The sequence below is a fragment of the Solibacillus isronensis genome, from assembly GCF_023715405.1.
Classification (GTDB): domain Bacteria; phylum Bacillota; class Bacilli; order Bacillales_A; family Planococcaceae; genus Solibacillus; species Solibacillus isronensis_B.
This window is the reverse complement of the sequence record NZ_JAMBOC010000001.1, coordinates 115,344-173,014: the sequence shown is the minus strand read 5'-3', so window position 1 is coordinate 173,014 and position 57,671 is coordinate 115,344. Positions and strand designations below refer to the sequence as shown.

Here is a 57,671-nt window from a genome sequence, read left to right as displayed (position 1 = left end):
CGCGGGAACCAAATGTTTCAAGCTCTTTTAAAATTTTTTCCTCTGTTTTTGCCGCAAATCCTGCAAGTCCCCTTACTTGACCTGCCTCACAAGCTGCCTTTAATGTGGCCGCATCAACTATGTTCAGTTCCTGATACAATTTGGCAAGCTTTTTACCACCTAATCCCGGTAGTTTCATCAACGGAATAAGCCCTTTCGGTACGATTGCCTCAAGCTCTTTCAATACAGTCGATTCCCCGATTTCCATCAGTTCCGTAATAACCGCTGCTGTTCCTTTACCGATCCCTTTAATTGCTGTAATATCATCGATTTCGCTTAGACTCCGCTCATCTGCTTCGAGAGCCGCTGCCGCTTTTCGAAAGGCGGATACTTTAAATGGATTTTCTGCCTGCAGTTCCATATATAACGCGATTTTTTCCAATGTACGAATAATAATTTTTTTGTTCATCATTATCTCTCCTTTAAAAAAGCTCCTCCCGGAAATCGAGAGAAGCATTCGCATGATTTTCAAATCAATTACGCCTCGGCATAATGGTGTCCAGAACCGGCTAAATATCTACGGTGCGCGGATAAGTCAGCTGTATTAGCATAATGCGATGCTTTTAGGTTGACTTCTTTTTTTAATAACCCCTTTTCCGAATTTAGGACACCCGCTGAAATAAGTTAATTCTTTTGTATATACCACCAATTTTGGAACATGCTCGTAATAAGCGGTGTATGCTCAAGTATGAGTCCTGCCAAAATTGAGCTGTCGATGAATGTTTGAATCGATTCCACCGGCAGTAATGCCACAACATACAGTCCAATAAATAGTACAAGATACATTTCAATAAATCCAAGAACTGCACCTAATACATAGTTTAACGAACTCAATACAGGTAAATACGTTAAAAAATCAAACATTGACCCGACAATTTGGAGGGCAATCTTTACTGCAAAGAAAATAATGGCAAACGCAAAGACGCGATAAAAAGTACGGTCAACATCGAGTGAATCCAGAACGAGCGTCATTGTTGAACCTTCTGTAAAGCCAGGATACGGAATCCATAAAACAAATTTTTCTGCTAGCGGCTTATAATAAATAATCGCTACAATGAGGGCAACAATAAAACTTCCGATATTAATAAGCTGAACAACGAACCCTCGTTTCGCTCCAACTATAAGACTAATGATAAAGACTGCGATAATAATTAAATCCAACATGTATGTCAACCCTTCAAATGTTTCAATTGTATTTCTAGTTTTTCAAATTGTTCTTTTAATAATAGATAATCGTGCACAGAATTAACGGCTGTTAATACAGCTAGCTTCGCTGTATCTAAAGATGGATTATGGGCACTGATTTCCCGCATTTTGTCGTCCACTAATGAAGCAACAAGACGCATATGGACCGATGATTCTGTTCCTACCATTTTATATGTATTACCATATATCTCTACGGAAATGCGATTCTTTTCTTGCTCAGCCAAAATAATCCCTCCAGAAAAATAAGTGAACAGTAACGAAAATACTTTCTTCGTTTTTGCCCAATAAAAGATTGAAAGCAAACCTGATTGATTCTATTATATAACGATGCCATTTTCCTATTGTACATCATAACATTTCCAATTTCACTATCGCAACACCATGTCCCGAATGTTCCTGTGAAAGAAGCATACATATGTAAGTTCCCCTTTTTTATTCAAAAAGCTATACTACATAGTAATACATTGTTTTTGAAAGGATCGATTATGACAAATATCGTTTTACTTTGCAGTGCTGAACAACAGCAATCAATTCAACATTTCTATAAAGATGCTCTTATTGAACGAAAGGCTCCTGGTGTTATTTTTGCGGTAAAACTTGCCGATACAGCTATTACTGCATATAAATCAGGAAAAGTTATGTTTCAAGGGGCTGGTGCAGAACGTGAAGCAGCACGCTGGGGGCAAACTGGTGCTCCAACGGCTAAAGTTGCCTCCACGAAAGGTGATACACTCCCGGACAATTTTGCAACATTATCTGTATTAGGTTCAGATGAAACCGGAACAGGCGATTACTTTGGTCCTGTAACTGTAGCTGCTGTCTATGTACCCGCAGATAAAATAGCGCTCGTCCAGGAACTAGGTGTGAAGGATTCCAAACAATTGACTGATGACTATATGCGACAAATTGCTCCGGATTTAATGAAGGTGTGCGTTCACAGTATTTTGACGCTGCGCAATGATAAATACAATGCAATTCAGGCACGCGGGTACTCGCAGGGAAAAATAAAAGCGCTGCTGCACAATCAGGCATTAAAGCATGTATTGACAAAAATAGCACCCGAAGCCCCGCAATATATTTTAATCGACCAGTTTGCAGAGCGCGGAATTTACTATAATCACATTAAAAATGAAAAAGAAATTGTCCGCCAAAATGTTCTGTTCTCGACTAAAGCCGAAAATCTGCATGTAGCTGTTGCTACTGCCTCGATATTGGCACGTTATGCATTTCTTAAAGAAATGGATCGTCTTGCAAAAGTGACAGGGTTCCCTCTTCAAAAAGGAGCGAGCGGCAAAGTCGATGAAATGGCCGCTAAAATTTGGCGAAAGCATGGCGAAGAGACACTTCGTTCCATGACGAAATGGCATTTTGCCAATACCGAAAAAGCACGCAAACTTCTGCAAAAGAGAAAATAGAAAAGGAGCTGCCGCCATTATTGGCACAGCTCCTTTTTTATTTTTCCATTACTGCAAAATAATTTTCCTCATCATCGGCAAAGTTGAACACTTTCCCGAAAGGCATCTTCATAAACTCCCCAACCGTAATTCCCTTTGCTTTAAAATCTTCATACAGTTCCTCTAAATTTTGTGCATAAAACATTAATGAAGGCGTAGATAAATTCAATTCTGGAGACATTTCTTCTATTTTCTTTTTATCATGCAATACAATGCTTGTTTGCGCTTCATCTTTTGGTGCAACCGTAATAATTCGCATGCCGTTATTGATGTCGGAAATTACAGTAAATCCTAATTTTTCAGTCCAAAACTTTTTTGACTGTTCCTGGTCTTCTACATACAACATGACTTGCCCTAATTGTTCAATCATTTTTCGAACTCCTTTTTATACAGCGTACTTTACTTTACCCAAGTATAACAAATAAAAAAACGGCAGGAATAGAAAACACCTGCCGTTACAATCATTTTATTTCTTTTCAGGAACTGGTCCCGTATAATCTTCACGTTTCGTCACATCAACGCGTTTAATAAATAAAGCTAACACTAATGCTACCACTGTAATCCCTGCTGCTACGAAGAAACTGTACGTAATTCCGTCCAGCATGGCCTGTTGCATTACTTGTGCTTGGGCTTGGGCGATTTGCTCAGCAGTCGGTTGTACTGCAGATGAAGCATTCGCTTGCATATCTGCTGCAATTTCTGCTGCACGTGTTTTTGTATGCGAGTTGAAAACTGTTACTAAAACAGCTGTACCAATTGCACCTGCTACTTGCTGAGCAGTATTGTTCATCGCTGTACCGTGCGGATTTAAACGGTTCGGCAAAGCATTTAAACCGTTTGTCATAATCGGCATCATAACCATGGAAATACCAAACATACGAATTGTATAAACTGAAATAATAAATAAGTAAGATGAATCAGCTTCAAGATAACCTAATCCAACAGTTGCTAATGTTGTAATCGTTAAGCCGATAACAGCCAAAATACGTGGCCCAAACCGGTCGAATAATTTCCCTGTAATTGGCGACATAATCCCCATTACAATTGCACCTGGCAACATCATTAATCCTGCTTCAAACGGTTCGATTCCGCGAACATTCTGCACATAAGCAGGTGTTAAAATCATCCCTGAGAACATCGCTACTGATAATACCATTGATACGACAGAAGCTAATGCGTATGAAGGGTATGTGTAAATACGTAAATCTAGCAACGGCTGCTCTAAACGGAATTGGCGAATGATAAACCATGCTAAACCAATTGCCCCTACAGTAATTGTTCCCCAAACTTCTACTGCTGACCAGCCAGCTGAACTAGCTGTACTGAAGCCGTATAATAATCCGCCAAAACCGATTGTAGACAATCCAATTGAAAGTATATCGATTTTAGCATCTCGGTTTGGAAGGACATCTTCCAGTTTCCAAACTGCCAGTAAAAGTGATAAAACGGCAATTGGAAGAATCATTTTGAAAAGAACGCTCCAGTCGTAATGTTCCACAATATACCCAGATAGTGTTGGTCCAATTGCTGGTGCCAGTACCATAACTAACCCGAACATCCCCATTGCCTGCCCGCGTTTTTCAACAGGGAAGCTAATAAGCATTACGTTCATTAAAACCGGTGCCATTGTTGCTGCACCAGCAGCCTGAATCATACGACCTGCCAATAAAAAACTGAAGCTAGGTGCAAATGAGGCCAATGCCGTACCAATAACGAAAATCGTCATTGATATAATGAATAAAGGTCGTGTTCTGAATTTTGTAATTAAGTACGCCGAAGCAGGAACCAATACCCCACTTACAAGCATATAGCCTGTCGCTAACCATTGTACTGTCGAATAATCTTTAATATCAAAAGCAGTCATAATAGACGGTAAAGCTACGTTTAATAATGTGTTATTTAAAAATGCTACAAACGCCCCGACAAATAATACGGCTATCATTAAATACGGGGGTTTTTTAAATGTTTTTACATCATGTGTCTGTTCCATAATTTTATTTCCCTTCCTCAATCTTTTAATCTTCCTATTTCTGTACTCGAACTATTTTATACTCAGAGTCCATTTAATTCAACAATTTTATACTCGCAGTCTAAAAACATTGCGAATACGCGCTTTAAACAGTAGAATGAGAGTACAATTTAGAGTATACAGTACAAAAAAAACTCACTTTTATTACGTTATATGCACAGCAAATCGTTTTAATTGTTATGGAGGAAGTTCATGAATCAACGAAAAAGACAGGTACTTGATAGTGCATTGCAGCTTTTTATCGAAAAGGGCTTTCATGAAACATCAATACAGGACATTTTAGACAAAGCGCTTATTTCAAAAGGGACATTTTATAATTATTTCTCATCTAAAGTGGAATGTTTTATATCGATTATGGAACAGACCCGATACGAAGCAAGCTTATTACGCCACGAAATGCTGCTAAATCAAGATATTACCGATGAAAACTTATTATTGGAACAAATTCTCGTTCTTATGCAAATTAATAAAAAGCAAAACTTAGTATCCGTGTTCGAAAATATCTTTCAATCAAATGACAAGGAGCTCCGTCAATTATTGGAACGCTATCGCCAATTGGAAATCGAGTGGGTATCCAATCGTTTTACAGATATTTTTGGCGAGGAAGTCCGCCCTTATTCTCTTGAGCTTGCCATTTTATATTTTGCGATGGTTCACCATTTAACCTATTCCCACCGTCTCTTCTACAGTGAAATGATCGACCAAAAGAAAATTTTGCGAATTGCATTACGGAACGTTAAAGCAATTTATCCAATTATGTTGGAAAATGGTGAAATCCTCATTACACAGGATGCCCTTCAACTTGTCGAAGAGAAAAAAATTTACCAGTCGATTACAAAGAACGATTTAATCGAAAAGGTCCAAGGGTTCCTTGACCAGTTAAAACTGGATACTGACAATGAGGTAGGGGCTCAATTCACTGAAAGTATTCTGGATGAACTGCAGCGTAATGAGTTACGTCTTGCTGTTATCGAAACTTTGCTTAAACCTTTCCGTGAAGCTTTTGCAAACACACCGCATGCCGGGGAAAATGTCGAACTTGCAAATTTATTATGGTACTTTATCAAAAACGGGGACAAGAAGTAACTTACATCTGATTCTTTCAACAATAAAAGTCGTATTGAACGTTATCTGTTCAATACGACTTTTTATTAGTTATTGCTCGTCGAGATGTGTACTTTCAATTGCTTGCCCTTAATCGGCGTTGTTTTCATCGCTTTTAACACAAGATTGCCTTTACCATTTAAAATTTCTACGAATGTAGAGGTATCCAGAATCGTAATAATGCCGATATCTGCAGCGGTCATCCCCGGAATTTTTGCAATCGTTCCGACAAAATCAACAGCACGCAGCTTTTTCTTCTTACCGCCATTAAAATAGAGCTTCGTAATATTTGCATCGACTTTGGCATTCTTTTGTTTTTTCTTTTGTGGTCGGCTTTGCATTTTTTTGTCAAATGCCTCCGCCTTTGCCTCTACTTCTTCATGTGTCGGCAAGTCCATCTTCGGAATCGAAAATCCGATCAGGTCTTCAATCCCTGCCAGGAAGTCATGTTCAAACGGGGTAACAAATGTAACAGCCTTCCCTTCCTTGCCGGCACGTCCTGTTCGGCCCGTACGATGTACATATGCTTCCTTTTCCATCGGCAAATCATAGTTAATTACCAACGAAATGTTCTCGATATCAATACCGCGCGCCGCAACATCTGTTGCCACTAAATAGCGGAAGTCACCGCGCTTATAGTCATTCATGACAAGTAGACGAGTTGACTGGTCCATACCCCCGTGCAGCTTATCGACGCTGTATTCACGGTCATATAAATAATCGTGCAATGCATCGACACGATCTTTCGTACGGCAGAAAATAATACACGTATCCGGATTTTCCACAACCGCAATTTTTTCGACAGCAGCTGTTTTTTCATCGTCCTGTACTTCAATAACCGCATGCTCAATTTTTGGCGCAGCCTCTTCCGAACGTACTTCGATATCAACCGGGTCTTTTAAATAATTGGATGCCAGCTTTTTTATCGTATCCGGTACTGTCGCTGAAAACAGCATTGTTACTTCACGATGTTCCACATGAGCCAATATCGCTTCAACTTGCTCGATGAAGCCCATGTTTAGCATCTCATCTGCTTCATCAAGGACAACATAGCGAATTTTATCAAGCTTCAATGTTCCCTTTTCGATATGATCCAGTACGCGTCCCGGAGTACCAACTGCAATATGTGTTTTTTGCTTCAATTCGTCCTGCTGATAACGGAACGGCTGCTTTCCGTATAATGCGGTAGCTTTAATACGTTTGTAACGTCCAATATTGGTAAACTCTTCTTTTACTTGGACAGCCAATTCACGTGTCGGTGTTAGTACTAGTGCTTGTGGCTTGTTTTCAATCCAATCAATATTTTCGCAAATCGGGATTGCAAATGCAGCAGTTTTTCCGCTTCCTGTTTGTGCTTTAACAATTAGATCTTGTTCCTTTAATGCATGGGGCAGCACTTTTTGCTGAACTTCAGTCGGTGTGCTGTAATCCAAATCTTTAAGCGCACCCTGTAATTCTGGTGATAATGGATAGTCGTTAAAATTAGTTGTCATATTTATTCCTCATTTTCTTCTATTAATGAATGATTCCCGGATCAACAATAGCGATAAATTTTCTCGTTGCTTTTGAAAGTGAAACATTTTTTAAATGGACAATCCCTAAATTACGCTTAGGAATTGGTTGTTGGAGTTCAATTTCATATAAAAGCCCTTTATCCAAGTAATCTGTCGCAAATTCCTTTGTTACACTTGCGACACCTAAATTAATTTTTGCAAATTCCAATACTAAATCATGTGAGCCTAACTCGAATTCAGGTGAAATTGTATAGCCCTGTTCTTTTAAATAGTTTTCCACATAATTACGAGAGTTTGCCTTTTTCTCCAAAAAAATTAACGGCAGCTTCATGAGCATATCTAGGCGAATTGGCTTCTTTGATAAATTTTTATATTTTTGTCCGCACACAAATATATCATGAATTTCCTTACAAGGGATAACTTGAAGCTGTGGATCTTGAATCGGCAAGTTGCATATGCCCAAATCCGCTTCACCAGATTTAATAAAAGCTAATATTTCATTCGTTGTACCGTTTAAAACCTTTAGTTTAATGCCAGGATATTTAATATGGAATGCCTCTAAATAAGGCAGTAAAAAGTATCTTGAAATCGTATCCCCAACTCCGATACGTAAAACGCCTGTACGCAGATTTTTAAATTCTGCGATTTTCTCTTCACCCGCGTCTAAAATACCAAGAGCGGAATTGACATATTCGTGTAACAATTCGCCTTCTTCAGTTAAGGTTACCCCTTTTGGCGTTCGGTTAAATAAAATTGTATCAAGTTCTTTCTCAAGTTTTGAAATAGACTGGCTAACGGCCGGCTGTGTCATATATAAAGCCGTTGCTGCCTTTGAAAAACTTTTACTTCGACTTACTTCATTGAAAATACGATATGCTTCCAATTTTATTATCATATAACCCTCACTTATATCTGATATTAGAAATATTAATTTTACTTATATCACATGAACAGGTTATAGTAAACATTGTGAGATTACTTATGTTTTGCTTAACAGTAAGCAAAAGCAATTAAAATATAACTTACAGCTATTGAAGGAGAGATTATTTTGGAACGTGTAGTAGGAACGGTTGTACGAGGTCTTCGTGGCCCAATTATTAATGAAGGGGACGATATTGTTCAAATCGTTGTTGATACAGCGTTAAATGCTGCAAAGACAGAAGGCTATGAAATTGAGGATCGTGATATTGTGACAGTGACAGAATCTGTTGTTGCACGTGCACAAGGTAACTACGCTAAAATTTCAGATATCGCATCTGATGTAAAAGCAAAATTCGGTGATGACACTGTAGGTGTGATTTTCCCGATTCTTTCGCGTAACCGCTTCTCTAACATTTTAAAAGGAATTGCAGCAGGTACAAAGAAAATCGTCCTTATGCTAAGCTACCCATCTGATGAAGTGGGCAACCATTTAGTATCATTGGATGAACTAGATGAAAAAGGTATCAACCCATGGACTGATGTGCTGACAGAAGCTGAATTCCGTGGCCATTTCGGTTATAACAAACATACATTTACAGGTGTAGACTACATCGAATATTATAAAGAATTAATCGTCGAACAAGGTGCTGAAGTTGAAGTCATCTTCTCGAACAATGCAAAAACAATTTTAGATTATACGAAAAGCATTTTAACTTGCGATATTCACTCTCGCTTCCGTACAAAACGTATTTTAAAAGCTGCTGGAGCAGAAAAAGTTTATGGTCTTGATAACATTTTAGCTGAATCTGTAAACGGATCTGGTTCTAACTCTAATTACGGGTTACTTGGATCAAACAAATCGACAGAAGATAGTGTGAAATTATTCCCGGACAAATGCCAACCAATCGTTGATGACATCCAGGCGAAAATTTTAGCGGCTACAGGGAAACTTGTAGAAGTAATGATCTACGGTGACGGTGCATTTAAAGATCCAGTTGGCCAAATTTGGGAACTTGCAGACCCTGTTGTATCACCTGCTTACACGCCAGGTCTTGACGGTACTCCGAACGAAATCAAGTTGAAGTATTTAGCGGACAATGATTTCTCTAACTTGCATGGTGAAGAATTAAAATCAGCAATCAAAGAATATATTAACAACAAGGAAGAAGATTTAACTGGTAATATGGCGGCTCAAGGTACAACACCTCGTAAGCTGACAGATTTAATCGGTTCATTATCTGACTTAACTTCAGGTTCAGGCGATAAAGGAACACCAATGATCTACATCCAAGGGTATTTCGATAACTATACAAAATAAAAAACATAAAGACTCATTTCCGTCAGTGGAATTTGAGTCTTTTATTTCGTATTTAAATTGATAAAAAAAAACGGTGCAAATTTTAAATTTCAAAATTTGCACCGTTATTTTATTTAAGCTTACTTTTCAATACCTTCTGTCCATTTGTTTACAACATCCTGGTTTTCTTCAACCCATTGTTGTGCTGCTTCTGCAGGTTTTGTTCCTGAGTAAATGTTCAGCATAACTTCTTCGATATCTTCTGTTGTCCATTCAAAGGCATCTAAAATCTTGAAAGCGTCAGGTGACTCTTTTTCTAAGTTTTGACGCACAAATGTGTGAATGCTTTCTTCTCCGCCGAATACGCCTTCAGGATCTTCCAAATATTTTAAATCATAATTGGCAAATTTCCAGTGTGGGCTCCAGCCTGTCACAACGATATCTTCCTCATTTTTAATCGCTTGTTCTAAAGCAACTGTCATCGCACCCGATGATGATGGTTGTAATGACCATGATTCCAGGTTTGGATATGTTTCAAGTGCTCTTTCAGCAGCTGCAACTACACCTGCACCCGCTTCAATACCTGTAATTGTTGAGGCCGCTTCTGTCGATAAATCAGCAATTGATGTTGCTTCCATATAACTTGGTACAACTAATCCAATTTTCGCACCTTGTAAGTTTGGTCCTAAATCTTCTACATCTGCCCCGTATTTTTCATACTGTGAAGCATGTGTAGCAGGTAACCAGCCAGATACCATTGCATCTGCTTCACCTTTAGAAACTGCTTCCCACATGATGGCATTATCCAATGGTGTAATGTCAACTTTATAGCCGACACTTTCCAGTACTTCTGCCACTACATAAGTAGAGGCAACTTCTGAATCCCATTCTACATAGGCTAATTCGATTGAACCTAGATCTTCTTTAGATGACGTTTCTTTTTTCTCTGTTGTGTCATCTCCACACGCAGCTAATAATAGCGCCGCACTCATTGCTGTTGCTGCAGGCATCCATTTTAATTTTTTCATTTTATTTTCCCCCATTTGATTTTTGTTTATTTAAACTTTGTGTTAAACGGTCTACGATAATAGCGAAGATTACAAGACTGATCCCCGCAACAAATCCATTACCGATTTGTGCTCTTTGTAGAGCCGATAATACTTCTCGACCTAAACCAGGTGCACCGATCATCGATGCAATAACGACCATCGATAATGATAAAAGTACCGTTTGGTTAATACCGGCCATAATTGTAGATTTTGAAAGTGGCAATTCTACTTTTACTAATTTTTGAGTGAAAGTACTACCATAAGAGTCCGCCGCTTCGATTAAATGAGTCGGAACTTGACGGATACCGAGATTTGTAAAACGTACAGTTGGTGGTAATGCGAAGATAACTGAAGCAAATACACCTGGTACGACACCAATCCCGAAAAATGCAACGGCTGGGATTAAATATACGAACCCTGGCATTGTTTGCATAAAGTCTAAAATTGGTTTTAAAATTTCTTCTACTACTTTTGATTTCGACATTAGAATTCCAAGTGGTATACCGATTACAATCGCGATTAAACTAGAGAACAGCACGAGTGTAAATGTATTCATAAGCTGATCCCATAAGCCTTGGTTTAAGATGAACAGTAAACCAATGATTGAAAAGAGGGCTAAACCGAATTTTTTGCCTGTTGCGAAAAACGCTAGTACAGCAATGATTAAAATAAATACATACGGTGGAATCGCTGTTAATGTGGATGTTACAAAATCCATTAAATCTTCACCGTTGTTCTGAATGAAACGGAATTGAGCAGAAAACGTATCAGTAACAAAATCCATCAGTTTCTCAACATTTTCTGCAATCGGTAATGGTGTTGCCAAATTTAAAAGTTTACTCATTGTCTACACCCCCGTTTTTTTCAGAGGCTAACGACTCTAAAACAACTCCACGGATTAAGACTCCGCGCAGTTTTCCCTCTTCGACTACTGCTAATGGTGTCGGAGAATCGGAAATAACCGATAAAACATCCTGAATAATTGTAGATGGCTCCACTATCGGCATATCGTTACGTAAAATTGATTGCAGTGATTTTTCACCGGATTGCGCAAGCTCCAGAGCATCATTTGCAGTAATATAACCTAAATATTTTCGGGCTTTATCTACTGCGAGCAGGACACTAACTTTATCTTCTCTCATACGCTGCAACGCAACTTTTGGCCCTTCATGATCAATTTGAATGGTCATCGGACGAATCATCGCATTTTCTGCCGTCAATACTTTCGAACGGTCTACATCTTCCAGGAATGAACGGACATATTCATTTGCAGGGTTTGTCAAAATTTCTTCCCCTGTTCCTACTTGCATGATCTTTCCATCCTTCATAATGGCAATACGATCCCCAATACGAAGTGCTTCATTTAAATCATGTGTAATAAAGACAATGGTTTTTTGTAAATTAGCTTGTAACTCCAATAGCTCATCTTGCATCTCTTTACGAATGAGCGGATCAAGAGCAGAAAAAGCTTCATCCATTAATATGATTTCTGTATCATTTGCCAACGCCCGTGCAAGTCCTACACGCTGCTGCATACCACCTGATAATTGATCTGGATACTGGTCTTTATAGGAGAGCAACCCTGCATTCTGTAAAGCCTTTTCTGCTTTTAATCGTCTTTCCTCTTTTGGAACGCCTCTGACTTCCAGGCCATACTCTGCATTTTGTAAAATGGTACGTTGCGGGAATAATGCGAAGTTTTGAAACACCATGCTCATTTTTTCCCTGCGAACTAGCTGCAGGCTCTTTTTATTGAGCTTTGTAATATTTTGATCATCTATATAAATATCACCACTCGTTGGTTGAATGAGACGATTGAGTAAACGGATTAATGTAGACTTCCCACTTCCTGAGAGCCCCATGATTACGAAAATCTCACCCTCTTCAATTGTCAAACTAGCTTCATATACACCTACAGTAGCATTTGTCTCTTTTAATATCTGTTCTTTGGATTTTTCTTGCTTCACGAGCTTTAATGCCTGTGATGTATTTTTTCCAAATACTTTAGTGACTCGGTCAATTTTAATTTTCCCCATAATCCACTTCCTAATATAATTAATTTCATGCTAGTAACAACTTTATATTTATCTCAGGTTGTTAAAAGCAACAACTTTTATATTAATATACGTTGTTACTATTGTCAAATAAGAATTGATTTTTTTGCTCCTCTATCTAGAAATAAAGTCCCTTAAACAGAAAAAACTACTCCCGAAATACAATGAGGGAGTAGTTTGTTTTTGTTATAAATTTGACGACCTTTATCTATTCTGATCGAAAGTTGTTACTTTCTAACTGTAAAAAGTGTTTTACATTCGAATAACATTCTTCTTTACCAATAAAAAATAATGTATCTCCGGCAGAGAGTGTTGCGTATGGACCAGGCGAAACAATTAGCTCATGATCTTTTTTGATGCCAATTATTGTAGCACCCGTTTCCTGCCAGAAATTGATTTCGCCAACATTTTTCGATAGGAATGGGCAATTTTCAGTAATATCGATTTGAAAAGGTACAAACGGGTTTATCGATTGATAGCGGCTAGTCCGATTGACCATTTCTCCTAATGTATCCTGGAAATGATGCAACTCATCAATTTGGCGTTCAATACTGTCGGTTAATTGTTTTTGTAAATCTCTTATTGATTTAACGCCAGTTAACCGTTGAATGTATTTAGCAGCATTTTCATAGGAAACGATGACAACACCGCTCCCCTTTGTCGCTTCTACTATATTTAGATCCTGTAGAACGGCAATCGCTCGTCTCGCGGTTTCTGATGAAACACTGTATTGAGATGCCAGCGATGAACGGGCATAAATCTTTTCCCCGACAACATATTTTTTTTCAACAATTTTAGCGGCAATATCTTCTGCTATTACTTGATATTTGGGCTGCTTAATTTGGATTTTCTTCTCCATTATTTGCACTCCTTTGTGCTGTGTTCAGTATGCATAAGCAAAATTCCTATATTTATACTATATCGAAATTATATACCTTTTTATAAAAACAACAAATAGTTCGCTGATTTTAAACAGTTTCATTTCAATAAATTGAATTAAAATATAGGTATTTTTTTCTGTTAAATACTAACAATAACATTATTAACTTTTTTATTCGAGTTATTTCTCATTTTTTCGACAAAACTAACACTTTAGCACTTTAACTCAATAAACTTGTTTATTATCCAGAAAAATGATGATAAAATTTTGACTATTGTAAATTAGAAATAGGTGTGAAAATGGAAAAATTATTTAGAAAAAAACCAATCAATGACCTTTTACTTAAAAGCGGAAACATGCAGTTACCTAAAACAATGGGTCCTTTTGATTTGATTATGTTAGGTGTCGGTGCCATTGTCGGTACAGGCATATTCATTTTACCGGGCACGGTCTCTGCGCTCCATGCAGGCCCCGGAATTGTATTCTCCTTTACGATTGCTGCAGTCGTATGTGCATTAGCCGCACTATGTTATTCTGAATTTTCTTCTACTGTACCCGTTGCAGGTAGTGCCTATTCATATAGCTATATCGTTTTTGGAGAAATCATAGCATGGCTTGTCGGCTGGGCATTATTATTGGAATACGGTCTCGCAACTGCTGCCGTGGCAACAGGCTGGTCAGGTTATTTTGTTTCGCTGCTGGAAGGATTGAGTATCCATTTGCCGGTCGCTTTGACAGGGGCATTTAGTCCTGAAAACGGTACTTATATTAACTTACCTGCGATATGTATTATCTTTGCGATAGGTGCTTTACTGTCATTAGGAATGAAAGAATCGACACGTTTTAATGCATTATTGGTCGCAATTAAACTTGGTGTTATTTTATTGTTTATTGTAGTAGGTGTCTTTTATGTGAAGCCTGATAACTGGACACCTTTCCTGCCATTTGGAATGAGCGGTGTTTTCACAGGTGCCGCGCTCGTATTTTTTGCTTACTTAGGGTTTGATGCCGTATCTTCTGCTGCCTCGGAAGTAAAAAATCCACAGCGGAATATGCCAATCGGAATTATCGGTTCCTTGCTTGTCTGTACTGTCTTGTATGTAGTAGTTTCACTTGTACTGACAGGGATTGTTCCATATACAGACCTGAATGTAACCGATCCTGTATCTTACGCGATGCAAGTAATCGATCAGGAATGGGCAGCTGGAATTATATCGCTCGGGGCTGTCATTGGCATGATGACCGTTATATTAGTGATGATGTACGGCGGGACACGATTGTTAATGGCGTTTGCCCGTGATGGCTTAATGCCAAAAATGCTTGCACAATTAAGTGAAAAGCGTAAAATGCCTGCTAAAAATACGTGGCTATTTACAGTAATTATTTCATTTTTTGCAGGGTTTGTTCCATTGGATTTGTTGGCGGAACTTGTTAATATGGGGACACTGGTCGCGTTTATTTTTGTTTCTGCCGGCATTTTATCTTTACGTAAAAATAAAGAATTGCCACAAGATCGATTCAAAGTACCTTTTTATCCCGTTTTACCAATATTATCATTTATTTTATGTATTTTACTGATTACACAACTTTCCTTGCACACATGGATCGCTTGCGGTATTTGGTTTATTATCGGTATAATCGTTTATTTTGCGTATGGAAAAAAACATTCTACGATGAATTCTTAATCTAAATAGTTGAACAGAGTTGGTACTATAACCGCTCTATATAAAAAGTGCAGCAAATTAGTTCCGATAATTTGCTGCGCTTTTACTTTCTGAAAAATTCCCTGTCTTTGAAAAAAGCGATATGCAAATTTTCTGACCTTATCAAATTATTTGTTTTTGAACCTTTTACAGATGCCAACGAATTGCTAATATGAAAGATAATTTCAAGCAAGGGAGCGTCATTTACTATGGAATCATCACGACCACTCACTACTTCATCAGAAAAAACAAAAGATTTAATTATTACGAGCCTTCTCATTTCACTCGTGTTCGTAGCCACATTTTTTATTAATATCCGTTTGCCGATTGCTGCAAATGGGGGTCTCGTTCATTTAGGTTCTGCCATGCTTTTTATTATCTCAATTTTATTTGGTCCGAAGAAGGGCGCAATGGCCGGAGCATTCGGTATGGCACTGTTTGATATTTTATCCGGCTGGACATTATGGGCACCATTTACATTCATTACTCGTGGTCTTCAGGGCTATATTGTTGGTAAAATTGCGACGATGCATGGAAAAAATGGCGGAAGTTTTATTTATAACTTTGCGGCTATCGTTATCTCGGTTCCCTTTATGCTTGGCGGTTATTATATTTGTGAACGTGTTCTCTACGGAAACTGGGTCATTCCACTTGCATCAATTCCAGGAAATCTCGTTCAAAATGCAGTGGGTCTTATCATTGCAATACCTGTATGTATCGCTTTGAAAAAACTGCCTCTTTTTAAATAAAATGAAACTTTAATTAGTGGGGGGGTTCCTCATCCCCTATAGAGACGGGACCCCGTTAATGAGGATAAAAAAATTGGTTAGCGGCCAATTTCGCTAACCAATCCTATTTTTATTTTACTAATTTGCTAATTGCTTTAAATGCATCGCCTTTTGCTACTTGCTGCATTTCGAATAATGCCATTTCCACACTAGTTACGCGTGCACCAAGCTGCAACATTTTCTGGATGCCTATCTCTCGATTACTCGCTGTGCGTGAAGACACACAGTCTGCCAGCACTTCGACTTCATAACCGTTTTCCAGTAATTGAGCTGCTGTTTGATACACACAAATATGGGCTTCAATTCCGGCCAATAAAATCTTCTTGCGTCCTGTTTGCTGTAATGCTTGTACAAATTCCTCAGTATCATAAGCACTGAATGTAATTTTTTCAATCGGTTTTTCATCTGTTAAATGCTCCGCAACTCGCTCATCTGTCGGACCAAGCCCTTTTGGATATTGCTCAAGCCATAAAATAGGTAATTCCAATAACTTTGCCCCTTGTACCATTGTGGCGATATTACCTACAACTAGTGCACTTTCCTCAACAACTTGCGCCAATTTCCCCTGAATATCAATCAGTACTAATACTGCTTCTTCTTTTTTTAACATGAATATACCTCCCCTAAGTTGCATTCTTCTCTATTATACTGAACTTTTCCACTAAATGAATAGTAGATCCTCCATTGAAACGAAATGGATGACAATGTATAGTGAAAAGAGAAATGGAGGATTTATATGTTGCGTCTTAGTTGGCTCATAAGTATGGGCATTAGTTTATTTGGAGTATTAATTATTCAGCACTTTTTTACGGTAAAACCGGACGATGTTGCAAATGGAGGAAATCTTGGCGCACTAGGTTTAGCACTAGTTGCACCATTTATTATACTTAGTTTATTTATTACGTTTCGCTTCTTTACTGAAAGTGCAAGAAACGCAAAAGATCAATTTATGCGTATGATTTATTTAGTATTTGGAGTGGCGCTGTTAGTGGCGTTCATCTATTATGCGATTGATTTTTCAAATAGTGTGTATGCATCCCTCGGTGGTGATACGAAGACACCCGGTTCCACAATTTATCGTTTCCCCCTATTAAATGAGTACACGAATCACGTTTTTCTTAATTTTTATACATTTGGAATTGTCCATACTTTAAGTGCTTTAGTCGGTGCTGCTACAGGAATGGTCAAGCCTGCCAAACAGTCTCCGCAATAATAAAAACCCGAATGGTTTGAACCATTCGGGTTTTGTTATTGTTAATTAGCGTACTTCTGCACCAGCTGCTGCTAATGCTTTTAATACTTTATTGTGCGCTGTGACCACTTCTTCGTCTGTTAATGTGCGCTCTGGGTCGAAATATGTTAATGAGAATGCTACTGATTTTTTACCAGCCGTCATTTTCTCCCCTGCATAAACATCAAATACTTTTACTTCTTTCAATAAAGAAGTTCCTGCACCTTTAATAATGCTTACAATTTCACCAGCTGGAGCTGCTACATCCAATTCTAATGCGATATCACGACTCATTGCCGGGAAGCGAGGAATCATTGAATAAACAAGCTCTTCTTGTGTTGCACTTAAAATGGCATTCAAGTTCAATTCAGCTACATAAGTTTCTTTTACATCAAATGCTTTTTGTTCTTGCGGATGAAGCTGGGCAATGACACCCACTTTTTCGCCATCTAATAATACATCGGCTGTTCGACCTGGATGTAAACCGTCTACTTGCGCTTTTACATAGCTTACTCGAGCTGTTAAGCCTAATTTAGCAAATACCGCTTCAACAATACCTTTTGCAACGAAGAAATCAACATTTTTCTTTTCGCCCTGCCATGTATTATCTATCCATTTACCTGTTAACACAAGCGCTAAGTGCTCTTCTTCAAATGGAAGTTCTTCAGCAGTTTGTCCAAGGAATACTGAACCAATTTCATATAATGCTACTGTTTCCGCTTGACGGGCTACGTTATAGCTTGCTGCCTCTACTAAGTGAGGAATTAAGCTTTGGCGTAATGTTGAGCGTTCTTCAGACATAGGCATTAATAATTTTGTTGTATCTTCAGCTTTTAATGCAAACTTTTGAGCGTGCGCTGCTGAAGTTAATGAGTAAGTTACCGCTTGATAAAGACCGGCACCTTCCATTACATTGCGTACGATACGGCGTCCTGCCTGATAAGGCGTTAACCGGCCAACTTGATCACTCGCCGGTAAGCTTACAGGAATCTCATCATAGCCATACATACGTGCAATTTCTTCAACGATATCTTCCGGAATTTTAATATCCTGTCGTCGCGTTGGAGCATCAATGATCAATAAGCCATTTGCTGCTTCCACATCAAATTTTAAACGCTCTAAAATAGACAGCATATCCTCTAACGAAATCTTCATACCTAAACGGCCGTTAATAAAGTCAGGTGATACAACAACACGAGCTGGCGTTTTATCAAGCTCATCTACTAGCACTGTACCTTCCAATACTTCTCCTCCTGCTAATTCAGCAAGTAATTGTGCTGCACGTTCTGCTGCAGGAAGGACACGATTCGGATCAACACCTTTTTCAAAACGCGCTGAAGAATCTGAACGTAAGCCGATCTCTTTTGAAGTACGGCGCACAGAAGCCGGATTGAAGTATGCAGATTCGATTACTACTGTCGTTGTAGTATTTGATACTTCTGATTTAGCACCGCCCATAACACCTGCAACCGCTTCAGCTTCTTGACCATTTGTAATGACAAGATTGTGGCTAGCCAATTTACGCTCCTGATCATCAAGCGTTGTCATTACTTCACCATCACGTGCCATACGCGTTACGATTTCACCAGTTGCCAATTTATCGTAGTCAAATGCATGTAATGGTTGACCGTATTCCATTAATACGTAGTTTGTAATATCAACTACGTTATTATGTGGTCGTACTCCTGCAGACATAAGCGCATGCTGCAGCCATAATGGCGATTCTTTTACTTCAATGTTTTTTACAACTTTTGCTGCGTACATCGGATTTGCTTCTTTATCTTCTACCGTTAACTTTAAAACGTCTTCCGCTTTTTCAGCTGAAGCTGTATAAACGATTTCCGGTAATTTTACATCTTGGGATAAAATCGCAGCTACTTCATAAGCAACACCAAGCATGCTCATTGCATCCGAACGGTTCGGCGTTAAACCAAGCTCAAGTACTGTATCACGTAAGCCTAAAACTTCTAATGCATCTGCACCTGGAGTTGAATCGGCAGGTAATACATAAATCCCATCTGCATAAGCTTTTGGCACAAGACGGCCTTCAATGCCCAACTCCTGAAGTGAACAAATCATTCCGTTTGATTCTTGCCCGCGTAACTTCGCTTTTTTAATTTTAATGCCGCCTGGCAATTTTGCCCCTGGACGCGCTACGATGACTTTTTGACCAGCATCAACGTTTGGAGCCCCACACACGATTTGTTGAAGCTCTTCTTCCCCAACATCAACTTGACACACATTTAATTTATCTGCTTCCGGATGTTTTTCTTTTGATACAACATGACCTACAACAACATTTGACATGCCTAGTGAACGGTCAATTACTGCATCAACTTCAATACCCGCACGCGTAATTTTTTCTGCTAATTCATTTGCTTCTATAGAAGAAATGTCTACATATTGACTTAACCATTTTAATGAAACTAACATTTATATTGTCCTCCTTCTTACACTTCTGCCTGGTGGAATTGTGATAAGAAGCGTGTGTCATTTGTATAGAAATGACGAATATCATCCACACCGTATTTTAACATTGCGATACGTTCTGCACCGATACCGAAAGCGAAACCTGAAAGCTTAGTTGAATCGTAGCCAGCCATTTCAAGTACGTTCGGGTGTACCATACCAGCACCTAAAATTTCAATCCAGCCAGTTTGCTTACATACATTACAGCCTTTACCTGAACATTTATGACAAGATACGTCAACTTCTACAGAAGGCTCTGTGAATGGGAAGAATGATGGTCGCAGGCGGATTTCGCGTTCTGCTCCAAACATTTTCTTGGCCAATGCATCAAGAGTTCCTTTTAGGTCAGACATGCGGATATTTTCCCCGATTACAAGGCCTTCAATTTGCATGAATTGATGAGAGTGTGTCGCATCATCTGTGTCACGACGGAATACTTTACCTGGGCAAATTACTCGAATTGGTTCGCCTTTTTTAGCTTCCATTGTACGGGCCTGAACTGGTGAAGTATGTGTACGTAATAATGTTTCTTCTGAAATATAGAATGAATCTTGCATATCACGAGCCGGGTGACCTTTAGGCAAGTTCATTGCTTCAAAGTTATAGTAGTCTTTTTCTACTTCTGGTCCTTCTACAATTTCGTAGCCCATTCCTAAAAATAGGTCTTCGATTTCTTCGATTACACGTGTTAACAGGTGACGGTTTCCTGCACGTACTTTTGCACCTGGTAACGTCACATCGATTGACTCGTTTTCAAGCTGCGCTAAAATTGCAGCTTCTTCTAAAACAGCAACCTTTTTCTCAAGTTCAGCTGTTACATTTTCACGTACAGTGTTAACTAGGGCACCCATTTTCGGACGTTCTTCTGCAGAAAGTTTCCCCATTCCTTTTAATAAATCCGTAATCGGTCCTTTTTTACCTAAGTACGCAACACGAACGTCATTTAATGCTTTTAAGTCAGCTGCATCGGCAATTTTAGCTAATGCTTCTTGTTCCAATTGCTTTAATTGTTGTTCCATTTACAAAGTCCTCCTTAATAAAATCCAGTGTCATAGTGCCTGGTCTGAACCTGTTGCTTTAACAAATTTACATATACGCACTATAATAATCACCATTTTTGAAAATAAAAAATCCTCGCCCCCTAAGAAAGGGACGAGGACGAGTTTCGCGGTACCACCCTAGTTATTGCAAAAAGCAATCACTTCATTGGAGCTAACGACTATGTCTAGCCGGCAATCCTTTCACCACAAGTGGATCCCGGATGCTGCTCGCGGGGTGAACTTCACTATACAATTTGTTAGCAAGCTTTCAGTCATTGGCTTGCATTCCCTAAAACAAATGGTGTATACCTACTCTTCCCGGTCAACGCATTTCGTAATATATTCTCCAACTAGTTTAATGTATTTTCGTACATTTATCAACTAGCTGGAGCGTTTTTCATCATTACATATCCCAAAGAAGGATTAATAAAGAACCTAAAACAGTCAATACTACTAAACCGATTCCGTATACGATGTTCGAGTAGATAGCCCACTTGTCATTTGTTTCACCAGCGTGCATGAAGACAATAAACTGTAAACCTGCTTGAATGAATGCTGTCACTAAAAGGATAACCATTCCAGTTGTGAATGACATATCTGTGAAGTAAACAAGCATTGCAATCACTGTTAAAATCAGTGAAAATACGAAGCCCATAATTTGGCCCATTGGGAAGAACTTAGCCATAGATTACATCATTCCTTTCAAGTAAATGAAACTGAAGATGAAGATCCAAACAACATCCAGGAAGTGCCAGTATAGTGAGAATACAAATGTTTTCCCTGCTGTTACTGAGTTAAGTCCGCGTTTGGCAATTTGGATCATAATGAAGATTCCCCAGAATAAACCAAACGTTACGTGAAGACCGTGTGTTCCTAACGTTGTTAATAAAGCAGATGTGAAGGCACTAGTCGTAATACCTGCACCAACATGTACATAGTGTACAAATTCGTAAATTTCTACAGAAATGAACGCTGCACCAAGTAATAACGTAATACCCATAAATGACAATGTCGCTTTTTTACTGCCAAGACGCATAGCATGAATAGCTAAACCGATTGTAAAACTTGATGTTAAAAGAATAAATGTTTCTGCCAATACTGGACCGATTTCGAAAATCTCAGCAGCAGTTGGACCGTCACCTGTACGACCCGAAAGGACAAAGTATGATGCGAATAATGTACCGAATAACATAATTTCCGCACCTAGGAAAGTCCAGAACCCGAAGATTTTCAGGTTATTTTCCTCTGTTGAATATTCCAATGGAACATTGTTATTAACTTTACCCATTATTTCGCACCTCCTTCTTTTTCATATTTTTTTTCGATTAATTCTACTTCTTCTTTATGGATATGGTAGCCATGGTCGTCTTCTAGAGAACGGTAACCCATGCAAGCTAAAATACCGATTAAGCTGATGATTGCTAAAGTGAACATGCTGAATACTAAAGCGAAACCACCGATGAAGAAGAATATTGATAAAATAAATGTTTGACCTGAGTTATTTGGCATGTGAATATCTTGAATTTCACCTTTGAATAACTTCGTGCCGTTTTTCTTATAATCCCAGAATGCTTCTGAATTTGAATCAGTTACGTCTGGAGTGATTGCAAAGTTATAGTGTGGGATTGGTGTATGTGTCGCCCACTCAAGACCACGTGCATCCCATGGATCTGAACCGATGTCGCGTGGAGAGTTTTTGAAACTGTACCAAATGTTCCATACTAGCATTAAGAATGAAACAGACATGATTCCGGCACCGACGAACGATACCATGTTTAAAGTACTGAAACCTGCAGCATCAGAGTATGTGTACATACGACGTGCTTGACCATCTAAACCAGTGATATACATTGGAATGAATGATAGTACGAAACCTATAGACATTACCCAAACAGTTGCTTTACCAAGACGCTCATTTAACATGAAACCGAACATTTTTGGCCAGTAGAACGTTAAACCAGCTAACATCGCGTAAACAACACCAGGGATGATTACGTTATGGAAGTGGGCTACTAAGAACATTGTGTTGTGGTATTGGTAGTCAGCTGCTGACATCGCAAGCATAACCCCTGTAACACCACCAAGTGTGAATAAAGGAATGAAGTGCAATGCATACAACATTGGTGTTGTAATAACAATTTTCCCTTTATAAAGTGTGAATAACCAGTTGAAAATTTTAACCCCTGTTGGGATCGCAATTGCCATTGTTGTGATCGAGAAGATCGAGTTCGTGAATGCACCTTGACCCATTGTAAAGAAGTGGTGAGTCCATACAGCGAACGAGAATACTGAAATTAAGATCATTGACCAAACCATTGATGTGTAACCATATAAGTTACGACGTGCGAATGTCGAAATAACTTCAGAGAAAATACCGAATGCCGGTAAGATTAAGATATATACTTCAGGGTGACCCCAAACCCAGAACAGGTTGGCCCAAAGCATGTCCATACCACCGTCACCGATAGCAAAGAATTTAGTATCCCATAGACGGTCCATTGTACCCATAGCTAATGCTACTGTTAATACTGGGAACGCGAATACGATAATTAAGTTTGCAATAAGTGCTGACCAAGTGAACATTGGCATTTTAAATAATGTCATGCCTGGAGCACGCATTTTCATGATAGTCGTAATGAAGTTAATACCTGTCATTAATGTACCAAGACCCGCAATTTGAAGTGCCAGCATGTAATAGTTTGTACCAACTGATGTACTGAATTCATTATCCGCTAATGGGAAATATGAAGTCCATCCAGAATCAGGAGATCCCCCAACGATGAATGAGATATTGAATAATCCCATACCCATGAAGAATAACCAGAATGCCAAGTTGTTCAAACGTGGGAACGCAACGTCACGTGCCCCGATTTGTAAAGGTACTAAAAAGTTAAAGAAGAATGTAATGAATGGCATTGCCATGAATAAAATCATGACTACTCCGTGAGTTGTAAATACTTCGTTATAGTGCTGAGCGTCTAAGAAACCGTTTTCTGGAATAGCTAGCTGTAAACGCATCATTACGGCATCGACACCGCCGCGGAAAAGCATAACTAAAGCAGTGATTAAATACATGATACCGATTTTTTTATGGTCAACAGTTGTAATCCATTCACGCCATAAGTAGCCCCACAATTTAAAATAAGTAACGATCGCTACTAACGCGATTGACCCTAAAACTATAGAAGCCATTGCGATATAAATTAATGTGCTTGGGTGTGGAACTGCAAACTGTGCAAAGAATTCCGACATAGTAGTACTCCTTTCGAAAAGTTGTTACTTTCAAAAATTAGTGTGAAGAATGGTCCTCTTCATCCTCTTTTTCTTCGTCTGAAGATTCATGGTTGTGTTCCGGAGCTGGTGAGAACTCTAGATGTGTACCAGTATAAGTTTGTTTACCAAGGTGACCTGGCTCTAATAATTCGTCAAACTTCTCTTCTGTTAATGGAGCAGCCGTTTCATGAACTTCTGTTACCCATTCGTCGAATTCAGTTTGAGTTAATGCTGTTACATCAAAAATGTTTTCTGCTGTACCACGACCTGAGAAGTTCGCGTTACGTCCCCAGAATTCGCCTGGGTTGTCAGCAGCTAAGTGTAATGTTGTTACCATGTCTGCCATTGCGTATTTCTGACCACCAAGTTGTGGAATCCAGAAACTTGTAATTGGACCATAAGAATAAAGTTTAAATTCAACCGAGCGTCCAGCAGGAATGTATAGGTAGTTTACTGTTTCAATACCTTGTTCCGGATAGCTGAAGTGCCATTTCCAGTTAGATGAAGAAGCATAAATAACTAAAGGTTCCTGATCTTCATATTCTTGAGGAACATTCTCAACAATGTAGTTACTCTTAACAGAAACAAATGATAAGAAAATAACGATGATTACAGGAATACCAATCATAATTGTTTCTACAAGCCAGTGACCATGAATATGCGGTGGCTCGTAATCTGGACTTTGTTTTGATGCACGGTATTTAAATAACATAAACACCAAAATTGCTAATACTGTTAAAACAATCCCTGACATTAAGTAAATTAATAACATTGTGTCATCGGCTTGTCTTTGAGCTTGAGGACCTTTAGGATCAAGTACTGCTAACTTATCGTTACAGCCTGCTAATAGAATAGCACCTAGTCCCATGAAAGAGAGTAATGTTCCCTTCATATTTACTTTCATAGTTGGACTCCTTTCCAAATAAATAGAGCTTGTTAGATTTTGCTTAAGCGCTTTCATGTGAGAGCGAAAATAAAATAATGACAATAGTGTTACTACGAATGAATAATTTCACTTATTACCATTTACACTATGCATATAGTGGCAAATAACCAGAACATCAATTCATCACCATTTAGAACCTTTAAATTGAATCCCATAATTAACAGTTTGCTCACTATTTCAAAAAGCATTATTTTATTTTTTTGTTGTGACAACTTAAGGCGCCTGTCTAACCTACTTAGATTTTAGTTAAACATCAAATAAGTGTCAAAACATCAAATTGGAAAATACCCTTATTTCTGCCATTTTTCGAGCAATTCTTTTTTAATATTTTAAAATAATGACGACAAATGCAGTAAAACAAAGCAATTACGAGCTAAAACACGCCTTCATTTCAAAAATGACATTTCTATGAACTCGTTAATGTTCATATTTTGTGACTAATCAGAAAGCGCTTAATGTTTCATATTATGGGTTTTATTTCCACTTTTTACCTAATATTTTAAAAGAAATGGGATTTTATAAGTACTTACTTACAAAATCCCTCGTTAACTTTTCGACTGTTTATTTTACAAATGCATACAGTAAAATTCCTGTTGCCACCGCAACGTTCAATGATTCTGCCCCGCCAAATATAGGAATGATGATGTTCTGGTCTGTTTTTGCCAAAATTTGAGGATTAATGCCACTCCCTTCATTACCCACAATTAATGCAAATGAATCACTTGGTTCCACTTTTTTGTAAGAAATAGATTCGTCCAATGAAGTTCCATATACACGAACATTATCAGCCTGCAGGTTTTCCACCCATTCCAACAAGTCGCCACGTACGACTGGAATATGGAAATGAGAACCTTGTGCAGAACGCAAAGATTTCGGATTAAATGCATCGACACTACCTTTCCCTAATATAACTGCATCAATTCCAGCTGCATCTGCAGTTCGGATCATTGTGCCGATATTTCCCGGATCTTGAACCGCATCGACTAAAAGTACTTTGCGCCAATTTAATTGTTCATCTTCGGAGATTTGGCGTTGCTTACAATGGGCAAATACCCCTTGGGAATTTTCAGTTTCCGCAATTTCTTTTGAGACTGCATCATTTACGTCTACTAATACCACTTCATCAATTGCCCATAATAAAGGTAGATCAACACCCTCACGCACAATGATTTGCACGATTTGATCTTTATGTTTTAACGCTTCTTCCACTAAATGAAAACCTTCTACTATATATTCCCCTGTTTTTTCACGTTCTTTTCGTTGTGTCACAAGCTTTTTCCAATGCTTCACTAGCGTATTTTGTGTCGATTCGATTCTTTTCATGATTTCCCGTCCTTTTTTACGTACTCGATTGTATATTTTAGCACAATTATTTTGTAATCCATAATGCAATGCCATGTATAAAGTTTATTATTTTGAACAAAGTATGGGAAAAGGAGGTTTCATATGGATTTTCAAATTCGACAAGCAATTACTGCCAATGTAATGGGCTCAGATGCCGCTGAATTTCAGGATATCGTCAATGATGCAATTGCACGGGGGGAAGAACATTTACTTCCAGGCCTTGGTGTATTCTTGGAAAAATGGTGGAACGGTGCAAGCGAAAGTGAGCGAAACGATTTTTCACAAAAATTAGCAAAACAATTTGTCAGCTAACATTTAGCATAACCACCCATCATTCAATTATGATTCCATACAAAAAAGCAATCCAGCGTCTCCCGGATTGCTTTTTCTATGTAGTGATGGGGCATTCCATCTTGAATACAGACATCACTTGTAGTTCTTCATGAATCGTCACAGCGTCTCCCGTTGTTATTCATGTTGGTCTACTACATTATTTATTTGCCCTTCCTGCCCATAAATAATGTATGGTTCGCAGTGGCGACTACAACCCGTAGTATAAAGCCAACTGCCTGTTACTTTTTACGCCAATAAAGATACTAAAACTGCTTTTTGTGCATGCAGACGATTTTCTGCTTGCTCAAATATATAAGAATTTGGGCCGTCAATAACTGACGTCGCAACTTCTTCCTCTCGATGTGCCGGTAAACAATGAAGGAACATATAATCCGGCTTTGCATGGGCAACCAATTCATCATTAATCTGGTATTTCGCAAAATCCTTTAGTCGCTTTTGCGTTTCTTCTTCCTGCCCCATAGATGTCCATACATCTGCATAAACAGCATCTGCATTTGTAACAGCTGCCACAGGGTCATTCGTTACAACAATGGTACTGCCGTTTCGAGAAGCAATCACTTGTGCTTTTTCAATAATACGCGTATCGCATTCATATCCTGGTGGTGTTGCAACTGCTACATGCATACCAACATGTGCTGCAGCAACAATAAGCGCATGTGCTACATTATTGCCATCACCTACATAAGCGATTTTTAATCCTTTCAAATCCCCTTTATTTTCGGCAATTGTTTCAAGATCAGCTAATGCCTGACATGGATGATCAAGATCCGTTAAACCATTAATGACCGGAATCGATGCGTTATCAGCCAATTCTTCCACCATCGTATGGGAGTTGGCACGAATCATAATTCCGTCTAAATAACCTGACAATACTCTTCCTGTATCAGATATTGGTTCACCACGGCCAATTTGCATATCGCGAGCATTCATATACATTCCATATCCGCCAAGCTGCTGCATGCCTACTTCAAATGATACACGTGTACGCGTTGAACTTTTTTCAAAGATCATGCCAAGTGTCTTACCTTCCAATAATCGTGGACATTTACCTGCTTTTGTTATTGTTTTCAACTGTGTCGCAAGTTCAAGCAGTTGCTTCACTTCTTCACTCGTATAGTCAAGCAGTGTTAATAAGTCTTTTCCTTGTAAACTTTCAACGGGCTTTAATTGCACCTCTTCTAATAACTTCATCATTACACACCTCTGTGAGCTTTATGTTGATTTTATTATACAAATGAATAATTATAAAATCAAGTGAATTATTATAAATTTTTTAAATTAATTTAATTATTCAATAATTACACCGTTTTTTCAAAACGAAAATTTTACTTAAGCGCTATTTTCCCCTGTTTATTGGAGAAAATTTTTGATTTTTATTGAATTCCCATTCATTTTTTAGCATACTATTTACAGCAGTACTTTTTGGAAATAATTTACTTGTAGTGCAAATTGATTATTTAGGAGGAATTATTATGCCGAACGCTATCCATACAGTGGAATTACCATTATCAAACGATGTAATATGGAATTTTCTAAAGGATTACAATAATTGGGCCCCATTAATCCCAGGTTATATTGAGCACGAAGCACTACATGATACACAGTTCACTTGGACTTTACTGGCAAATTTAGGGTTCACGAAAAAAAAGATTATACTTCAAGTCGATATTACGGATTCTATTGAGCCAACTGATATAAAGTTTAACATTAAAGGATTATCAGACAACTTTGACGGTAACGGCTATTTTAATATTGCGGACGGCAATAACGAGTGCTCTCAAGTTACAGGAAGCCTCGATTTGTCTGCCGGCGGTTTTATGGGGATGATGATCAACCCTGTATTGGAAAGTTTCGTACCTAAAGCGACAACCGATTTGACGAACTCAATTGAAACAAAGCTTACTGCCCTGCATGATGTAAAATAAACAAAAAACCATTAACTTTCCCGATAACCGGAAAATTAATGGTTTTTGCTTATTTTATTGGGGATTGTACAGCATGTTTCAGCATACGATGCACTCAACTTTCTCATCATATTCACTGCAGACACTAATACAAACTTCATCTATAAATAATATAGTCACAGTAAAGTTCGTCGTTTGATAACTGCTAAACTCATTCATCTTTTCATGAATTAGTGGTTATAGTCTCTTTGAATTGTTTGGTCTTTTCATAATAGCATCGAAATTAGCTGCTTATACCTAATACCTACTCTAATCATTAAATATACACTGTTCTGAATATTTTTTTGCGAAAAAAAGTTACTAATAAGCACTAAGTTATTTAACAAAAAAAAGGCTGAAATTCATTCAGCCAATTGTTCTATATGGAATTAATCATATTTATTGAAAAACGCCGTCACGAATAATTTTGGAATGTACGGAGATATTCACTTTAACATCCGGATACATTTCCATCCATTTCTCATTATTAATATCCGCATTTCGATTCTGTGCTTTATAATACTCGCCAAACTGGAAGATATCAGTATTGATGTCATGACTATACTCTATAATTCGTTTAATTTCGCTTTCGATTTGTTTGTTAATTTCTTTTTCAAGTTTTTGAATATTACGCGCACCCTTCATACTTACATCAGAATCAACCTCCAATAACCTGCATTCAAATTGAATCGATAAATTGAATTCAGGTACTGCTGGATCCACTAACTTAATTTTCCGCTTTGAATTAATGGAGTCGATGACAATTGGCAGTTTTTCCGAAGTATCGGAGAGGGATTTTTCCAATATTGTTATCGGTAGTTCCAATTCAAGTGTGCCGTTATGGGTCTTTCCTTGAGTCATTAATATATATAGGGCATCCTCCGCAGGAAGGTTTCCGACTAATTTTCCTGTGTTGAAAAAAGCTATACCAGAAATTGCAATATTTTCTCCTTCTCTTTTTAATATTGGCATCGCATAATTATCTAAAATCGAGAGTTTACCTCTATTGACTTCATGAAGGGTCGATGAAATAATATACTGCTGTTCAATGTTATGTTGGATTAATTGATAAATATGTTGTCCAATATCCGATATATTTTCATATTTATACCCTAACAATGACTTTAAATCTCCTTCTACAGTAGCCAAATATGTTGCGTTGCTGATTTCGGAATTCATTTTTAAAATATGAATATTATCATTTAAACCTGATTTTGCGAGCTCCTCACCGTATAGTACAACCCGTAATTGCCCTGAGCCAATTCTCTTCGATGTTTTTAAATCCATCTTTGCACGGGCTCCCTTACTTGTTGTCGCTGTTGCTGATTGCAATTCAATTTTACTTTCTAAATCCGGATTAATTTGTCGGATAATAGTTGTGACAGATAAATTATCCTCACCCTCCAATTCATATCCTACAAGTGTCGTTAAACTTATCCGTTCAAGAATCTTCTGTTCTGAGCAACCAACTAATACGAGAGTGCATACAATTAGCAAAACTAGTTTTTTAAACGTAATTAGCCTATTCATTCTCTTATCGCCTCTCGTTTAAAGATTCTTTTCTTTAGGAAAGCAATGAAATATAAAAAGAAAGGATAAACAAATACTATATAAAATGCAACATTCCCCAAATAATTATTGAAAGTATTAATCTCAGCCCGTGTCTTCACAAGCAAGGATCCTATATATATCAAAAGGGAGAAAATTAAAATAAATTTCTTGTCGGTTATTTTAATTATTCGTCTAATCCCCCGATAAGCAGACCATACATAAAAACAAAGGTTCGGCAAAATAATAAGCATCCAGAAACAGACCGTTATAAGTTCAATCCGTTCCAGAAAAGGCAAACGAACAATGCTGAATAATGATAATGTTGCCCAAATCGTTTTCTCAAGCTGCCCCTCACTAAAAAAAGTTAATGTTATGAACATTACAAACAAATAAATAGCCAATGTGAACAGTAATCCCATGTGTACATATTTTTGCGCTTTATTCTTTTCCTTGACGTAAGGATACATAGTATTAATTATTTCAAAACCTACCATGGTAAACGTCATCAAGTACGCGCCTTTTAATATACTTATAAAATCATTATCCAACACAGGCAGCAAGTAATTAATATTCGTATAGTCAAGCGGAAATAATAATATAATTAAAATCCAGAGGCTTAAGAAAAAGCTGAAAAAACAAACTCCTATTATTACCCTTAGACCACCTGTAAAAGCGTAAATCACAGTAATAAGCAATGTAATTGTAATAAACGAAGGACTTAAACTTGGAAATACCCATATATTAATAACATCAGTATAATTCTTAATAACAGCAAAAAATGCTAAGCCGCAATAAACAATATAAATTATATTAATAAAGTTACCTAAATATTTACCAAATAAATCTAAATTAACTCCATAAAGATCGTTTTGTTCATACAAGTTCATAGTTTTAAAGATTACAAAGACGACAAGATGTGCTGCAACAAAACTAATAATTATAGAAATCCAGGCATCCTGTTTTGCTTCTTGATAGATTACGCTTTGAAACCCATGGACTCCTACACCAATTTGAGTAGAACAGATGATGTAAAAGAGAAGAGGCGCATTGAAAGTTTGAGTGGGGTTAATTTGCAGCTTGTTCATCACTCTTTCACCTTCTTCTTATCGCCCTTAATATTTTCACGCATTACTGAATAATCCGGATCCTCTACTCGCGCATTTGGCGATTTTCGAATAATAAAGGGGTATGGCAAACGAATTAAGCTATCTCCCAAATCTTTTAGTCTAGGTGGGAAAAATGGCGCCATATATGGAGCGCCTAAGCTTGTTTGTCTTAGTAAATGAATTAGCAGAATACAAAGAGCCAGCATTATACCATAATAACCCCAAAAACCGGCTAAAATGATGATTGGAAAGCGAAGCAACCTAATAACATTTCCCATCATATAACTTGGTGTAATAAAGGATGACAATGCACATAGAGCGACAATAATAATAAGAATATTACTCGTAATCCCTGCCTCCACTGCTGCTGTACCAAGTACGATCCCCCCGACTATTCCAATTGTTTGACCTATTTTTGTAGGTAATCGCGCCCCAGCCTCACGAAGCAATTCCATAATCAACTCGAGGAAAAGTGCTTCCAGAATTGGCGGGAACGGTACTCTAGCTCTTGATTCACTAAGCGGCACTAGAAGCGGCTGTGGAATCACTTCATAATGAAAAGTTAACGATGCTACATACAATGGGGTGAAAAAAATAGAGATAAAAATAGCTACAAATCTTAACCATCTCACAAAGGTTGCAATCGGCCACCGCAAGTTTTTATCTTCTCTACTTTGAAAAAACTCAATAAATGAGGAAGGACAAAGTATCCCCATCGAACTGCCATCAACAAGAATGCCTATTTTTCCAGCCAATAAACCATCGCAAAACCGATCGGGGCGCTCCGTTAACAACATTTGAGGAAATATAGACAGGGAGCTGTCATCGATTAATTCTGCGAGTTCCGCACTGTCGATTAAATCTTCAATTTCAAGACCTTGTATTCTTTGCCGAACTGTATTAACATTTTGTTCCGTTGCAACACCATCTACATAGAGTATAGAGAGCGATGTATTAGTTTGTTTACCAACCTTCAATTTTTCATTACTAAGATTTGGGCTCAAAATAAATCGTCGAACAAGCGAGATATTTGTGGAGAGACTTTCATTAAAGCCTACTTGCGATCCGATAACTTGCGATTCGTTTTCGGGTGCAGACAAACCGCGGGATTCTCTTGCTGGAATGATGACCATAGTAACCTGTTTATATCCCGCTATATGGATTAGAACAGCACCTGTTAACATGGTTTCGATACATTCATTCATTTGAGCTTCTACGTTTACTTGTGGAAGTGGTAATTGACTGTGGATAATACTAGGTGTTTCATCTTGCACATTCAACAAAATAGGTAGTATTTTCCCATTCAATACTTCTTCTTTTATTAAGTTATCGATATATAAAATAGTTATCGAATCCGTAACGTATCGAATTACTAAATCCGCCGGAGAATGAATTTGCTCTTTTATATCTTTTATAAAATCTTCAGTTAAATCGGAAATAGGTTGCCGATTATCTTTTTGGGGTGTTACTTCACTGGTGGATGGAGAAGATTGTTTTTCATCCATATTATTTTGTGAAGGCAGTGTTAATTCTCCCGTTTGTTTCTTGAGTAATGCCTTCTTATACTTTTTTCCAAAAAACATACTATTCCCCCCCATTCTAAATAATTAATGAATCCATTATTTCCCTATATCTTTTTTCTATTCAATAAACTTATATTTTTCTTTAGTTTTTTAAATATAAATGCATAAAAAGCAAAAAAAATCAATTTTCCTTATTAGAAAATTGATTTTTGTTTCAACTTTAAACTACAGTAGCTTTCTAGTTCCAAGCAGAAAATTCATGATTATTCAAATGTAATTTTATTTACTGCATCACGGTCTAATCGTTTAATTACTTCTACGATTAATTTCACAGCATTATCATAATCATCACGATGCAAGATTCCTGCGTGTGAGTGAATATAACGTGTTGCAACACCGATTGCCAATGATGGTACACCGTTTGCTGTAATATGGATACTTCCTGCATCCGTACCGCCGCCAGCCATTGCTTCGAACTGGTATGGAATACCTGCTTCCTCAGCTACATCAAGGACAAATTCACGTAACCCTGTATGTGATACCATCGATGCATCATATACGACAATTTGTGGACCTGCGCCCATTTTTGAAGTCGATTCTTTCGGTGTCACGCCCGGCGTATCGCCAGCAACACCAACATCTACAGAAAAACCGATATCCGGCTGTACTTTAAATGTAGAAGTTTTCGCGCCGCGAAGGCCGATTTCTTCCTGTACATTCCCGACGCCATACACGATGTTCGGATGCTTTTCATCTTTTAATGCTTTCAGTACATCAATTGCAATCGCACAGCCAATTCGGTTGTCCCATGCTTTCGCCAATAGATGTTTTTCATTTTTCATCACATTGAATTCAAAATATGGTGTAATCATATCGCCAGGACGTACGCCCCATTCCATTGCTTCTTCTTTTGAAGTGGCACCGATATCAACGAACATTGATTTTATATCGACTACTTTGTTACGAACATCAGCCGGTAAAATATGTGGTGGCTTTGATCCGATCACACCAATAATTTCTTCCCCTTTTCGCGTTGTAATTGTCACACGTTGGGCAAGCATTACCTGGCTCCACCAGCCGCCTACTGTTTGGAAGAATACGAACCCTTTGTCATCGATGCGTGTAACCATGAAACCAACTTCATCCAAGTGACCCGCAACCATAATTTTCGGACCGTTTTCATCGCCTGTTTTTTTTGCGATTAAACTGCCTAAGTTATCTGTTTCCACTTCATCTGCATATGGTGCGATGTACTTTTTCATCACTTCACGTGGTGCACGTTCATTTCCCGGTATACCGTTTGCATCTGTTAAATCTTTGAACATTTGTAATGTAGCATCGAGCTTTGTCATGTCGGTTTCCCCCTAATAATTACTCATCTTTATTATAGCGACAATATTTCGAAATGTGAAATAGTTTCTCGCCATTATGTAAATTAGTAGCCATTTCGTTGTCGTTCATAATTCTTTTCATTCTTTAATTTATACGCTTGGAAAACGTCATCGATTGTAAAGTTCAAGTTGTAGGCAATTAAGCTATACTGTTCCCACATTGCCCTGTAATTTTCTTCTGTTTGGTGCTGCAAAAACGTAAGAATCGTCTGTGTCGTATTAAGAAATGTTTCAGTTAACTCTTGCTTCTCTTTTAAATAGGGCCACTCCACTAAAAGAAAGCCGCGCATATTTCCAAGTGAAAGCATAAAGTGAACCGAATCTACAAACTCTTCTAAAAGGACAGCTCTTTTTGATGGCTCCTTTGTTGACCAATACTTGAAACAGCGTGTTTCGTTAGCAAGTTCACTTAACTCAACTAATAATGCGAGGCCTTTTTCGGCAAATACATCTTTTTGTACTTGTTGGTTTTCTTCAATAAATCGGTCTAGTTGCCGTTGCTTTTCAAATAATTGACGAAATTGCATTAAAACATCCCTCTTTTTCAAAATAAAATGAAACTTTTTATACTACTCAATCGTATAGGAGGGAATCACCGTAAGCAAGGAGGAAGTTTCATGGCTTTATTGTTACGAATTGCCATCATCCTTCTCATCATTTACATATTTTACAGAGGGGTACGCTACTTAATCGACCCAAAGCGTAAATTGGATGAGGCCTATGAAAATGGACAATATTATTTTTATGATGATGTAAAAAACATTCGGAAAAACTTTTTCATATCATATAAGGGGGCATTATTTGAAGGAGAAAAATATTTAGGTACGACGGACAATGCATTTGAAGTCGTAAGTATTTTCGTCTTTGTCCATGATGCGATGAAACTTCAAGGGTTTACGAAAGAGGATTTTATGTATTTGGAAAACGAGATTCTCATGAATTATCCAAACGCTTCGATTAATTGGAAAAATCCGATAGAAAAACTGATGAAAGCCTAACTGGGGACAGCGAACCGTAGATTGTACGGTTCGCTTTTATGTTTGAAACCTTTTTCATATATATCCGTATAAATGGATGAGGTGAAATATTATGGAAATTCATATTAAGAAAGCAGGTTATCTTGCAAATCAATCAAGCATTGAGCAAATTGATTTTTCAATGCAGCCTGGAACTATTACTGGTTTAATTGGGGGAAACGGTGCAGGGAAAAGTACTACAATTCAATCAATGCTCGGTGTTATTCCTTATTTCGAAGGGGCTATCACCATCCCCTCCTACGGTTATGTTCCAGAACGTCCATTATTATATGAGCATTTCACACTGCGCGAGCATCTTCAATTTTTAATTGATGAATATAACGACAAAACACTTTGGGATAAAGCAGAGCAGTTACTCAAACTCTTTCAAATTGACAAGCGGCTGGATGATTTGCCGATATACTTTTCAAAAGGAATGCAGCAAAAAGTGATGCTTGTGCTGGCTTTTTTAATCGAACGACCACTCTACATATTGGATGAACCATTCATGGGACTTGATCCGCGAGCTATGCGGGAACTGCTCGTTTTAATCGAAGAACGTAAACAGCAGGGTGCATCCTTTTTACTTTGTACACACCAATTAGAAATGGCTGAAATGCTTTGTGATCATTACATTCTCCTCCACGAAGGTAAAATCCAGGCTAAAGGATCATTGAGCGAACTTCAGCAAATGATTGGACAACCTACTTCTTTACTGGATATCTTTTATGAATTACAAGGCAGGTTATAACGATGTTTACAAAACGCCTTTATCGCTCTTATCAATTTAATTTAAAACTAATTAAATCAATTACAGATTGGACAGTCCTTCTATACCTTGTAGTGCCCAGTGTCATTATCGGCTTTTTCTTATATCGCGATACTGCTGGTAATTTTCAGGTATTTGAGCTTCAGCCAATTCCCTTACTCCTTCTGTTATTTGGGATTAGCTTCTTGTTAGTTAAATCATCTTTACGCCTATATATATATGATGCAGATCTGTTATTTTATAAGCAGCAGGGAAGTAAAATTCATCATATTAAACTATGGGGTTATTGTTATACATTTTTACAATATAACTTTGTACTTGTAATTCTATTATTGCTCGCTTCGCCTTTTATCTTATTTCCATTTTGGAAAGTCCTTTTGTCTTTAAACATAATAAGCGTACTCCATATATGGATACAGTATAGATATCAAAAGTGGTTTACAAAATGGCCGTTACTTTTCATTGTTCATGCACTCATTATTTTTAGCCTCAACATTTTGCCATTATGGGGATTTTTCATACTCCTTCTTGCTGTTCATCTACTTTTACTAAATACTGTACTTAGCAATCGTTACTGGACAATCGAAACGAGCTGGGAATATGAGGCCTTTTACAGTTGGATGAAGCGCATTTATCAATTTAGCTTGGAAATGCGATATTATATGCCAGCTAAGACAAAGCAGCCACTTATTTTACTTGCCAAAAAGAAAGTATTAAGTACACACCGGATCGATAATTTAATTTACAAAACATTATTGAGAAAATTGAATTACTTGAAATCGCCCGTTCAACTCATTGTCATTAGCATCGGCCTTCTCTTCGTTCTACCTATCTGGGCAAAAGCAGTTGTCCTCATATTTTCTTTTATCGGTTTAAACGTTGCCCTTAGTTCTATCCAGAATGAAATTAAACAAGCTCCTTTTTTTCAACTAATGTCTGTTCAGGAAAATGAGTGGTTTCAGGCAAAAAAACGTATCAAATACCGTTTTTTTGGTCCGATTAGCGTTGTCTTGATGCTCCTATTTTTTATCATTTAACACAGAATTGGATGCTGCATTTTACTGCAGCATCCATTTTAACGATTATGTCCATAATGGCCAGGATTCGCGACTGCACCAATCGTACTTACCCAACGGTTTGTATAATTGAAGAATCCGGCAACATATGCGGCTTCCAATATTTCATGATCATTAAACCCAGCCTCACGTAGTAGATCGACTTCTTTAGTCGTTATTTCATTTGGATATCTTGTTACCCGGTAGGCATAATCACATAACGCACGCTGCTTTTCCGTAAGTTTTGCAGAGCGGTAGTTGTATGTTAATTGGTCAACCCACCCAGGATTTTTTGTTATCCCGCGAAGTACATCACTATGTGAAGTGAGGCAATAATTGCAATTATTTGTCGAAGAGACAACGAGCCCGATCATTTCCTTGTCTGCTAACGACAAATAAGTTGTTTCTTCATTGAACAAAGAATATTTAAATTCCAAAAATCCTTTATACTGTAGCGCATTCAATGGAAGAATTTTAAATAAATTATTTACAAAACCATTCTGCTCCAGCTGCTTTTCAACATGTTGATCGAAAAGTTGCTGTACATCTCCCGGTATTTCCTCTTCATTTGGCTTCTGTAAATAAGAAAACTGCTCTTCGTATTTGCTCATTTCACTACTCCCTGCTTTTGAATTTACTGAATTTATTATAAATTACAACTATTAAACTAACAAACGAATAATCTGCTAACTTTATAAAAATAGCATAGACAAACTTAGTCTATGCTTCGGGATGATATTAAAATAGCTGAACGAGTAAGAATACATGGATTGCTCCAAGTAATGGAAAGCCAAATGCAAATTTATTGTGCTTTGTTTTATGACGGAATAAATACATTCCTAATACACCGCCAAGTGCACCTCCCAGAACACCTAATGTTAATAAAGTCCTTTCGGAAATACGCCATTCCTTCTTTTTTGCACGTTCTTTATCTATGTACATATATACACATAATACGAGTGAAACAACTGCAACATATGAAAGTGCTGCTAATTCCATCTGAATTCCCCCTAATCAAAAAAAGACTGATAAGGAGCAAATCCCTATCAGTCTTTATTATATACTAAAATTATTTAGCAACTGCTTTTTTAGCTTCTTCAGCTAATTGAGCGAATGCTGAGCTATCAGTTACAGCTAAGTCAGCTAACATTTTACGGTTAACTTCGATACCTGCTACTTTTAAGCCGTGCATTAAACGAGAGTAAGATAAACCGTTCATGCGTGCAGCTGCGTTAATACGAGTGATCCATAATTTACGGAAATTACGTTTCTTTTGACGACGGTCACGGTATGCATATTGACCTGATTTCATTACTGCTTGGTTAGCTACTTTGTATAAAGTATGTTTTGAACCGTAGTAACCTTTAGCTAATTTTAAAACTTTTTTGCGACGAGCGCGTGTTACTGTTCCGCCTTTTACGCGTGGCATAGTAATTACCTCCTGCTAATTCTTTCGAATGCTTAATTTTATTTTTGTTTTGTATAATCTTTTAACGGTCAAAGATTATTTCATGTAAGTTAATAATGTACGAATACGCTTGAAATCGCCTGAAGTAGCAACTTTCGCTTTACGTAAGTGACGTTTTGCTTTAGTTGATTTGTTAGCGAATAAGTGAGAGCCATAAGCACGGTCAAATTTTAATTTACCAGTACCTGTTTTTTTGAAACGTTTCGCAGCTCCACGGTGAGTTTTCATTTTTGGCATGTCGATTTCCTCCTAAACTTGTTACTACATACGTATTATTTCTCTGTCTTCGGTTGAAGAACTAAGAACATGCTTCGGCCTTCCATCTTCGGTTTTTGTTCAACCGTAGATACTTCAGCACAAGCTTCAGCAAAGCGATCTAACACACGCTGACCGATTTCTTTGTGTGTAATTGCACGACCTTTAAAGCGAATTGACGCTTTAACTTTGTCACCTTTTTCAAGGAACTTAATCGCATTACGTAATTTCGTTTGAAAATCATGTTCATCGATCGTAGGGCTCAAGCGAACCTCTTTCATTACGATTACTTTAGAATTTTTACGAATTTCACGATCTTTCTTTTGCTGATCGAACTTAAATTTACCATAGTCCATGACACGAGCGACTGGTGGCTTGGCTTGAGGGGCCACAAGGACAAGATCCAAGTTAGCACGAGCGGCAATTTCCAACGCTTCAGTACGCGTTTTTAAACCAAGCTGATCACCATTGTGATCAATTAGACGAAGTTCTCGCGCGCGGATGCCTTCGTTTACATACATGTCTTTGCTAATATTAATCCACCTCCAAGTGTTTGTCGCGAATACATGAGTTGGTGTAAAGTATAACCCTGTCGAACGGTACACCTCTGCGTGATGTCCATATGTTCTTTTCATTTTTACAAACAAAAAGGACGGACATTTGAGATGTCCGCCCGCTATATGTGCATACGCATTCATGCGTAAAACAATTCAACGTTTCTGATACCTGCTCGTAACTTTTATAAAAGCACTTGTCAGGTGAGAAGCGGGCAGCCTCTACTTTCAAACTTTTGTATTCATAACTTAAATAATCTTACCACGGGACCAAAGTAACGTCAAGCATTTTTATATGATTAATTTTATTGTTTCTCCGTTTTTAAAAAATAAATGAAATTAATTTCCTTTCCAGGTTTTACTTAAAAAATTCGTGGTATCTAATTAAGGACTCACATTTTATCGATAGGAGGAATTTTTAATATGTTCAGACATCAAAAAGAATTACAATTTGAGGTAAAAGTTGAAAGACCGGACCCATTATTAGCGAAACAAATTCAGGAAGTTCTTGGCGGTCAGTTCGGTGAAATGAGTGTCATGATGCAATATCTGTTCCAAGGTTGGAACTGTCGTGGCGAAGAAAAATATAAAGACTTGTTAATGGATATCGGTACCGAGGAAATTGGTCACGTTGAAATGCTATGTTCTTTAATTAGTCAATTACTGGACGGTGCATCACCGGATGACCAGCAGAAAATTGCACAAGACCCAATGATGAATTCAATTATGGGCGGCATTAATCCGCAACATTTAATTGTTAGTGGTTTAGGAGCTACTCCGAAAGACTCTAACGGTATACCATGGAATGCTGGTTATATTGCAGCGAGTGGTAACCTGCTTGCAGACTTCCGCGCAAACTTAAATGCTGAATCACAAGGCCGTTTACAAGTTGCGCGTTTATACCATATGACAAAAGATGAAGGTGTACGTACTGTATTCAGAAAAATGCTGGCACGCGACCGTTATCACCAATATCAATGGATGGCGGCTATTAAAGAGCTTGAAGAAAAGAAAGGTGTTGTCGTTCCCGCTTCATTTGCACCGGAAGACGAGTTGGAAGCTCAGCCGCATGCCTATGAATTATGGAGCTTATCAGAAGGAACAGCATCTAAAAATGGTCCGTGGGCACAAGGTGCAGCACCAGACGGAACTGGGGAATTTGTATTCTTGGATAACCCGGCACCAATGGGACAAGTACCGAACCCGGCCGTACCACCAACAACTTTACACCATGATATCGATGTAGATAAAAAATTATAATCTACAATAAAAACTGTTCTCGACTTGTTTTGAATTACATACAATTCGAGGACAGTTTTTTGTTTTACATCATATTAGGAGGGGTTCTTCTTCTTATTTCTTCACTTCTGCTGTAATGTCTGCAAGGAACTGTTCAAAGCTGATTGTTTCTGAATCCTTTGAACCGTAACGGCGGATATTTACCGCATTTTCTGCAACTTCTTTATCTCCAAGTACAAGCATGTACGGGATTTTTTGCATTTGTGCTTCACGGATTTTATAACCTAGTTTTTCTTCGCGGTCATCCATTTCCACACGGATACCAGCTGCAGCTAATTTTTCTTGTACTTCGCGTGCATAATCATAGTGCACTGCATTTGATACAGGAATAATTGTTGCTTGCACCGGTGCCAACCAAGTCGGGAATGCCCCTTTATATTCTTCAATCAAGAATGCTACGAAACGTTCCATTGTCGATACAACACCACGGTGGATAACAACTGGGCGTTGAGGCTGACCGTCTTCACCAATGTAAGAAAGGTCAAAGCGTTGTGGCAATAAGAAGTCAAGTTGTGCAGTCGATAATGTTTCTTCTTTACCAATTGCTGTTTTTACTTGAACGTCTAGCTTCGGACCATAGAATGCTGCTTCATCTTCTGCGATGAAGTAATCATAACCAAGCTCATCCATTGCTTCTTTTAACATCGCTTGTGCAGTTTCCCACATTTGATCGTCATCAAAGTATTTCTCAGTGTTATTCGGGTCACGGTAAGAAAGGCGGAATGAGAAATCTTTAAGATCAAAGTCTTTATATACTTCTAAAATCAATTCCACTACTTTTTTGAATTCTGCTTTAATTTGATCCGGACGTACGAAAATGTGCGCATCATTTAAAGTCATTCCGCGTACTCGTTGCAGACCAGATACGGCACCACTCATTTCATATCGGTGCATTGTGCCAAGTTCTGCGATACGGATTGGTAAGTGACGGTAAGAGTGCAGACCGTTTTTGAATACCATCATATGGTGAGGACAGTTCATTGGACGTAAAACAAGTGTTTCATTGTCCATTTCCATTGGCGGGAACATGCCATCTTGATAGTGCTCCCAGTGTCCTGATGTTTCGTATAATTTTTTCGAGCCAAGTACTGGTGTATAAACGTGTTTGTAACCTAAAGATAATTCTTTATCAACAATATAGCGTTCAATAGTACGGCGGATTGTTGCACCGTTTGGTAACCAAAGTGGTAAACCTTGACCAACTGTTTGGCTAGTCATGAATAAATCCAATTCTTTACCGATTTTACGGTGGTCACGTTCTTTTGCTTCTTCAAGCATTTGAAGATGGTGCTTCAACTCGTCTTTAGTGAAGAATGCAGTACCGTAAATACGTTGCAGCATTTTGTTGTCTGAGTTCCCGCGCCAGTAAGCACCAGCTAATGATAATAGTTTGAACTCTTTTAACTTGCCTGTAGATGGTACGTGTACACCACGGCAAAGATCAAAGAAATCGCCTTGGTAGTAAATTGATACTTGATCATCTGCTGGAATTGCTTCAAGTAGTTCTAATTTATACTCGTCGCCAACTTCCTCGTAAATTTTTTGTGCTTCATCACGAGAAACGTTTTTACGCTCAATTTCGATGTTTTCGGAAATAATTTTTTTCATTTCTTTTTCAATTGCCGGTAAATCTTCTGCAGTGATTGGTGTTGGTGAATCGATGTCATAGTAGAAGCCTGAATCGATAACTGGACCGATACCTAATTTTGCATCCGGGTATAGACGTTTTACTGCCTGTGCTGTTAAGTGGGCAGTAGAGTGACGAAGAATTTCTAATGCTTCGTCTGATTTATTTGTAATGATTTCGATTGCACCATCTTGCTCGATTCCTGTTTTTGCATCGATTAATGTGCCGTTGATTTTACCTGCTAATGTTGATTTTTTTAGACCTGGGCTGATTGAGCCTGCAACGTCCAATGTAGATGTTCCCTTGGCAAATTCCTTTACTGCGCCATCCGGGAATGTTAATTTGATCATTTCTGACATGTTGTTGTCCTCCTTATAAGGTTTTTATTTAATTGAGAGTAGCAAAGTGTCGTCATCCTAATCCGTTGATTTCCGTTTCGGGCGGACGCTTTCCGCGGGCGTGGCCTTACACGAGCATCTCAGGCGTCACGCTATTCCCGCTGGAGTCGCCGCCCTACACTACAATCAACTAATCTATAGCTATAAATTAATTTGCTCCCAATATTTTTTATCAGCCAAAATATATTAAGGCAAAATAAAAAGCACCGTCCCAACAAAGGGACGATGCTGTATGCTCGTGGTGCCACCCTTCTTCCTTCTTCGTTAAAACGAATCAGAAGCTCTCGGTCAGTTAACGTACTGAGAAACGATGACGGATTGGCCCCGTCACTGCTCCAAGGTAGTAAAGTATAACGCTTGTGCTAGGAAGCTTGCAGCCGTGTCTTCCCTCTCTAAAAGCCAGTTCGTTAAACTTGTTGTCCTCTTCAATGCATTTATTGTTTATTTACGTACAAAGTATACGCTCGATTTTGCAGAAATGCAATATTGAAAATTAAAACTTTCAATAATTTATTTTCTGCGGTTTGTTCCTGTAATTTCAAGCGGTGTCGTCAATGCTTGTACTCGCTGTAAAATACGGCCCGATTTCATTTCATCGATTGCCCCATGTTCAGTTACGGACCATTGTTCTTCCAGCTGTTTGTAATTAAAGTTTGAAGAGATGAATGTCGGCAATTTTTCCGCCATACGATAATGAAGGATTGAACCGATAATTTCATCTCTTGTCCATGTTGAAATCGGCTCTGAACCTACATCATCGAGCATTAATACCGGCACTTTTTTTACAAAATCAATTTTCTGTTCAATCGATCCTTCTGTTACCGACGACTTTAATTCACGGATGAATTCCGGCATATATACTAATAAAGTTTGAATACGTTCTTTCGACAAAGCATTTGCGATGGCGCCTAAAATATAGGTTTTCCCAACACCAAATGTGCCGTATAAATACAGCCCTTTTGCAGGAAGCTCTTTCGTTTCACGATATTGTTTCCTGAATTCAACCATAAACTGTGTCGCAGCCATGCGGGAATTATCATTCATATCCATTTCATTAAAATCTGCCTTCAGGACATCTTTCGGCATATACATCGTCTTCATCATTGAAGCTAGTTCACGCTGGTCATCTTCTTTAAGCATTTGTTCGCACTTGCGGTAGATAATATTAATCTGACCATTCGAAAGCATTAACTGCGGAACATGACCTTTATAGAAATTTTGACACTGCGATGTAGAACCGGCTCCACAGCAAGTGTGCTTTTGCTCTACAAATTCAAAAAGAGTCGTCATTCCATATTGAATAACAGCCGAGTTTTCCGTCATATTATGGTCATTCATAAACTGTCTTACACTTGGATGTGAAAGGACCCGGTTTTTTAATTCATTATATTTTTGCTCAAATGATGGGATATTTATTTTATTGAGCGAATCTTTTATTGGTTCGATAGTACTCACCTGCTTTTTAATCACTATTTAATTGCTCTAATAATTTTTTGCGCTGCTCTTCAAAATCAATTTGGTTTTGAGTATTGTTGGAATTAGCTTGTTGTACTGGTTCCTGATCTTTTTCTTTAAACCAATCCGGAACTACGCCAACTTTTCTCGCCCCGCGCTGTTTGTTTTTCTTATCTTGCATTTCAGTATAAATCTTCGCTTGATTAATTGTCTGAATTTTGTTGTTTCGCCATGTATTTGCGACACTGTTAATATATTTTTCAGGCAATGCACCTTCTGTTTTTTCCATTACATACTCTAACATGTAATTGACGACAGCCGGGATCATCTTATAATGCAGGATCAATTTTTCCGCTGTTGCAACAACATACGCAAACGGCTCATGACCATCGTTTAACTCTTTTGTAAATGCATATGGCGTCTGTTTTTCATAGCGGGCCAATTTGGGTGTAAACACATAATCCCCCGGATAGTATTTCAGTAAATCCTGTTCGGTAATTTTCACGTCTACTTTATTTTCTTTATAATTCGATTCAATGTAAGCAAGTGCATCTTTAGCCAATAAGATGTTTTTCAACTGCATATTCAATGCAAGTGTCTGAATTTGATTACGTCCAAAACGGCTCGTTTTATTCGTTAATATAAATTCAAGAATGGCATTGACAACTCCGACTTTAATGCCATGTTTTAATACAAGATCATCCACTTGCTTCACTAACATTTCAACCGGTTCTTTACCGTTAAGTAAATTTCTCATGAAATCATATGGCAATGTTTCGTCGAAAGCCGGAATCCATTTTGACATATCTTTTACGGTAACTTTAAATGCGAGCGGTGTATCCATCGTAATTTTAGATGCCTTCAACTGTGATCCATCGTTTTCTTCTACAATACGAAGAGCTTCTAAAGCGTTTGCCGGAGGGTTTAACATCCAGTTTCCGGCGATAGACTGCACAAAGTTTTTCGTTAGTTTCCCATTGCTCTCATTATAGGCATATTCCATCAGCACATTGACTGCACCTACCGAGAGGCCTTGCTGCAATACGAGTTCCTCGGCTAAATCAACAATAAATTTCACCGGTTTTTTCCCTTTATACAGTGATTTCAGGAAATAATAAGGTACCGTTTTATCATAGTGAATCGACTGGTCATCAACCGTTAAATAATCTTCTGTAACTTTAATAAGATTGCGTTCATTTCGCTTTTCAATATAGTCTAATGCTTGTTCGGCCGTTTTAATTTGATTGTACCGGATTTCAGAGGCCAATGCTTCTACAAATGATTCCGGCAAGTTGCCTTTTGTCGAATCCCACACATGACGAATGATGACGTTTGCCACTTCTATCGGGATATCATAAGAACTGTAAAGCGATTCTGCTATTTTTACATGCCCTGAAAATGGTTCTTCACCATGAGTCAAAATCAGCAAATACTGATAAGGTGTAGAATTTTTAAAATCAACGAGCGCTGAATCAGGAGAATCGGTTTTCGAGTTATTATTTTCTTCAACTTTATTCAAATCGTTATTCGTAACCGTAATTTGCGATAAGTTTTTCGATTTACGATCACGGTAGCTATGTTCAACCTTTGCAATTTCCATTGTATTTTCAGCGGTTTTTGCACCTTTTTTCAGCCAGTTATTCATGACTACCTTCATAAAGTTTTTATTATAATTTAATTCGTCATTCATTGAAATATAATGGATCAAAACATTCAATGTACCGTAAGAAACCCCTTTTCTAAGGAAATTATTAAATTCCATTACAACGGATTCCGGAGGCAAATAACCATTAAATTTTTGGAAAACTTCAATCGGTGAGGTTTTTTCTAAATACTCGATTAAACCTTCTTTATCATTAATATTTTGCTGTGTTTTCGCAGGAGCAGAGTTGATTACTTCCACCGAACGGAAAATGTCCTGTTTTTTAATCAGTTTCGGCTTTGCGACACCTACGTTCAGCTGGTAGTACTCTTCACAGCGTTTTTCAAGCTCTTTTTTCGTAAGTCCTTCATCTGTATCCCATGCCAATAACACTATTCTTTGCATATCCGTCACAGAGAAATTATACATAAACGCTAATTTAGCAATGGCAATCTTAATATCCAGTGTAAATAATTTACTTGGGATTAAGTTTTGGCTCATACCCATCATGAAGCTTTTAAAATCAAATAAGTCATACTCAAACGGGTACGACATTTTTGAACGTTCATTTACCGAACCTGTATTTTCCTGCATGACTTGCTTTAGCTCAGTTTCTGTTATTGCAACAAATGCATCATTAAAGCTGCATGTGACATCTTTATAGCCATGTAAGGAAATATCATGTTTCGATAATTTATTTCGTAATGATTCATACTGTTCGCGCCCGATTTTCCGTAAAAGCGCTACAGAAAGAATCGAATCGTCAAAGAAGTCATGGCCAGTCAATGGCGGATATAAGATATACTTCATCGATTTATATGAATCCATCATCTTCTCAAATGACTTCACTAAACCAATTGCTTCTAATACGATTCTTGCTTGCAGTAGTTGCTTCGGTTTAAAACTTAATGAATCGAGCAGGTTGCTATGAAAACAAGTTGCTTTTTCGTGTTGTTGTGTTTCAACCCATAACTTTAAATATAGTGCCGTAGCTTCAACACCGATAATCGGCTGATAGCATAATTGCAATGCAAGCTGATGCTCACTAGTGATAGTTTGAGGGCAATGAATTTCACAATGGTCATATGGATTTAGCTGATTCATCATTACCATTTATCCCTCCTAACACTTATTTGTCATTTGACTGACGGGTCATAATTTCTTTCAGTTCCTCGATAAATACAGTAATATCTTTAAATTGGCGATAAACAGATGCGAAGCGTACATAGGCAACTTCATCGATTTTCGCAAGTCGGTCCATTACCATCTCCCCGACATCTTCCGAACGTACTTCAGCATTGCCTAATCGGCGCAATTCTTTTTCAATCGATAAAACAATCTCTTCTAATTGATCTAATGCAACCGGGCGTTTTTCACATGCGCGTATTAGACCACGCAATACTTTTTCACGGCTAAACTCCTCGCGTGAACCATCCTTTTTCACAACGATTAACGGTGTTTCTTCAATTTTTTCAAATGTCGTAAAGCGAAAGGCACATGATTCACATTCACGACGTCTGCGAATTTCTTTATTATCATCAACAGGTCTTGAGTCTACAACGCGTGTCCCATTGTATTGACAAGCTGGACATCTCATATAATAATTTCTCCTAAAAGTTAGTTTAATTCTATTATAACAAAAACAACGCGCTTGAAATAGTGCTTCACGCGCGTTGAAATTTTCCAATGGAAAGTCATTCAATTATATAGTGCATTGTTGCTTCACACAATAGAAAAAGCCTTTTGCAAAAATGATTTACTTTCTGCAAAAGGTTCTTTCTGTGTTATTAAGGCGCGTATTTATGCCTTTTTAAAGTGTTTAATCACACTAATAAAGCAATAAATTATACATTTACTGTTGCTAATTCATTTGCAATTTTCTTTGTTAAGTCTACTACGCGAGCAGAGTAACCCCACTCATTATCATACCAAGCGATGACTTTTACTTTACGGTCACCTAATACAATTGTAGTTAAACCGTCTACAGTAGATGAGTATGTTGTTGTATTGTAGTCAGAAGATACTAATGGCTCCATAGAGAAGTTTAAAATACCGTTCATTTTGCCTTCAGCTGCCGCTTTAAATGCTGCATTTACTTCTTCTACTGTTACGTCTTTTTCTACATCTACAACTAAATCAACTAAAGAAACGTTTGGTGTTGGCACACGTAATGCCATACCGTGGATTTTCCCATCCAATTCCGGTAATACAAGACGCAATGCTTTTGCTGCACCAGTTGAAGTCGGGATAATAGATGATCCGCAGTTACGCGCACGACGTAAATCTTTGTGTGGGTTATCGATGTTGTTTTGATCGTTTGTATAAGCGTGAACTGTTGTCATTAAACCGTTTACAATACCGAACTCATCGTTTAATACTTTTGCTACAGGAGCTAAACAGTTTGTCGTACAAGATGCATTTGAAATGACATCATGCTTTGATAAATCCAATTTATCGTCATTTACACCCAAAACAACGGTAATATCTTCATTTTTACCAGGAGCAGTTAAAATAACTTTTTTCGCGCCAGCTTCAATATGTTTTGCTGCTTTTTCACGTTCATTGAATTTACCAGTAGCTTCGATTACGATATCTACACCCATTTGAGCCCATGGTAATTTTAATGGATCACGTTCACTAACTAATTCAACACGTTTGCCGTTTACAATTAAAGCACCTTCGACTGCTTCTACAGTTCCCGGGAAAACACCATGATTTGTGTCATACTTAATTAAATGTGCTAACGTTTCAGATGGATAGCTTGCGTTCACTGCTACGATATTCACGTCACCACGCATCATTGCTTGTCGGAACACCATACGACCAATGCGGCCAAAACCATTAATTGCAATAGAAACTGTCATATTATTTAAATCCTCCTAAAAGTACGATTCATTCATTTTATTTATTCGTTGATTAGTATAACACATATTATAAAAAGTTGAACATATTTAATCCGCTTAATTAAATTTGTTATTTTCAGATAATACATACCCTCAAAATAAAAACCTCAACCAACTTTTAATAAAATTAGTTGAGGTATTATTTTACTTCAGGACGTTCCACTCATACAAAATATTTTGAAGCTGAATTGCTGTATCTTCCAGCGTGCCATTATTATGAATAACTGCATCAGCTAACTGTTCCTTTTCTTTGACCGGAATCTGTGTCGCTATACGGGCATTTGCTTCTTCTTCCGTAAAGCCATTTCGTTCCATTAAGCGCTGTAGCTGCACTTCTTTATTTACAGAAACTACAATAATTTTTTCTACGAAATGTTCCAGCTTACTTTCGAATAGCAGCGGAATATCCATGAAAACATTTTTTTCACCAAACGAGATAAATTCATCACGCTGACGCAGCATTTCTTCACGAATAGCCGGATGTATGATGCCATTTAAAGTTTGCCGCATTTCCTCATTATGAAAAATAATACTTCCCACTTTTGCACGATCCATTGAACCATCTTGTGCAATGACTTCCGGTCCAAATGCTTCTGCAATTTTTTTCAATGTCGGCGTACCAGGCTCGACTACTTGTCGTGCTACTACATCTGCATCAACAATCGGCAATCCGTATGACTCAATCATTTTTGCAACTGTGCTCTTTCCGCTGGCAATACTACCAGTTAAACCTATAATCACAGCAATTCCCCTTTACTTTTGACATTGCGGACAATATGTTGATGTTCTACCCGCGATAACGAGAGATTCTGTATTTGTTTCACATACAACACATTGCTTTTTCCCATACATTTTCAGTCGATGCTGCATTGTTCCTGCACCACCATTAATACTCCGGTAGTCTGAAATTGTCGATCCGCCCGAATCAATGCTTTCCTGCAATACGTCACAAATTACATGAAAGAGTTTTGTCTTTTGCTCACGACTTAACTCACTCGTTGTTTTCCCCGGATGAATAAGCATTTTGAACAATGCTTCGGTGGCATAAATATTGCCGCAACCCGAAATCACCTGACCATCCATGATGACCTCTTTAATCGGTTTTTTTGCGAATTTAGATTTTTCACTTTGCATGAGGAAAAAATCACAGGCGATTTCATCAAAAGGCTCCGGTGCCATTTTTAACAATGGCGGATGATCGGCGATTTCTTTAATAAAGCGCAATTCACCAAAACGGCGGATATCAGCATAGACAAGCAATTCTCCGCTTGCCAATGTAAATATCGCATGGATATGCTTACGGAATTTTTCTTCCGTTATCTCCACCACATCATTCACAACAAACCATGCGCCACTCATCCCTAAATGGTTCACTAAAATAAAACGTTCATCATTTTTCTTTAGATGAAAGAATATATATTTTGATCTGCGCTCCAATTTATCGATTTTCATATCGCGTACTAATAGTTCAAATTGAGAAGGCTTTGCGTTTTTTACAATCGCCTGTTTACCTGCCTCATGCGATGTATAAACGACATCCGATAAAGAGACAGATTCAATCGTCTTCCCTTCTACGATTGGCCGTAAATCACGTACGACCCCTTCTACTTCTGGTAATTCTGGCATAAATGGTACTCCTTATTTCGCATCGTACCATGTAGGACCATATGAAAATTCAACCTTTAACGGCACATTTAACTTAATTGCATTTTCCATAACTTCAGGTACGATACGTTCTAAAATTTCAACTTCTTCTTTTGGTGCTTCAAAAATCAGTTCATCGTGTACTTGCAATAATAGCTTTGTCTGTAGTCCTTCTTGTTCAAGGCGCGCATTCATATCAATCATTGCTTTTTTTATAATGTCCGCGGCACTTCCTTGGATCGGTGTGTTCATCGCAGTACGTTCAGCAAAACTTCTTAAATTGAAGTTCGAGCTTGTGATGTCCGGCAAGTAGCGGCGGCGATTTAAAATCGTTGTAACGAAACCTGCTTTCTTTGCCTCTTCAATACTTGTATCCATATAGTTTTTTACACCAGGGAAGCTTTGCAAGTAGTTTTCAATGAAAATCCCCGCTTCTTTACGTGTAATATCAAGGCTTTGTGATAAGCCATAATCACTGATTCCATATACAATACCAAAGTTTACAGCTTTTGCTGTGCGACGCATTAAGCTTGTCACATCATCCGGATTTTCAAGATTAAACACATCCATTGCCGTCCGTGTATGGATATCCATTCCTTGCTGGAATGCCTCTACAAGCGCATCATCCCCGCACATATGAGCCAATACGCGCAGCTCAATCTGTGAATAGTCCGCCGCAAACAAAATCCAATCCTTTTTCGACGGAACAAATGCTTTTCGAATTTTGCGTCCTTCTTCTAAACGAATCGGGATATTTTGTAAATTCGGGTTTGTTGAGCTTAAACGCCCAGTTGAAGTTAATGCCTGCTGGAATCGGGTATGCACTTTTGAATCTTCTTTATGCACTTCTTTTATTAAACCTTCAATATATGTTGACTGCAGTTTCGCAAGCGTTCGGTACTCAAGAATATGCTTCACAATGTCATGCTCGGACTGTAACTTTTCCAGTACATCGGCTGCTGTTGAATATCCTGTCTTTGTCTTTTTAATGACAGGTAAGCCTAATTTATCAAATAAGATAACACCAAGCTGTTTCGGTGAATTAATATTGAATTTCTCGCCTGCCAGCTCATAAATTGTCGCTTCCATTACTTCAAGCTTTGCCTTCAAATCATCGCCCATTTGACGTAATGTATCAATATTGACAGTTATCCCTTCGCTCTCCATTTTCCCTAAAATATGTGCAAGCGGCAGCTCCAGCTCTTTGTATAATTCAAACTGTTCATTTTCCTTCAGCTTTTGCTCTAATAAAGGCTGCAGCTTCCAAACTGCTACTGCTTTTCGGCTCACATGTTCAGCTACATGATCCGCACCTGGAACAACCCACTTTGCCCCTTTTCCGTAGATCGCTTCATTGGATTGTACATCCTGGTAACCGAATTCCTTTGCAAGTGTTGCCACATCATCACCTGATATCGACGGCTTTAAAATGTACGAAGCTAACAATAAGTCAAACTCCACGCCTTTAAGCTCAATCCCTAAACGATGGAGCATTGCTTGTGTTGCTTTACTGTCCACAATATACTTTTTCTTAGTTTCATCTAGCAGCCATGCTTTTAAGTCCGCATTATCAACTACATTATCAATCGCTGTATAAACCGTACGTTCTCCGTCTGACAAGGCTAAACCGAGGGCATTACAGCTATGGTAATGTTCATTTTCCAACTCGAGGTGGATTGCCATCGTTTCTTTTAACATGTCGCCTGTAATAGCCTGTACATTTTCAAATACTAATTCAGCTTGTTCTGTTTCTACTGTTTCAAAATCACTTTTTTCGATTAAAGATTTAAAGCCAAGCTCATGCCATACATTAAGAAGTGCTTCCTCATCCGGACCTGCATATGCTAAATCATCAAGTGAAATTGTTAGTGGTGCATCTGTATGAATTGTCGCAAGCTTTTTTGATAAGTGAGCCATTTCTTCATTGTCTACCAGCTTTTCTTTCATTTTCGAAGCTTTCAATGAATCCATCGCTTCATATAATTTTTCAATCGTCCCGTGTTCCTTCAATAATTTAATCGCTGTTTTTTCACCAACGCCTGGAACTCCCGGAATATTATCGGATTGATCACCCATAAGCCCTTTCATATCGATAATTTGCTCCGGTGTCAGTCCATACTTTTCTTCAATATGTGCCGGTGTATATTTTTCAATATCGGTAATCCCTTTACGGGTAATATAGACTGTGACATCCTCAGTTGCGAGCTGCGTTAAATCTTTATCTCCCGAAACAACGATTACTTCGATCCCTTGTCCAGCAGCCTGTTTTGCTAACGTTCCGATAATGTCATCTGCTTCGTACATTTCCAGTTCATAGCGTTTAATGTTGTATGCATCAATCAGTTTTCTAATATATGGGAATTGTTCGGAAAGCTCTGGCGGAGTTTTTTGACGTCCCCCTTTATATTCACCGAACGACTCATGACGAAAAGTCGTTTTCCCGGCATCGAAAGCAACAAGCATTTGTGTCGGATTTTCCTCACCGATAATTTTTTGCAGCATCGTCGTAAAACCATATGTCGCATTTGTATGAATCCCACTGTCATTTGTAAGCAGCGGCAATGCAAAAAAGGCACGATAAGCCAATGAGTTTCCATCTAGTAAAAGCAATTTTTGTTTTGTCATGCGCGTTCCTCCATTAATCAATTTCACCTCGGTGTGATTACGCCCGGATTCGAGTCAGGTTCACAGGTTACGAATCAGTCATCCAACGCTTTTAACCTGAATTTCTTTTAAATACTCTATGCCGAATCTGTTGCTCCACCCGGGGGCATCAACTTCTGGCGTGTGTTCAAAACGCACCGAAAGAAGTTAAGTTACGATTGTATGTTCTCCTTCTACTTTAGCGATTATTGCGATGAATTGCCAACATAAACGCAAATTCTTCTACAATAAAATTCTTATTCACCACAATTAAGCCGGACGCAAAGCGACTGTCCCTACCAAGGACTTAAACATCAGCAGGCAATACCCTTTAATCGCAATGACTCAGATCTAACTCTATCTTAAAATCCATGTAAACAGAAACTTTCCACAACATGTATTCCACGCCTAAAAAGAAAAAATCCAGAGGAATGCAATATAGCATAATCTGGATTTTTCCATCATTGAATTAAGTTCATATTAGTTTAGAAGTTATTTATACAACTAAAAAATTCTTTATATTTTGAAGTGATTAATTTGTCCTTTTAACTTAATAATCATTTCATTCAATTCGTGTGCGATGCTCAACATTTCTTCAGTCGATGCTGTCTGTTCTTCTATTGATGCAGCAATACTTTGAGAATGCTCATTGGTTTCTTCCAATGAGTGAACAGTTATATCCGTTGTTTCAAGTACCCGATTAGAGTCCGTTGCGATTCCTTGGAATGCATCTGTTACATTTTGAATTTCATTTTTCATATTATCCACTAATTTAGAAATTGTATTAAATGTTTCAACAGCCGAGTAGATCGTCACGCTTTCCTGCTCGATTTTCGTTACAACATTATTAATTGCAACAACAGATTCATTTGAATCTTTTTGCATTTCATTAATCAATGTCGTAATATCACTCGCCGAATTCGCCGATTGTTCTGCCAATGAACGGACTTCATCCGCTACTACTGCGAAACCTTTCCCGTATTCCCCAGCTCTTGCCGCTTCGATTGCCGCATTTAAAGCAAGTAAGTTGATTTGATCTGAAATACTTGAAATAATTTTCGTGATTTGACCAACTTCTAAAGAACGGCTATTCATTTGTTCTGTTTTCATTAATGACATTTTCGCCGTTTCATTAATTGTTTCGATTCCTGCAACAGACTTATGAATAACTTCTATTCCTTGTGTTGCGACAGTATTGGTATCTATCGCCTCCTGTGCCACTAATTTCGTAACATTAGAAATTTCTTCAATTTTGAATGCGATCTGTTCCACTGCCACCCGGTTTTGTACAGCGCCTTCTGTAATTAGCTCAGTACTAGAAGCAATTTCCTGAATTGCGCCCGATACCTGATTCGATGTAATTGTTAACTGTTCTACCGTCTCTTTTAATATCGAAGAACCTTCCTCAACATGGTCGGATGTGTCGGTTACATGGTAGATAGTCTCTCTCAATTGCGTTTGCATATCCGAGAAGCTAGTTGTTAAACGCCCGATTTCGTCATCACTGTATACTTCCAATTGTTTTGATAAATCACCCTGTGCCACAATTTCAGTGTGGTTTAAAAGCTGATTTAAAGGATTCACAATTTTTTTTGAAACCATAACCGCTATAATTGCGCCTATAATCAATGCAACAAGCAGTGAAGCAACTATAATTATAATTAACAATCTATTCAATTCATCAATAAAATCCGCATCCGCATCCAATCCCAGAACAGAATCCGTCCCAGGAATTTGAAGAAAGGTTGATTGGTGTTTTCCATAATCATCTTCATAGATATCGCTCGCCACTGTTTCCGTTGTGGAAAGTGCCGCTGTCTGTTCTTCTGTAAAAGCAAGCGGTGTCAGGTAATCTTCCGAATTCCCCAATACCAGAATAACTTCCTCTCCATCGACTTTACTCATAATATAGGCATTTTCCAAATCAAAATCATTTTGGAAATCGGTTGTGGCTTCCAGTAATTTTTCATATGAAGCCTTGTTTTTCTTAGCATCATTCACTATATCCGCGTCAAAAAGCGTACTGAATTTTTCCATACTCAACAATAAGTTTTGGTTGTGCTGCGGAATGATCTGGTTATTAATTAAGTTGCTGGAAACCAAAAATAGAATTGAACTAAAAACAACACTTAATAAAATAATTGGAACTAAAATTCCTAATAAAATCTTGGTTTTTACTGAATTAAATTTTTTTAACATTTACATTGCTCTTTAAAACAATTATGAAATTGTTTTAACCAAGCTTCCCCCCAAATTTAATTTTTCACATACAACTTTTCTTCTTTTTCTACATATTCCATAAAGTCCAACGATAAGATATGGTCATTTTGTGCCAACGATTCACTGCTAAAGAAAATGACAGCAAACGTCGCACCCTGACCGTACGGAATATGACGATATTCTAAAATATGGTGGAATTGTTTCTGCAATAATTCATGGTGTATCACAAGCCCGTCATCAATCTTTATCTCACCTTCAAACTCGGCACAAGTAAAGCTGTAAATTTTATTGTCCATTGCGTTTATTAAGGCAGCCCAATCCGGTTTTTTCTGTTCGAAGAAATAGTCGTACGAGTTAACCCCATATGCAAAACTTCCCAATTCGGTCGTACCTGCACCAGCAAAGCGTAATGGATTCACTTCAATTGGTATAATTGTTCCTTCATCATCCATGCGCAGTTCTACATGCAGCGGCATTTTCCGTAAATTGAAGATCTCCCCAAGTCCTTGCAGATACTCGGTAATCGGAGCTAAGTAATTTTGCAGCACTTGCTTACTCGTATAATAAATACGATCACTCATATCTTTTTCGTCTTTGAACATACGTGCAAATAAATTGAGCACAACCGGATCATTCTTTTCATCGTAGAAAAGATCGATTGCAAATTCCTGCCCCTCAATATAACTTTCAACGATAAAGGTTTCGCTACCCAAAACATCCTTTGAATCGTCTTCACTCGATTGTTCCATCGTCTCTTCCATTTTATCGATTATACTTTGGAATTCTTGTGGATTCTCTACCCTGTAAACCCCAACACTTGAGTAACCGACTGTCGGCTTAAAGATTAACGGATAGGGTAGTGAGGATAGATCAAGTTGCCCTAACTCACCTGAAGTAGTTTCTAAAAAAAAGAAATTAGGATAACTCTCAGCTAAACGCTTTCTGAATGCAAATTTATTTTTAAATAAATTCGCTGTTTTTGTTACATGCGATTCTGCATAATATTCATTTAGAATCTGAATGGCTTCTTCAGAATTCATGATGATTAAATCCTCTTGTTGAAATACTTTCACCAGATTTTGGTCATCTTCTGATTTGTGATTTAGAATCAACTGTTGTTGAATATCCAAAACCTTTACTTTCTTTTCGATCAATGTTTCTGCTAAGAGTGGGGATACATAAGCTGTATCTAATAGAATCAAAACTTTCACTTCCTTATATGTATGAACTAATAATTAATTAACGTGCATTATTACCTAATTTTTCTGAATATATAAGTATTTATACCCTAAAAAAATTATTGCATTATATGCACAAAATACTACACTTGTTATATTATACACACTTATTCAAATTTTCCTATTTATTTTCAATTTTATTTAATTAAACTTGCTATAATAAACAAAAACCGCGTGGGATAAAATCCCGCGCGGTCTAAATATTTATTTAATTTTATTTTTGAACTTCACTACATGTACACCGTTTTTTTCTTCTTTATAAAAAATCTCTTCAAAAATAACCGTTAATAAAAAGGCATTTAAAAATGGAATGATGACATACATCGGCATGCCGCCTAAATCGTATGGCATCAACCCGCGTGCAAATACTTCTACAAAACCAATTTGTGTGAAGTAAAAGATCATACCAATACCAACTTGCCAGATTGGACGTTTATCTTCACGTTTTTCAAACCACAGCACTTTCTTGAACGAATCCCGTACATCTTCTGCAATAAACAAACTTAATACTAAAATAGCAATAAACAAAATTGGTATATGAAAAATTTCCACCTTCACGAAATTAATATTAGATTGATAAAAAAGCGCCGTTACAGATGTTGCCATAATAAAAGCGATTAAACTATTCTGTATTACTTTACTCAAACTTTGCCACTCCCCCTGTATGAACTAACTCTACTATAGTATAACAGCAAAATAATAGTTTCCAATAATATAATTTGAAAATTTAATGAAGTTAAATAATGTAATTTTTTCCACACAAAAAAGCCATTTAGAACGGTTACATTCCAAATGGCTTTCATACTTTTTAATCCAATCGTCCGGATAACAGTTTTGCATATGGCGAGTCTGACGGGATGATAATCATCGTCTCATTGCCGATTGTTTTCTTGTATGATTCTAACGTTCTGAATAAACTGTAGAATTCCGGGTCTTTCGAGTAGGCAGCATTATAAATTTGTGCGGCCTGTGCTTCTCCTTCTGCACGGATGACAGATGCTTCTTTGTTTGCTTTCGCAAGAGTCACTTGAACTTCCTGGTCTGTTTTCGCCTCTTTACTGCGCTTTTCCGCATCCCCTTCAGACAGATACTTTTGCGCAATCGATTGACGTTCCGAAACCATTCTTGTATAAACAGACTGCTCGTTTTCCTCAGGTAAATCTGTACGGCGAATACGTACATCAATTACTTCAATACCGAAATTGGCCGAATCGATTAATTCATTGACGCGTTGGGTAACACGGTCATTAATGTTCCCGCGTTTCGAATCCTTTTC

General features: G+C 37.9%; 54 protein-coding genes and 1 other annotated feature (2 of these 55 cut by a window edge). Of the genes, 12 read left to right on the top strand and 42 right to left on the bottom strand.

All coding sequences use genetic code 11. The features are described from left to right. From polX to zapA, 3 genes are all read right to left on the bottom strand, one after another. Positions 1-448, bottom strand: partial view of a DNA polymerase/3'-5' exonuclease PolX gene (gene polX / locus M3166_RS00800; protein ID WP_251686551.1) — the 5' end (the start) only. The gene continues 1,262 nt to the left of window position 1, outside the view; 448 of the gene's 1,710 nt are visible here — the first part of the coding sequence; its start codon is at positions 446-448; its stop codon lies beyond the left edge, outside the window. A 215-nt stretch (positions 449-663) separates the two neighbouring features. Further along, positions 664-1,203 (bottom strand): CvpA family protein, encoded by a 540-nt coding sequence (locus M3166_RS00795; RefSeq protein WP_251686550.1) that lies wholly within the window; start codon positions 1,201-1,203, stop codon positions 664-666. A 5-nt stretch (positions 1,204-1,208) separates the two neighbouring features. Next, on the bottom strand, positions 1,209-1,469 hold the full coding sequence (gene zapA, locus M3166_RS00790) for a cell division protein ZapA (protein WP_008405018.1): 261 nt from the start codon (positions 1,467-1,469) through the stop codon (positions 1,209-1,211). Positions 1,470-1,730: 261 nt separating this feature from the next. Here zapA and rnhC point away from each other — a divergent pair, with 261 nt between their 5' ends. Beyond that, positions 1,731-2,660, top strand: a complete 930-nt coding sequence (gene rnhC, locus M3166_RS00785; RefSeq protein ID WP_251686549.1) for a ribonuclease HIII — start codon at positions 1,731-1,733, stop codon at positions 2,658-2,660. A gap of 37 nt (positions 2,661-2,697) precedes the next feature. Here the strand turns inward: rnhC and M3166_RS00780 are convergent, their stop codons facing one another. After that, on the bottom strand, positions 2,698-3,069 hold the full coding sequence (locus M3166_RS00780) for a VOC family protein (protein ID WP_251686548.1): 372 nt from the start codon (positions 3,067-3,069) through the stop codon (positions 2,698-2,700). A 96-nt stretch (positions 3,070-3,165) separates the two neighbouring features. After that, positions 3,166-4,689 (bottom strand): DHA2 family efflux MFS transporter permease subunit, encoded by a 1,524-nt coding sequence (locus tag M3166_RS00775; protein ID WP_251686547.1) that lies wholly within the window; start codon positions 4,687-4,689, stop codon positions 3,166-3,168. Between the two features lie 231 nt (positions 4,690-4,920). Here M3166_RS00775 and M3166_RS00770 point away from each other — a divergent pair, with 231 nt between their 5' ends. Next, positions 4,921-5,814 (top strand): TetR/AcrR family transcriptional regulator, encoded by an 894-nt coding sequence (locus M3166_RS00770; protein WP_251686546.1) that lies wholly within the window; start codon positions 4,921-4,923, stop codon positions 5,812-5,814. 65 nt (positions 5,815-5,879) lie between these two features. On the opposite strand, the gene M3166_RS00765 is transcribed toward M3166_RS00770, so the two are convergent. Both M3166_RS00765 and M3166_RS00760 read right to left on the bottom strand, forming a co-directional pair. After that, a complete protein-coding gene (locus M3166_RS00765; protein ID WP_251686545.1) occupies positions 5,880-7,325 on the bottom strand; it encodes a DEAD/DEAH box helicase in 1,446 nt (481 codons plus the stop codon). Between the two features lie 22 nt (positions 7,326-7,347). Next, a complete protein-coding gene (locus M3166_RS00760) occupies positions 7,348-8,241 on the bottom strand; it encodes a LysR family transcriptional regulator (RefSeq protein WP_251686544.1) in 894 nt (297 codons plus the stop codon). A 153-nt stretch (positions 8,242-8,394) separates the two neighbouring features. Here M3166_RS00760 and M3166_RS00755 point away from each other — a divergent pair, with 153 nt between their 5' ends. After that, positions 8,395-9,585 carry a coenzyme F420-0:L-glutamate ligase gene (locus M3166_RS00755; protein WP_251686543.1) on the top strand — a complete coding sequence of 397 codons (1,191 nt, stop codon included), beginning with the start codon at positions 8,395-8,397 and terminating at the stop codon, positions 9,583-9,585. A 119-nt stretch (positions 9,586-9,704) separates the two neighbouring features. Here the strand turns inward: M3166_RS00755 and M3166_RS00750 are convergent, their stop codons facing one another. The 4 genes from M3166_RS00750 to M3166_RS00735 all read right to left on the bottom strand — a co-directional run bounded on the left by M3166_RS00750 (position 9,705) and on the right by M3166_RS00735 (position 13,526). Further along, a complete protein-coding gene (locus M3166_RS00750; RefSeq protein ID WP_251686542.1) occupies positions 9,705-10,592 on the bottom strand; it encodes a glycine betaine ABC transporter substrate-binding protein in 888 nt (295 codons plus the stop codon). A 1-nt stretch (position 10,593) separates the two neighbouring features. Continuing rightward, the gene (locus M3166_RS00745) at positions 10,594-11,457 is read right to left on the bottom strand and encodes an ABC transporter permease (RefSeq protein WP_251686541.1); all 864 of its coding nucleotides are present in this window, start codon (positions 11,455-11,457) and stop codon (positions 10,594-10,596) included. Further along, positions 11,450-12,649 carry a quaternary amine ABC transporter ATP-binding protein gene (locus M3166_RS00740; RefSeq protein ID WP_251686540.1) on the bottom strand — a complete coding sequence of 400 codons (1,200 nt, stop codon included), beginning with the start codon at positions 12,647-12,649 and terminating at the stop codon, positions 11,450-11,452. The genes M3166_RS00745 and M3166_RS00740 overlap by 8 nt, the downstream gene beginning before the upstream one ends. A 226-nt stretch (positions 12,650-12,875) precedes the next feature. Next, a complete protein-coding gene (locus M3166_RS00735) occupies positions 12,876-13,526 on the bottom strand; it encodes a TrkA C-terminal domain-containing protein (protein ID WP_079528304.1) in 651 nt (216 codons plus the stop codon). A 320-nt stretch (positions 13,527-13,846) separates the two neighbouring features. On the opposite strand from M3166_RS00735, the gene M3166_RS00730 reads away from it, so the two are divergent. Together M3166_RS00730 and M3166_RS00725 are read left to right on the top strand one after the other, a co-directional pair. Next, positions 13,847-15,232: an amino acid permease gene (locus M3166_RS00730; protein ID WP_251686539.1), complete on the top strand. Its 1,386-nt coding sequence runs from the start codon at positions 13,847-13,849 to the stop codon at positions 15,230-15,232. Between the two features lie 227 nt (positions 15,233-15,459). Beyond that, entirely contained in the window at positions 15,460-15,999 is a 540-nt protein-coding gene (locus tag M3166_RS00725; protein WP_251686538.1) for an ECF transporter S component, read from the top strand. Positions 16,000-16,108: 109 nt separating this feature from the next. Here M3166_RS00725 and M3166_RS00720 read toward each other — a convergent pair whose 3' ends face one another. Then, the gene (locus M3166_RS00720) at positions 16,109-16,648 is read right to left on the bottom strand and encodes a hydrolase (protein WP_251686537.1); all 540 of its coding nucleotides are present in this window, start codon (positions 16,646-16,648) and stop codon (positions 16,109-16,111) included. Between the two features lie 126 nt (positions 16,649-16,774). Between M3166_RS00720 and M3166_RS00715 the strand changes: the two genes are divergently transcribed. After that, on the top strand, positions 16,775-17,251 hold the full coding sequence (locus M3166_RS00715; protein WP_251686536.1) for a nucleoside-diphosphate sugar epimerase: 477 nt from the start codon (positions 16,775-16,777) through the stop codon (positions 17,249-17,251). 45 nt (positions 17,252-17,296) lie between these two features. On the opposite strand, the gene pheT is transcribed toward M3166_RS00715, so the two are convergent. The 7 genes from pheT to M3166_RS00680 all read right to left on the bottom strand — a co-directional run bounded on the left by pheT (position 17,297) and on the right by M3166_RS00680 (position 26,320). Next, a complete protein-coding gene (gene pheT, locus M3166_RS00710) occupies positions 17,297-19,702 on the bottom strand; it encodes a phenylalanine--tRNA ligase subunit beta (protein ID WP_251686535.1) in 2,406 nt (801 codons plus the stop codon). A 17-nt stretch (positions 19,703-19,719) separates the two neighbouring features. Next, complete coding sequence (pheS, locus tag M3166_RS00705) at positions 19,720-20,757, bottom strand: phenylalanine--tRNA ligase subunit alpha (RefSeq protein ID WP_014823150.1); 1,038 nt, start codon at positions 20,755-20,757, stop codon at positions 19,720-19,722. 126 nt (positions 20,758-20,883) lie between these two features. Further along, positions 20,884-21,113: a binding site (T-box leader), on the bottom strand. Positions 21,114-21,181: 68 nt separating this feature from the next. Continuing rightward, positions 21,182-21,463 carry a cytochrome aa3 quinol oxidase subunit IV gene (gene qoxD, locus M3166_RS00700; protein ID WP_065215530.1) on the bottom strand — a complete coding sequence of 94 codons (282 nt, stop codon included), beginning with the start codon at positions 21,461-21,463 and terminating at the stop codon, positions 21,182-21,184. A gap of 3 nt (positions 21,464-21,466) precedes the next feature. Then, positions 21,467-22,066, bottom strand: a complete 600-nt coding sequence (gene qoxC, locus M3166_RS00695) for a cytochrome aa3 quinol oxidase subunit III (protein ID WP_014823149.1) — start codon at positions 22,064-22,066, stop codon at positions 21,467-21,469. After that, complete coding sequence (gene qoxB, locus M3166_RS00690; protein WP_251686534.1) at positions 22,066-24,030, bottom strand: cytochrome aa3 quinol oxidase subunit I; 1,965 nt, start codon at positions 24,028-24,030, stop codon at positions 22,066-22,068. The genes qoxC and qoxB overlap by 1 nt, the downstream gene beginning before the upstream one ends. Positions 24,031-24,067: 37 nt before the next feature. Beyond that, a complete protein-coding gene (gene qoxA / locus M3166_RS00685; protein WP_251686533.1) occupies positions 24,068-24,955 on the bottom strand; it encodes a cytochrome aa3 quinol oxidase subunit II in 888 nt (295 codons plus the stop codon). A 603-nt stretch (positions 24,956-25,558) separates the two neighbouring features. Continuing rightward, positions 25,559-26,320 carry a TrmH family RNA methyltransferase gene (locus M3166_RS00680; RefSeq protein ID WP_251686532.1) on the bottom strand — a complete coding sequence of 254 codons (762 nt, stop codon included), beginning with the start codon at positions 26,318-26,320 and terminating at the stop codon, positions 25,559-25,561. Positions 26,321-26,443: 123 nt separating this feature from the next. On the opposite strand from M3166_RS00680, the gene sspI reads away from it, so the two are divergent. After that, entirely contained in the window at positions 26,444-26,653 is a 210-nt protein-coding gene (gene sspI / locus M3166_RS00675; RefSeq protein ID WP_251686531.1) for a small acid-soluble spore protein SspI, read from the top strand. Between the two features lie 267 nt (positions 26,654-26,920). On the opposite strand, the gene argF is transcribed toward sspI, so the two are convergent. Then, the gene (argF, locus tag M3166_RS00670) at positions 26,921-27,886 is read right to left on the bottom strand and encodes an ornithine carbamoyltransferase (RefSeq protein WP_251689983.1); all 966 of its coding nucleotides are present in this window, start codon (positions 27,884-27,886) and stop codon (positions 26,921-26,923) included. Positions 27,887-28,167: 281 nt separating this feature from the next. On the opposite strand from argF, the gene M3166_RS00665 reads away from it, so the two are divergent. Further along, on the top strand, positions 28,168-28,620 hold the full coding sequence (locus tag M3166_RS00665) for a CoxG family protein (protein ID WP_251686530.1): 453 nt from the start codon (positions 28,168-28,170) through the stop codon (positions 28,618-28,620). Between the two features lie 417 nt (positions 28,621-29,037). Here the strand turns inward: M3166_RS00665 and M3166_RS00660 are convergent, their stop codons facing one another. From M3166_RS00660 to M3166_RS00640, 5 genes are all read right to left on the bottom strand, one after another. Further along, the gene (locus M3166_RS00660; protein ID WP_251686529.1) at positions 29,038-30,168 is read right to left on the bottom strand and encodes a Ger(x)C family spore germination protein; all 1,131 of its coding nucleotides are present in this window, start codon (positions 30,166-30,168) and stop codon (positions 29,038-29,040) included. Next, positions 30,165-31,274, bottom strand: coding sequence for a GerAB/ArcD/ProY family transporter (locus M3166_RS00655; RefSeq protein ID WP_251686528.1), 1,110 nt, complete (start codon positions 31,272-31,274; stop codon positions 30,165-30,167). The genes M3166_RS00660 and M3166_RS00655 overlap by 4 nt, the downstream gene beginning before the upstream one ends. Continuing rightward, complete coding sequence (locus M3166_RS00650; protein ID WP_251686527.1) at positions 31,274-32,878, bottom strand: spore germination protein; 1,605 nt, start codon at positions 32,876-32,878, stop codon at positions 31,274-31,276. The genes M3166_RS00655 and M3166_RS00650 overlap by 1 nt, the downstream gene beginning before the upstream one ends. A gap of 203 nt (positions 32,879-33,081) precedes the next feature. Further along, a complete protein-coding gene (locus M3166_RS00645) occupies positions 33,082-34,170 on the bottom strand; it encodes a M42 family metallopeptidase (RefSeq protein WP_251686526.1) in 1,089 nt (362 codons plus the stop codon). Between the two features lie 83 nt (positions 34,171-34,253). Further along, positions 34,254-34,736, bottom strand: coding sequence for a dUTP diphosphatase (locus M3166_RS00640; RefSeq protein ID WP_251686525.1), 483 nt, complete (start codon positions 34,734-34,736; stop codon positions 34,254-34,256). Positions 34,737-34,826: 90 nt separating this feature from the next. Here M3166_RS00640 and M3166_RS00635 point away from each other — a divergent pair, with 90 nt between their 5' ends. The 3 genes from M3166_RS00635 to M3166_RS00625 all read left to right on the top strand — a co-directional run bounded on the left by M3166_RS00635 (position 34,827) and on the right by M3166_RS00625 (position 37,031). Further along, complete coding sequence (locus M3166_RS00635; RefSeq protein ID WP_251686524.1) at positions 34,827-35,207, top strand: sigma-w pathway protein ysdB; 381 nt, start codon at positions 34,827-34,829, stop codon at positions 35,205-35,207. A 91-nt stretch (positions 35,208-35,298) separates the two neighbouring features. Beyond that, on the top strand, positions 35,299-35,976 hold the full coding sequence (locus M3166_RS00630) for an ABC transporter ATP-binding protein (protein WP_251686523.1): 678 nt from the start codon (positions 35,299-35,301) through the stop codon (positions 35,974-35,976). A gap of 2 nt (positions 35,977-35,978) precedes the next feature. Further along, complete coding sequence (locus tag M3166_RS00625; RefSeq protein ID WP_251686522.1) at positions 35,979-37,031, top strand: ABC transporter permease; 1,053 nt, start codon at positions 35,979-35,981, stop codon at positions 37,029-37,031. A gap of 38 nt (positions 37,032-37,069) precedes the next feature. On the opposite strand, the gene M3166_RS00620 is transcribed toward M3166_RS00625, so the two are convergent. The 5 genes from M3166_RS00620 to infC form a co-directional block, all read right to left on the bottom strand. Further along, positions 37,070-37,660: a peroxidase-related enzyme gene (locus tag M3166_RS00620; RefSeq protein WP_251686521.1), complete on the bottom strand. Its 591-nt coding sequence runs from the start codon at positions 37,658-37,660 to the stop codon at positions 37,070-37,072. Positions 37,661-37,787: 127 nt separating this feature from the next. Then, positions 37,788-38,048 carry a DUF1294 domain-containing protein gene (locus M3166_RS00615; RefSeq protein WP_251686520.1) on the bottom strand — a complete coding sequence of 87 codons (261 nt, stop codon included), beginning with the start codon at positions 38,046-38,048 and terminating at the stop codon, positions 37,788-37,790. Positions 38,049-38,118: 70 nt separating this feature from the next. Beyond that, positions 38,119-38,478, bottom strand: coding sequence for a 50S ribosomal protein L20 (rplT, locus tag M3166_RS00610; protein WP_251686519.1), 360 nt, complete (start codon positions 38,476-38,478; stop codon positions 38,119-38,121). 75 nt (positions 38,479-38,553) lie between these two features. Then, positions 38,554-38,754: a 50S ribosomal protein L35 gene (gene rpmI / locus M3166_RS00605; RefSeq protein ID WP_008407727.1), complete on the bottom strand. Its 201-nt coding sequence runs from the start codon at positions 38,752-38,754 to the stop codon at positions 38,554-38,556. Positions 38,755-38,789: 35 nt separating this feature from the next. Continuing rightward, on the bottom strand, positions 38,790-39,293 hold the full coding sequence (infC, locus tag M3166_RS00600; protein WP_039967350.1) for a translation initiation factor IF-3: 504 nt from the start codon (positions 39,291-39,293) through the stop codon (positions 38,790-38,792). A gap of 456 nt (positions 39,294-39,749) precedes the next feature. Between infC and M3166_RS00595 the strand changes: the two genes are divergently transcribed. Continuing rightward, positions 39,750-40,586, top strand: coding sequence for a manganese catalase family protein (locus M3166_RS00595; protein WP_251686518.1), 837 nt, complete (start codon positions 39,750-39,752; stop codon positions 40,584-40,586). 93 nt (positions 40,587-40,679) lie between these two features. Here M3166_RS00595 and thrS read toward each other — a convergent pair whose 3' ends face one another. The 12 genes from thrS to hflC all read right to left on the bottom strand — a co-directional run. Continuing rightward, positions 40,680-42,611, bottom strand: coding sequence for a threonine--tRNA ligase (thrS, locus tag M3166_RS00590; RefSeq protein ID WP_251686517.1), 1,932 nt, complete (start codon positions 42,609-42,611; stop codon positions 40,680-40,682). Between the two features lie 549 nt (positions 42,612-43,160). Then, positions 43,161-44,120 carry a primosomal protein DnaI gene (gene dnaI, locus M3166_RS00585; RefSeq protein ID WP_251686516.1) on the bottom strand — a complete coding sequence of 320 codons (960 nt, stop codon included), beginning with the start codon at positions 44,118-44,120 and terminating at the stop codon, positions 43,161-43,163. Beyond that, on the bottom strand, positions 44,113-46,854 hold the full coding sequence (locus M3166_RS00580) for a DnaD domain protein (protein ID WP_251686515.1): 2,742 nt from the start codon (positions 46,852-46,854) through the stop codon (positions 44,113-44,115). The genes dnaI and M3166_RS00580 overlap by 8 nt, the downstream gene beginning before the upstream one ends. Before the next feature lie 22 nt (positions 46,855-46,876). Then, a complete protein-coding gene (gene nrdR / locus M3166_RS00575; protein ID WP_251686514.1) occupies positions 46,877-47,344 on the bottom strand; it encodes a transcriptional regulator NrdR in 468 nt (155 codons plus the stop codon). A 247-nt stretch (positions 47,345-47,591) separates the two neighbouring features. Then, on the bottom strand, positions 47,592-48,611 hold the full coding sequence (locus tag M3166_RS00570) for a glyceraldehyde-3-phosphate dehydrogenase (protein ID WP_251686513.1): 1,020 nt from the start codon (positions 48,609-48,611) through the stop codon (positions 47,592-47,594). A gap of 183 nt (positions 48,612-48,794) precedes the next feature. Then, complete coding sequence (gene coaE / locus M3166_RS00565; RefSeq protein ID WP_353056544.1) at positions 48,795-49,391, bottom strand: dephospho-CoA kinase; 597 nt, start codon at positions 49,389-49,391, stop codon at positions 48,795-48,797. 12 nt (positions 49,392-49,403) lie between these two features. Next, positions 49,404-50,276, bottom strand: a complete 873-nt coding sequence (mutM, locus tag M3166_RS00560) for a bifunctional DNA-formamidopyrimidine glycosylase/DNA-(apurinic or apyrimidinic site) lyase (RefSeq protein WP_251686512.1) — start codon at positions 50,274-50,276, stop codon at positions 49,404-49,406. Between the two features lie 12 nt (positions 50,277-50,288). After that, on the bottom strand, positions 50,289-52,919 hold the full coding sequence (polA, locus tag M3166_RS00555; RefSeq protein ID WP_251686511.1) for a DNA polymerase I: 2,631 nt from the start codon (positions 52,917-52,919) through the stop codon (positions 50,289-50,291). Between the two features lie 534 nt (positions 52,920-53,453). After that, a complete protein-coding gene (locus tag M3166_RS00550) occupies positions 53,454-55,136 on the bottom strand; it encodes a methyl-accepting chemotaxis protein (protein WP_251686510.1) in 1,683 nt (560 codons plus the stop codon). A 56-nt stretch (positions 55,137-55,192) separates the two neighbouring features. Beyond that, positions 55,193-56,359 carry an ATP-grasp domain-containing protein gene (locus tag M3166_RS00545; RefSeq protein WP_251686509.1) on the bottom strand — a complete coding sequence of 389 codons (1,167 nt, stop codon included), beginning with the start codon at positions 56,357-56,359 and terminating at the stop codon, positions 55,193-55,195. A gap of 240 nt (positions 56,360-56,599) precedes the next feature. After that, a complete protein-coding gene (locus M3166_RS00540; RefSeq protein WP_251686508.1) occupies positions 56,600-57,040 on the bottom strand; it encodes a DNA polymerase I in 441 nt (146 codons plus the stop codon). A gap of 163 nt (positions 57,041-57,203) precedes the next feature. Beyond that, positions 57,204-57,671, bottom strand: partial view of a protease modulator HflC gene (gene hflC, locus M3166_RS00535; RefSeq protein WP_251686507.1) — the final stretch only. 606 nt of this gene lie beyond the right edge of the window; only the last 468 of its 1,074 coding nucleotides appear in the window; the start codon falls outside the window, past its right edge; it ends in the stop codon at positions 57,204-57,206.

Coding starts and splice junctions, on each gene's coding strand:
- M3166_RS00795 (WP_251686550.1), bottom strand. CDS start 1,203: ATGTTGGATTTAATTATTATCGCAGTCTTTATCATTAGTCTTATAGTT.
- rnhC (WP_251686549.1), top strand. CDS start 1,731: ATGACAAATATCGTTTTACTTTGCAGTGCTGAACAACAGCAATCAATT.
- M3166_RS00780 (WP_251686548.1), bottom strand. CDS start 3,069: ATGATTGAACAATTAGGGCAAGTCATGTTGTATGTAGAAGACCAGGAA.
- M3166_RS00775 (WP_251686547.1), bottom strand. CDS start 4,689: ATGGAACAGACACATGATGTAAAAACATTTAAAAAACCCCCGTATTTA.
- M3166_RS00770 (WP_251686546.1), top strand. CDS start 4,921: ATGAATCAACGAAAAAGACAGGTACTTGATAGTGCATTGCAGCTTTTT.
- M3166_RS00765 (WP_251686545.1), bottom strand. CDS start 7,325: ATGACAACTAATTTTAACGACTATCCATTATCACCAGAATTACAGGGT.
- M3166_RS00760 (WP_251686544.1), bottom strand. CDS start 8,241: ATGATAATAAAATTGGAAGCATATCGTATTTTCAATGAAGTAAGTCGA.
- M3166_RS00750 (WP_251686542.1), bottom strand. CDS start 10,592: ATGAAAAAATTAAAATGGATGCCTGCAGCAACAGCAATGAGTGCGGCG.
- M3166_RS00745 (WP_251686541.1), bottom strand. CDS start 11,457: ATGAGTAAACTTTTAAATTTGGCAACACCATTACCGATTGCAGAAAAT.
- M3166_RS00740 (WP_251686540.1), bottom strand. CDS start 12,649: ATGGGGAAAATTAAAATTGACCGAGTCACTAAAGTATTTGGAAAAAAT.
- M3166_RS00735 (WP_079528304.1), bottom strand. CDS start 13,526: ATGGAGAAGAAAATCCAAATTAAGCAGCCCAAATATCAAGTAATAGCA.
- M3166_RS00730 (WP_251686539.1), top strand. CDS start 13,847: ATGGAAAAATTATTTAGAAAAAAACCAATCAATGACCTTTTACTTAAA.
- M3166_RS00725 (WP_251686538.1), top strand. CDS start 15,460: ATGGAATCATCACGACCACTCACTACTTCATCAGAAAAAACAAAAGAT.
- M3166_RS00720 (WP_251686537.1), bottom strand. CDS start 16,648: ATGTTAAAAAAAGAAGAAGCAGTATTAGTACTGATTGATATTCAGGGG.
- M3166_RS00715 (WP_251686536.1), top strand. CDS start 16,775: ATGTTGCGTCTTAGTTGGCTCATAAGTATGGGCATTAGTTTATTTGGA.
- pheT (WP_251686535.1), bottom strand. CDS start 19,702: ATGTTAGTTTCATTAAAATGGTTAAGTCAATATGTAGACATTTCTTCT.
- pheS (WP_014823150.1), bottom strand. CDS start 20,757: ATGGAACAACAATTAAAGCAATTGGAACAAGAAGCATTAGCTAAAATT.
- qoxD (WP_065215530.1), bottom strand. CDS start 21,463: ATGGCTAAGTTCTTCCCAATGGGCCAAATTATGGGCTTCGTATTTTCA.
- qoxC (WP_014823149.1), bottom strand. CDS start 22,066: ATGGGTAAAGTTAATAACAATGTTCCATTGGAATATTCAACAGAGGAA.
- qoxB (WP_251686534.1), bottom strand. CDS start 24,030: ATGTCGGAATTCTTTGCACAGTTTGCAGTTCCACACCCAAGCACATTA.
- qoxA (WP_251686533.1), bottom strand. CDS start 24,955: ATGAAAGTAAATATGAAGGGAACATTACTCTCTTTCATGGGACTAGGT.
- M3166_RS00680 (WP_251686532.1), bottom strand. CDS start 26,320: ATGAAAAGAATCGAATCGACACAAAATACGCTAGTGAAGCATTGGAAA.
- sspI (WP_251686531.1), top strand. CDS start 26,444: ATGGATTTTCAAATTCGACAAGCAATTACTGCCAATGTAATGGGCTCA.
- argF (WP_251689983.1), bottom strand. CDS start 27,886: ATGAAGTTATTAGAAGAGGTGCAATTAAAGCCCGTTGAAAGTTTACAA.
- M3166_RS00665 (WP_251686530.1), top strand. CDS start 28,168: ATGCCGAACGCTATCCATACAGTGGAATTACCATTATCAAACGATGTA.
- M3166_RS00660 (WP_251686529.1), bottom strand. CDS start 30,168: ATGAATAGGCTAATTACGTTTAAAAAACTAGTTTTGCTAATTGTATGC.
- M3166_RS00655 (WP_251686528.1), bottom strand. CDS start 31,274: ATGAACAAGCTGCAAATTAACCCCACTCAAACTTTCAATGCGCCTCTT.
- M3166_RS00650 (WP_251686527.1), bottom strand. CDS start 32,878: ATGTTTTTTGGAAAAAAGTATAAGAAGGCATTACTCAAGAAACAAACG.
- M3166_RS00645 (WP_251686526.1), bottom strand. CDS start 34,170: ATGACAAAGCTCGATGCTACATTACAAATGTTCAAAGATTTAACAGAT.
- M3166_RS00640 (WP_251686525.1), bottom strand. CDS start 34,736: ATGCAATTTCGTCAATTATTTGAAAAGCAACGGCAACTAGACCGATTT.
- M3166_RS00635 (WP_251686524.1), top strand. CDS start 34,827: ATGGCTTTATTGTTACGAATTGCCATCATCCTTCTCATCATTTACATA.
- M3166_RS00630 (WP_251686523.1), top strand. CDS start 35,299: ATGGAAATTCATATTAAGAAAGCAGGTTATCTTGCAAATCAATCAAGC.
- M3166_RS00625 (WP_251686522.1), top strand. CDS start 35,979: ATGTTTACAAAACGCCTTTATCGCTCTTATCAATTTAATTTAAAACTA.
- M3166_RS00620 (WP_251686521.1), bottom strand. CDS start 37,660: ATGAGCAAATACGAAGAGCAGTTTTCTTATTTACAGAAGCCAAATGAA.
- M3166_RS00615 (WP_251686520.1), bottom strand. CDS start 38,048: ATGGAATTAGCAGCACTTTCATATGTTGCAGTTGTTTCACTCGTATTA.
- rplT (WP_251686519.1), bottom strand. CDS start 38,478: ATGCCACGCGTAAAAGGCGGAACAGTAACACGCGCTCGTCGCAAAAAA.
- rpmI (WP_008407727.1), bottom strand. CDS start 38,754: ATGCCAAAAATGAAAACTCACCGTGGAGCTGCGAAACGTTTCAAAAAA.
- infC (WP_039967350.1), bottom strand. CDS start 39,293: ATGTATGTAAACGAAGGCATCCGCGCGCGAGAACTTCGTCTAATTGAT.
- M3166_RS00595 (WP_251686518.1), top strand. CDS start 39,750: ATGTTCAGACATCAAAAAGAATTACAATTTGAGGTAAAAGTTGAAAGA.
- thrS (WP_251686517.1), bottom strand. CDS start 42,611: ATGTCAGAAATGATCAAATTAACATTCCCGGATGGCGCAGTAAAGGAA.
- M3166_RS00580 (WP_251686515.1), bottom strand. CDS start 46,854: ATGATGAATCAGCTAAATCCATATGACCATTGTGAAATTCATTGCCCT.
- nrdR (WP_251686514.1), bottom strand. CDS start 47,344: ATGAGATGTCCAGCTTGTCAATACAATGGGACACGCGTTGTAGACTCA.
- M3166_RS00570 (WP_251686513.1), bottom strand. CDS start 48,611: ATGACAGTTTCTATTGCAATTAATGGTTTTGGCCGCATTGGTCGTATG.
- mutM (WP_251686512.1), bottom strand. CDS start 50,276: ATGCCAGAATTACCAGAAGTAGAAGGGGTCGTACGTGATTTACGGCCA.
- polA (WP_251686511.1), bottom strand. CDS start 52,919: ATGACAAAACAAAAATTGCTTTTACTAGATGGAAACTCATTGGCTTAT.
- M3166_RS00550 (WP_251686510.1), bottom strand. CDS start 55,136: ATGTTAAAAAAATTTAATTCAGTAAAAACCAAGATTTTATTAGGAATT.